At 45.9% G+C, this 42990-nt stretch carries 31 protein-coding genes; 17 read left to right on the top strand and 14 right to left on the bottom strand.

The genetic code is table 11. The features are described from left to right. Positions 1-875: hypothetical protein (locus QUB25_RS07095; RefSeq protein ID WP_333182523.1), on the bottom strand; the 875-nt coding region annotated here is incomplete at its 3' end. Positions 876-1645: 770 nt separating this feature from the next. Here QUB25_RS07095 and QUB25_RS07090 point away from each other — a divergent pair. The 6 genes from QUB25_RS07090 to QUB25_RS07065 all read left to right on the top strand — a co-directional run bounded on the left by QUB25_RS07090 (position 1646) and on the right by QUB25_RS07065 (position 6356). Further along, positions 1646-2863 (top strand): DUF4350 domain-containing protein, encoded by a 1218-nt coding sequence (locus tag QUB25_RS07090; protein WP_333182522.1) that lies wholly within the window; start codon positions 1646-1648, stop codon positions 2861-2863. Further along, positions 2860-3810: a MoxR family ATPase gene (locus QUB25_RS07085; protein WP_333182521.1), complete on the top strand. Its 951-nt coding sequence runs from the start codon at positions 2860-2862 to the stop codon at positions 3808-3810. Before QUB25_RS07090 ends, QUB25_RS07085 begins: the two co-directional genes overlap by 4 nt. A gap of 14 nt (positions 3811-3824) precedes the next feature. After that, positions 3825-4268 carry a GNAT family N-acetyltransferase gene (locus tag QUB25_RS07080; RefSeq protein WP_333182520.1) on the top strand — a complete coding sequence of 148 codons (444 nt, stop codon included), beginning with the start codon at positions 3825-3827 and terminating at the stop codon, positions 4266-4268. 61 nt (positions 4269-4329) lie between these two features. Beyond that, positions 4330-4629: a helix-hairpin-helix domain-containing protein gene (locus QUB25_RS07075; RefSeq protein ID WP_333182519.1), complete on the top strand. Its 300-nt coding sequence runs from the start codon at positions 4330-4332 to the stop codon at positions 4627-4629. 44 nt (positions 4630-4673) lie between these two features. Then, on the top strand, positions 4674-5015 hold the full coding sequence (locus QUB25_RS07070) for a hypothetical protein (protein WP_333182518.1): 342 nt from the start codon (positions 4674-4676) through the stop codon (positions 5013-5015). 12 nt (positions 5016-5027) lie between these two features. Next, positions 5028-6356, top strand: a complete 1329-nt coding sequence (locus tag QUB25_RS07065) for a DUF58 domain-containing protein (RefSeq protein ID WP_333182517.1) — start codon at positions 5028-5030, stop codon at positions 6354-6356. Here the strand turns inward: QUB25_RS07065 and QUB25_RS07060 are convergent. Then, the gene (locus QUB25_RS07060; protein ID WP_333182516.1) at positions 6334-7284 is read right to left on the bottom strand and encodes a hypothetical protein; all 951 of its coding nucleotides are present in this window, start codon (positions 7282-7284) and stop codon (positions 6334-6336) included. The two genes, QUB25_RS07065 and QUB25_RS07060, sit on opposite strands and share 23 nt — an antisense overlap. A 96-nt stretch (positions 7285-7380) precedes the next feature. Then, positions 7381-8349, bottom strand: coding sequence for a stage II sporulation protein M (locus QUB25_RS07055; protein WP_333182515.1), 969 nt, complete (start codon positions 8347-8349; stop codon positions 7381-7383). A 122-nt stretch (positions 8350-8471) separates the two neighbouring features. Between QUB25_RS07055 and QUB25_RS07050 the strand changes: the two genes are divergently transcribed. Next, positions 8472-9257, top strand: a complete 786-nt coding sequence (locus QUB25_RS07050; RefSeq protein WP_333182514.1) for a DUF975 domain-containing protein — start codon at positions 8472-8474, stop codon at positions 9255-9257. 37 nt (positions 9258-9294) lie between these two features. Beyond that, positions 9295-10083, top strand: coding sequence for an RDD family protein (locus QUB25_RS07045; RefSeq protein ID WP_333037257.1), 789 nt, complete (start codon positions 9295-9297; stop codon positions 10081-10083). A gap of 72 nt (positions 10084-10155) precedes the next feature. On the opposite strand, the gene QUB25_RS07040 is transcribed toward QUB25_RS07045, so the two are convergent. Beyond that, a complete protein-coding gene (locus tag QUB25_RS07040) occupies positions 10156-12264 on the bottom strand; it encodes a GAF domain-containing protein (RefSeq protein WP_333182513.1) in 2109 nt (702 codons plus the stop codon). Between the two features lie 314 nt (positions 12265-12578). Between QUB25_RS07040 and QUB25_RS07035 the strand changes: the two genes are divergently transcribed. After that, positions 12579-13499, top strand: a complete 921-nt coding sequence (locus QUB25_RS07035; RefSeq protein ID WP_333182512.1) for a pantothenate kinase — start codon at positions 12579-12581, stop codon at positions 13497-13499. 25 nt (positions 13500-13524) lie between these two features. Here QUB25_RS07035 and QUB25_RS07030 read toward each other — a convergent pair whose 3' ends face one another. The 3 genes from QUB25_RS07030 to bcp form a co-directional block, all read right to left on the bottom strand. Next, the gene (locus tag QUB25_RS07030; RefSeq protein ID WP_333182511.1) at positions 13525-14331 is read right to left on the bottom strand and encodes an alpha/beta hydrolase; all 807 of its coding nucleotides are present in this window, start codon (positions 14329-14331) and stop codon (positions 13525-13527) included. A gap of 158 nt (positions 14332-14489) precedes the next feature. Then, the gene (locus tag QUB25_RS07025) at positions 14490-14945 is read right to left on the bottom strand and encodes an NUDIX hydrolase (RefSeq protein WP_333058885.1); all 456 of its coding nucleotides are present in this window, start codon (positions 14943-14945) and stop codon (positions 14490-14492) included. Between the two features lie 77 nt (positions 14946-15022). Continuing rightward, a complete protein-coding gene (bcp, locus tag QUB25_RS07020; RefSeq protein WP_333182510.1) occupies positions 15023-15496 on the bottom strand; it encodes a thioredoxin-dependent thiol peroxidase in 474 nt (157 codons plus the stop codon). Between the two features lie 466 nt (positions 15497-15962). Here bcp and QUB25_RS07015 point away from each other — a divergent pair, with 466 nt between their 5' ends. Continuing rightward, complete coding sequence (locus QUB25_RS07015) at positions 15963-16151, top strand: hypothetical protein (protein WP_006632360.1); 189 nt, start codon at positions 15963-15965, stop codon at positions 16149-16151. A gap of 99 nt (positions 16152-16250) precedes the next feature. Here QUB25_RS07015 and argH read toward each other — a convergent pair whose 3' ends face one another. The 6 genes from argH to QUB25_RS06985 all read right to left on the bottom strand — a co-directional run bounded on the left by argH (position 16251) and on the right by QUB25_RS06985 (position 23757). Continuing rightward, entirely contained in the window at positions 16251-17636 is a 1386-nt protein-coding gene (gene argH / locus QUB25_RS07010; RefSeq protein ID WP_333182509.1) for an argininosuccinate lyase, read from the bottom strand. 295 nt (positions 17637-17931) lie between these two features. Then, positions 17932-18171, bottom strand: coding sequence for a hypothetical protein (locus tag QUB25_RS07005; RefSeq protein WP_333037249.1), 240 nt, complete (start codon positions 18169-18171; stop codon positions 17932-17934). Next, a complete protein-coding gene (locus QUB25_RS07000; protein ID WP_333182508.1) occupies positions 18161-19648 on the bottom strand; it encodes a PP2C family protein-serine/threonine phosphatase in 1488 nt (495 codons plus the stop codon). Before QUB25_RS07000 ends, QUB25_RS07005 begins: the two co-directional genes overlap by 11 nt. 575 nt (positions 19649-20223) lie before the next feature. Beyond that, positions 20224-21972 (bottom strand): signal recognition particle-docking protein FtsY, encoded by a 1749-nt coding sequence (gene ftsY, locus QUB25_RS06995; RefSeq protein ID WP_333182507.1) that lies wholly within the window; start codon positions 21970-21972, stop codon positions 20224-20226. Positions 21973-22126: 154 nt separating this feature from the next. Continuing rightward, entirely contained in the window at positions 22127-22759 is a 633-nt protein-coding gene (gene nusB / locus QUB25_RS06990) for a transcription antitermination factor NusB (protein WP_333058881.1), read from the bottom strand. Positions 22760-23031: 272 nt separating this feature from the next. Then, the gene (locus QUB25_RS06985; RefSeq protein ID WP_333037245.1) at positions 23032-23757 is read right to left on the bottom strand and encodes a DUF502 domain-containing protein; all 726 of its coding nucleotides are present in this window, start codon (positions 23755-23757) and stop codon (positions 23032-23034) included. Between the two features lie 1133 nt (positions 23758-24890). On the opposite strand from QUB25_RS06985, the gene QUB25_RS06980 reads away from it, so the two are divergent. Further along, positions 24891-27725, top strand: coding sequence for a PAS domain S-box protein (locus tag QUB25_RS06980; protein ID WP_333182506.1), 2835 nt, complete (start codon positions 24891-24893; stop codon positions 27723-27725). A gap of 756 nt (positions 27726-28481) precedes the next feature. On the opposite strand, the gene QUB25_RS06975 is transcribed toward QUB25_RS06980, so the two are convergent. Further along, on the bottom strand, positions 28482-28679 hold the full coding sequence (locus QUB25_RS06975; protein WP_015176637.1) for a hypothetical protein: 198 nt from the start codon (positions 28677-28679) through the stop codon (positions 28482-28484). Between the two features lie 383 nt (positions 28680-29062). On the opposite strand from QUB25_RS06975, the gene QUB25_RS06970 reads away from it, so the two are divergent. The 6 genes from QUB25_RS06970 to QUB25_RS06945 all read left to right on the top strand — a co-directional run bounded on the left by QUB25_RS06970 (position 29063) and on the right by QUB25_RS06945 (position 42671). Further along, positions 29063-29413 (top strand): STAS domain-containing protein, encoded by a 351-nt coding sequence (locus QUB25_RS06970; protein ID WP_333037243.1) that lies wholly within the window; start codon positions 29063-29065, stop codon positions 29411-29413. A gap of 159 nt (positions 29414-29572) precedes the next feature. Next, complete coding sequence (locus QUB25_RS06965; protein WP_333182505.1) at positions 29573-32398, top strand: TIGR03960 family B12-binding radical SAM protein; 2826 nt, start codon at positions 29573-29575, stop codon at positions 32396-32398. Between the two features lie 946 nt (positions 32399-33344). After that, positions 33345-33473, top strand: a complete 129-nt coding sequence (locus QUB25_RS06960) for a hypothetical protein (RefSeq protein WP_333058876.1) — start codon at positions 33345-33347, stop codon at positions 33471-33473. 400 nt (positions 33474-33873) lie between these two features. Next, positions 33874-36252, top strand: a complete 2379-nt coding sequence (locus QUB25_RS06955) for an Rne/Rng family ribonuclease (RefSeq protein ID WP_333182504.1) — start codon at positions 33874-33876, stop codon at positions 36250-36252. 1 nt (position 36253) lies between these two features. After that, complete coding sequence (locus QUB25_RS06950) at positions 36254-36937, top strand: ribonuclease HII (RefSeq protein ID WP_333182560.1); 684 nt, start codon at positions 36254-36256, stop codon at positions 36935-36937. Positions 36938-37193: 256 nt separating this feature from the next. Beyond that, the gene (locus QUB25_RS06945; RefSeq protein ID WP_333182503.1) at positions 37194-42671 is read left to right on the top strand and encodes an AAA family ATPase; all 5478 of its coding nucleotides are present in this window, start codon (positions 37194-37196) and stop codon (positions 42669-42671) included. Positions 42672-42990 lie beyond the last annotated feature (319 nt).

Here is a 42990-nt window from a genome sequence, read left to right as displayed (position 1 = left end):
ATCGTAGCCACGCCACCTTCAGCCACCGTGTAATTTGGTTGGGCGAACTGGAAGATACTTGGAGTTGTCGCCGTCGGCGTCGGCGTCGGAGTTGGCGTCGGCGTTGGCGTTGGCGTCGGCGTTGGCGTCACATCAAGGCCTTGATATTGAATACTCCGCACTAGGTAGTCGGAACTATCGCTTTTGGGGGAGGTGCTAGTGGCGTAGGCAGCGGTGGGGCTATCGTAGGCTTTGGCGGAGAACCGTAATTCGTCAAAAGCAACGCTAGTGGAATTTGCTTGTATCTGGAATGTGAAATTGCCATCGGGACTATCGCCAATGAAAGTCAGTCCATCTGAAGACACACCGATCGGTTTTTGACCGCTCGTCGGAGGGTTGACGCGAATGATCGTAAAATTGCTGGCCGATACCTCCGCCCCATTATTAAAGAGTTTCAGCAAACCAACTTCATTGCCTTGATCGTTTACTGCAGAACTTGATTTGGGAAGTAATGCACTGAGGCCGATCGTGGCGCTAGTGATGTCTTTGTTATCTGCCCATTTCACCTTCAGCGCCTGAGATAGATTGGTGTTGGGGTCATAGTTGATTTCCGCCCGACTTTTAGTGGGGTCGGTAAACCAACCACTATAAGAGCCGTAGACACCAATACCAGGGACAGCGCCGTAGCTCAACCCGCTTTTAGGGTTTTCGTTCGTTGCTAACGTGAGGTTGCTGATGGGAATAGGGTTAGTGTAGTTCGTTTCAAAGCCATCAAAAGCTATCCCAGACAGTTGGATGCCTTGATCCTGGGCGGCAGTAGGCCATTGTGTAATTAGGTCACTGATGCTGCTGTAATTAGTGTCTTGACCCAAAGAACCAGTAATTGAAGTAGCCATAGCTTATGTGTTAATGATGAGTAATTAAGGATTAGAAGTGGCTGAAAACAAGAGGTTGGGCTTTCTTGTAGCGATCGGTCACTGCAAGAAAAATTTCCTCATACCTGCAGGTAAATCAAGTAAAAAGGCTTGCCCAATCAGTATCTGAAGGTATTATTGCCCCTGACAAAATTTGGAGTGTAAATAATTACACCTACTTAGACCTATTTACGTAGGGATGTTTAACTTTCATCGTCAATGAGTTTTATCCGGAAAAATTGCGATCTTTTTTTCAGCCCTATAACAAGCGGGTTTTCCACCTCTGTAGAGGAGAGCTTAAATCCCAGATTTCGCCCCCCAAGAGGCAGCGTTCACTGCTTCTGCGGGCAAAAGTGAATCAGGAAAGACAATTATGAGTAAAAATACTCAGGATTTTATATGTTTAAGCATAACCCTGTTGGGAATTTCTGAAAATTGAGGTTCGGGCGTAAGTTACAGCGTATTCGTTTATGAAATACACCCCAGAAACCGGGTTTCTTTACAGTTCCCGCATCATTACTGATTCTGTTGCTCGAAACCCGGTTTTTCGCAATCTACATCTACATGGAATATGCTGTAAATCTGCTTCCCTTAAAAATGCGATAGTAAAAAACCAACTTTATTGGTGAGCCGTAATGTGATTGACGATAACTAAAATTTCTCAAATGGGTTCTATATGAGGAGTGAGTTGATTCATCCAAAAACCCCCTCATGTTATATTTATTTGTACTTACTTACTTACTTAACGAGCGATGAACTTGTCAAAGCGTAGGTTATGGTTGTTGGGAGCGATCGCCATTACTGTAATAATTATCATTACCCTGCTATTTGCTCCTGCTAACAACAAAGTCAACAGCGGTTCTACTTATAATAGAGCGCCGGACGGCTACGGAGCATGGTATGCTTTTATGTCAAAACGGGGAACCGAGGTTCAGCGCTGGCAAAAACCTTTTGAAGACTTTGCTAAAAACCAAGATACAAAACCGCCCAGTACACTTTTACGTATCTATAGTAAATTGATACCAGAAGGTGTTTCTGAGACAGATAAAAAGTGGGTGGAACAGGGCAATACTTTGGTAAATTTGGGAGTTCGCGCCCCGGTGACATCAGCACCTTTTAGTAGCTTGCACCCAGCTTCAGCCGGGGAAATCAAGATTGACACCGGGCGGAGATACCCCAGCGACAAAAAACAAGTTTTAGACGATCAATTTGGGGCAATTGTTTGGAAAAAACCAGTGGGAAAGGGTACAGTTTATTTTGCCAGTACCTCCCATTTAGCTGCTAATGCTTATCAGGATTTTCCAGGTAATTATGAATTTTTAGCAGGGCTGGTTACTCAATTAGAAGGTGGAGAACAAGAAATAGAAGGGACCCAGCAGGCTCTAGCAGTGAAATTAATCCAAAATTCAATCGACCCGCAAAGCCAGGGAACAAGTAAAATCCTCAATAAAGTCTGGGTAGACGAATACATTCACGGCTACAAAGATCCAGAAGTTCTTGAAAGCGAATACGAGGGAAATTTATTCACTTATTTAGCCAAAACTCCTCTATTTCCCGTTTTGATACAGGGTACAATTATTTTACTCGTTGCTATTTTTGCCGGGTGGAACAGGTTTGGACAGCCTGTAACTATATCAGCGCCACAGGTTGACAACAGCGAAGCTTACATTCAAGCATTAGCGGGTGTTTTGCAAAAAGCAAACTGCACTGATTTTGCGGTAGAAATTATCGGAAAAGAAGAACAGTTACAACTGCAAAAAGCATTATTATTGGGACAGGGATCGCTGGAAAGTGAAACTCTAACAAATGCTTGGGTTGAGCAAACAGGGGGAAAAGCGGCAGAATTGTCAGAACTTCTGCCCTCGCCATCTCATAAACGCCGAATCAGCGATTCAGATTTGCTAACCTGGTTGGGTAAATGGCAGCAGATCCGTCAACATCTCCCCTCTGACAGGAAAAATCTAAAATGAGCGAAACAAACTCGATTTTTAAACGCCTCAGCCAAGCCCTAGACAAAATAGTTGTGGGTCAATCTTCCACAGTACAGCACTTGCTAGTGGCACTTTTGAGCGGCGGCCACGTGATTATTGAGGGAGTCCCTGGAACCGGGAAAACTCTACTTGTAAAAGCGATCGCCCAATTGATTCAAGCAGATTTTCGTCGCATTCAACTAACGCCGGATATTTTGCCGTCGGATATCTTGGGAACGAACATTTTTGATTTTGAAAGCCACAGTTTTACCCTGAAAAAAGGGCCAGTGTTTACTGAAGTTTTGCTGGCGGATGAAATTAATCGCACGCCTCCGAAAACCCAGTCAGCATTGCTAGAAGCAATGGAAGAACAGCAGGTAACGTTAGACGGTGAGACTTTAGCTCTGCCAGAATTATTTTGGACGATCGCCACTCAAAATTCCTTAGAATTTGAAGGCACTTATCCGCTACCAGAAGCTCAGTTAGACCGATTTTTATTTAAACTGGTGGTTGACTATCCCGATGCAGCCGCCGAAAAGCAAATGTTGCTGAATGCAGAGGCAGGATTTCGCGCTAAACGCCTCGATTTAGCTAGGATAAAATCTTTAGCAACGGTACAGCAAATAATTAGCGCCCGTCAAGCAGTACAAACAGTCAAAGTAGAAGAGAAAGTGCTCGATTACGTGCTAGCTTTGGTACACAATACGCGAAAACATCCGGATTTGGCATTGGGTGCTTCTCCGCGATCGGCAGTAGCTTGGTTGCAAAGTAGTAAAGCTCACGCTTGGCTGGCCGGCAGGGATTATACTACTCCTGATGATGTCAAGGCGATCGCACTGCCGCTTTTGCGTCACCGTCTGATTCTCAAACCAGAATCGCTGCTAGATGGCTTGCAAATTGATTCGGTAATTGCTTCGGTATTAAAACAAGTCGCTGTACCGAGGTAAACTGAAATATAACTATGACAATCGCAATCAAAATTCTGGATCAGAATGATGTAAATATTCTCAAGAATGTCGATCCAGATGTCTTTGACAACTCGATCGATATCCCACGTACTGAAGAATTTTTGACAGACTCGCGGCACCATCTGGCTGTTGCAATCGATGACGATAAAGTTGTCGGCTTTGTCTCAGCAGTTCATTATGTTCATCCCGACAAGGCACGTCCCGAACTGTGGATTAACGAGGTGAGTGTAGCAGAAACTTATCGTCGCCAAGGTTTGGGGAAGCGTTTGATGAATGCAGTATTTGAGGTCGCTCGTGAGTTGGGTTGTACAGAAGCTTGGGTGCTTACAGATCGCGAAAATACAGCAGCAATGAATCTGTATTCGGCTGTTGGTAATCCAGAAACACCAAGTGATCATGTTATGTTTACGTTTCGTTTGGAGGAATCGAATTCCTGACAAAAAATCTTTATTACGCAAGTATTGTAGGAATTGAGATAAAAAATACCACACCAGAAGTATGAAGAAGTCTCTAAACGAAGTGAAGAAGCTTGAAGACCTTCCAAACATTGGGAAATCAATTAGTGCGGATTTGCGAAGCATTGGTATTGAGCAACCAGATCAACTTAAAACGCGATCGCCATTAGAAGTCTTTCACGAACTTGCTAATGTCATGGGACATCGCCACGATCCATGTGTACTTGACGCTCTCATTTCTGTCAAAAGATTCCTCAATGGCGAACCAGCTAAGCCTTGGTGGAGTTATACTGATGAACGACGTAACCTACTTGCAAATCATGTAAAGGCAGAAAGCAAATGAAATTCAAATATACAATTATTTACGTTGCTGACGTACTAAGTTGATTGACTTTTTTTGAAATGGCTTTTGGGTTAAAAAAGAAGTTCATTGATGAATCAGGAGATTATGGTAAGCTTGACACTGGGGAAACAACTTTATCTTTTGCTACACATTCTCTAGGCGCGTCAAATTTCCCAAATGGTTATATTTCGGCTGATTCATCGGATAAACCTTTAGGTGTTGAAATAGCACTTACCACTGATTCAGTAGAAATGGCACATCAACAAGCGATCGCAGCATGTCCATTAGAGTTAAAAGCACCTCTCAAAAAACCTTGGGGTCAGATTGTTTCCTATGTTAGATGTCCAGACGGAACTCTCGTTGAATGGTGTACACCAGTATCTTAATCAGAAATTTTAATGATTCCTGCTATTCGCCTTTATTTCCTGTTAGCGATCGCAATTCCGATCGCCCTTTTGCTCGCTATGCTGGTAAATCAGCAGACAAGTATTATCGGCACTTTGCTATTTGACTGTTTAATTGTAGGTCTAGCCATTACCGACGCACTGCGCGTAAAATCTCATCGGGTGCAAGTGACACGCCATCCGTTGCACAGACTTTCGATTGGGCGAGACAATCCGGTTTTACTGTCAGTGCGATCCTCTCCGAGGGCTGGGCTAACGGCAAATCAAACTGCTAAAATTCGCCTGCGCGACGCCTATCCGCTAGAGTTTGATGTCTCTCAACCGATGCTGGAAGCAGACCTCAACCCTAACAGCGATCTGGAATTAACTTATACAATCCGCCCGTCAAATCGCGGAGAATATAAGTGGGGAGATATTCAGGTGCGGCAGTTGGGAAATTGGGGTTTAGCATGGCACGACTGGAAAATACCTGCTAGTGAAAAAGTGGCAGTTTATCCCGATTTAGTGATGTTGAAAGAACTCTCTATTCGGCTAACATTGGAAAATAGCGGCACAATGCGTGGGTTACGAAAACTCGGCATGGGAACTGAATTTGCCGAACTGCGGGAATATGGTATTGGTGACGATCCTCGCTTGATTGATTGGAAAGCTACTGCGAGGCGATCGCGCCCTTTAGTCAGAGTTTTAGAACCCGAAAAAGAGCAAACTTTGATTATTTTACTCGACAGGGGACGGCTGATGACGGCGCGAGTGCAGGGTTTGAAGCGTTTTGACTGGGGAGTGAATGCAGCGCTGTCTTTAGCCTTGGCTGGACTAAATCGGGGCGATCGCGTGGGAGTCGGTGTGTTCGATCGGGAAATCACGACTTGGATACCCCCGGAACGCGGTCAACATCAACACTCTAAATTAATTGAACGCCTGGCGCCAATTCAGCCAGTTTTGTTAGAACCCGACTATGTTGGTGCTGTAACTAAATTAGTAAGTCAACAAACTCGCCGTGCATTAGTAGTGCTAATTACTGATTTAGTAGATGTCACAGCTTCTACAGAAATGCTTTCCGCCTTAGCGCGTTTAACACCTCGTTATTTGCCTTTTTGCGTAACTTTGCGCGACCCTCAAGTTGACAAAATCGCTCACACTTCCACCGTGGAAATTACACCTGCTTATAATCGTGCTGTCGCTTTAGATTTACTAGCACAGCGTCAGGTAGCTTTTGCACAGTTGAAACAAAAAGGAGTTTTGGTTTTGGATGCACCAGCAAATCAAATTAGCGAGCAATTAGTTAACAGATATCTGCAACTTAAGTCTCGGAATCAGCTTTAATCTTCTCAGCTTCTGCAGCATTAGCAAAGTAAGGTAAAGGCCCTTTGAGAACAGACCAGTTTTTGTAGATAAAACCGATTACCCAAGGGGCTGACAAAGCAAAAAACAAGACACCTAAGTGTATTTGCGATCGAAATACATCGAGAATGTTTGCTGTTTGATTGTCAAAAAATGTTGTATACGACAAATTCCAAATTTTAAAAATAATATTTTCCAAGGCACTAAAAACTATTAGTATAACTAAGCTGCGGGTTTTTAAATACAAAATTAAGTACATTAATATCCCAATAAGTACAGATATAAAATATTTATAACCAAAAATTATAAAGAATAGACAATGAGCTAAGATGGCTGGAATATTACCCCATTTTGCAGCCCATCTGTGTAGCATAATAGCTGTGAAAATAAAGGGATTAAATATGGGAGATATTACACAACTATTAATCGCACTAATTAAATAGTAAAGTGCCGGATTAAATGTTTTTGAAGCTGTCATTAAAATACTAAAATTTCTACGTTCTGTCAGAATTTTTTCGACAAAAGAAGGTACGAAAAAAGACAATGGATAATAAAATACTCGGAAGACACTTATTGAAAAAAACACGCTAGCGATCGCCAGACCTACTAATGGCAACCATTGGTAGCGATCGGGAACTTTACCAACCAAATATTTAATTTCAATTCCCGCTAGCTTGCATTGTCGCCACACCAAAGCCAGTAAAAGAATCGATAAATAAATTCCAAATATTTCTTCAACGAATGGATCTAATGTTAGTTTACTATCAAATTTTATCCCTCGTGTATAGCCAATCATTACTATTTGAAAATAAATACCCATAGCCAATAAAAACCACCCTCCAAATATCTGCCGAAGCTTGATTCGATGAAAAGGGTTGTCTTCGGGAGAGGTGATCTTAGTAATAGTCATGATTTTAATTAATTACTGGACTCGATATGGCTAGGTAAAATGCGTCTTATTCCGCTAGGAGTGGACTTCGTTTGTGTAACGATTTCAAGCTCAGAATTATCTAGGAACTTCAGCCGATCGCCTTTTACTGCAATACATCACCAACAGCGCAAACAACCCGATCCCAGCCAAATACTTCAACGGATCGGGAATTGCCGGATTTGGCGAGAAAAAACCCTCGATGGTACCAGCAATTACCAGCATCGGCACAATTCCAAATACCAATTGTGCAGCTTGAGTACCGTAAAACTTCATGGCATCAGCACGACGATATTTGCCAGGAAAAAAAATAGCGCGGGCGATGATTAAACCAGCACCGCCAGCTAAAAAAATCGCCGGCAATTCCAGGGAACCGTGAGGAAATACAAACGCCCAAAAAGGGTAAGCTAAATTGTGCTGAGCTACTAAACTGGCGATCGCGCCGATGCTCACTCCATTAAATGCCATAATATAAACAGTGTAAAGACCGAAAACAATCCCTCCCCCAACAGCCGCAAAACATACGGATAGATTGTTAGTCATAATACCGCTAGAAGCTAAAGGTTCGATTCCCACAATTGAACCCATCCACAATTTCCCGTCATCGCGTACCGTTTTAATCAAATGTCCAGGAACTACTAGGGACAAAAACGCCGGATCTTGCCAAGCAAACCACCAAGCAATCAACGCCATTACTAAAAAAATACCCGTCGCAGTCGCCGTATAACCAAACGTCTCCTGTACCGTAGCCGGAAAACCCCAGCGGCAAAACTCCACTATAGCTTCCCAATCTTGGCGGCGCGAACCTTGGTAAATTTGGGTGTAGCCGCGAGAAGTTAACCTTTGTAAATCTTGTAACAAAATATTACCGACTTCATTGGTCTTCGCCCTAGCCAAATCCGCCGAAACAGAACGGTACAAACTCGCTAATTCCCTGATTTCAGACGCAGGTAGGGACTTTAGCCCCTTTTTTTCTACTTGGTGTAAAAGAGTGTCCAACCGTTTCCAGTTGGGTTCTCGCCGCGCGATCCAACGTTTAATATTCATAAAGTTTTCACTAAGTTCTATTAGATATAGCTTAAGATAGTTGTAAATTTTCCGCCTCACACAACTACACCCATCCAGTCATGCATAAAAAAAATCTTAGTTCTTCTGGACCAACAGGCCCCTTGAGCGTCGGTAATGTTGTTAGTGCTAGTTTGCGTATTTACCGCGACCATTTTAAGTCATATTTTAGTTTGGCATTGGTAGCTTATCTGTGGTTGTTAGTTCCGATTTACGGTTGGGCTAAATATTCTGCGATCGCAGGGCTCATTTCTCGTCTGGCTTTCGGTGAAGTTAGGGAAAAGCCAGAGACTGTCAGTGATGCTCGCCGTGAGGTGAATCCTCGGATGTGGAGTTTTTTATGGGCGGGTATATTGACATTTCTGATTTTCCTTGGGGTATCCTTGGTAGGCGGGATCGCGATGTTCTTTGTGGGAATGGGTGCTGGTGCGCTCTTTGGGCAAAATTTCACACTTGTTGCAGCTTTCCTGCTAGTTGCAGTTATTGCTTTCTTAATTATATATATCCGACTTTTCTCTCGCTTGCTGATTATTGAAGTGCCGCTAGCGATCGAAAATAATATAGGTGCTAGTTCAGCAATCGGTCGCAGTTGGAAATTAACTAAGGGGTCGGTGGGACGCATTCAGTGGATAGTTTTTGTGGGCATTTTGGTCTCACTCCCGATCACGATTGTTGTGCAGATACTTACTGTGATCGTTCAAGTTGTTTTAAGTAAAGTATTGGGCGCAGAGTCGGGTCTATTTTACTTAGTTTATTATATTATGATTGTGGGAGTGAGCATTGGCAGCGGTGCGCTTGTGACTCCTTTTTGGCAGGCTATGAAAGCCATTATCTACTACGACGTCCGCAGCCGCAAAGAAGGTTTGGGTTTGCAAATGCGCGATCGCTAATTCAGCCTCAGTCAAAACATAAAATTTGCTCAAATTTATGCGACTTTTTAATCGCTTCACTCTCCACACTCCCGAAAGCGTTGAACTCGAATTTACCTTAGCCGGAATTGGCAACCGAGCATACGCATTGCTGATAGACTATATCATTTTGGGTTTAATCATAGTAGTGTTTCTATTAGGTGCACTGATATTTAATTCAGTGTTGCTTGAGACGATCGCAAAGTTGCTAGGAAGTACCAATCGCTTAGAACTCTGGTTGATAGCACTTCAGGCATTAATTGGTTTTTTCATTTATGTAGGTTACTTTGTATTTTATGAAACCGTGTGGTCGGGTCAAACACCAGGCAAGCGTTATGTCAAAATCCGAGTAATTCGGGATGATGGTCGTCCCGTCAGGCTTCCGCAATCAACACTACGGGCTTTGCTGCGACCTTTTGACGACTTATTTTTTATAGGTGTATTTTTCATAGTTTTAAACCAGCGGGAAAAACGTTTAGGAGATTTGGTAGGAGGCACCATGGTAATTCAAGAAGAAAAACCTCTGACAACTACTGCATTGAAAGTATCAACATCGGCTCAATCCCTAGCAAATAAACTGCTGATAGAAGCCGATATTTCCAGCTTGCTGCCAGAAGATTTTGCTGTAATTCGAGAGTATTTGCACCGGCGCGAAGCTATGATACCAAATGCCCGAAATGAAGTGAGCAAACAACTGGCTAGTCAGGTGAAACAAATCATTGCTTTGGACAAACTGCCGATGAAAGTTGATGCTAATGTTTTTTTAGAGGCTGTATACCAGGCTTATCAGCAGCAAGCTGACAATTAATATCAAGTCCGGTTAATTACTTATAAATCCACGGGCATAGGGAATTGTTCATTAATCTGACTAAAGCAGAAATTATGCACTTACCCTCCTCTGATTTGTTAAGGGCAACTCTACAATAAACTCACTTCCTTCGCCAACCTGACTGACGCAACTCAGCTTGCCGCCGTGAGCTTGAACAATTACCTGATAGCACACTGAAAGTCCTAAACCCGTACCTTTACCCACAGGTTTAGTAGTAAAAAATGGGTCAAAAATCTTGTCTTGAATTTCAGCAGGAATGCCAGTTCCCGTGTCGCGCACAGAGATTGTTACCCAGTCCGGCTCGCTTTGCCAACTACGAATGGTTAATTCCCCCGGTTTGCTCGTTGACTGGAGCGCATCTAAAGCATTGTCAATCAAATTATAAAATACTTGGTTAATTTGACTGGCATGACATTGGACGGGCGGCAAACTGCCGTATTGCTTGTCTATTTTGATATGGGTTTTTAGCTTATTTTGCAGCATCAAGAAACTGCTTTCTAAACCTTCATTCAAATCTACTGGTTTTAATTCAGCGTGGTCTAAACGAGAAAAATTTCGCAGTGTCATCACGATCGAGCGAATCCTCCCGCTGCCTTCCCGCATTGAATTGATCAGTTTACCAAAGTCTTCTCGAATGTAATCGAGTTCTAGTTCTTCATTGATTCTGACAATTGCTTCCGCTGCTTCCGGGCAGGCATTTCCGGCCTGTTCTAGAGCTTCGTTCAAGGCTTTAAAATATTCTTTAGCGTGAAACAAGTTAGCGTGGATGAAATTGTTGGCGTTGTTAATTTCATGAGCAATTCCCGCTACCATTTGCCCCAAACCTGACATTTTTTCGCTTTGAATCAATTGCTGCTGTGCCGATCGCAATTCTTCTAACGCAGCCTGCAATTGCTGGGTTTGAGCTTGAGATTTTACCGCAGCATCTTGGACTTGGCTATAAAGTTCTGCTTGCTGAATGGCGATCGCCATTTGGTTGGCTATCTGGGATAGCAACTCCATTTCTTGCCGCTGCCAATTGCGGGTATCCCGGCACTCATGAGCAATCAGCAAACCCCACAGCCTACCGGGAAATTTAGGATTATAGCTTGCCGCTGTTTCGGGGGAACTTTCTTCAGTTCTCGATGTAACAATCGGCACGATCAGATTAGCTTTAACCTGCAAACGGTCTAAGAAATCAACGTGACAAGGCTCTAAACCAGCATTAAAAATATCATTAATGGCTTTGACTCGCCCTTGCTGGTAAAGCTCCGCGTAATCTCCCCGGAAACACTTATCCGCCCCCATATCTCCTAAAATTGAAGGCCAAGGGATCACCATATCTTCAACAACAACTTTTCCTTGCCAGTTGTCTTGAAACTGATAGATAATTACTCGATCGCACTGCAACATTTGGCGGACTTCCCTCACCGCTGTTTGTAGAATAGTTTCCAGATCGAGGGTACTGCGAATTTGGTTGCCGATCAGCCGCAGCAGCGATTCTCGTTCGGCTTGCCGCCTGGTTTTGCTATAGAGTTTGGCTTGATTGATCGCGATCGCCAATTGCGATCCTACCCCTTCTAAAAGCTGCCTTTCCCAATCAGTCCATTCCCGTTCGCGATCGCACTGATGCAAGCCAATTATGCCATTAACTTGACCTTGATAGCGAGTAGCTACTGCCAGCATTGACTTAATCTCCAAAGCTTCGGCAATTTTTCGGGTTTGTGGATTCAATCCCGGAAAATCGAGAAACTTCGTCACTGCTAGCGACTCTTGCTGAGACACGACGGCAGCCAAATGCGGGTTGTCAGTCATCGGTACTTTCATACCAAGTTGAATCGGATAGTCCCCCGCGTTGTACTCTCCGCGCGTGACTAAAGTTGTTTCTGTATTTGATTCTTTGACTAAAATGCTCACGCGACTGCACTCTAACGCTTGCCCCAGCAATCGGCAGGCCGATGTCAAAATTTCTTCTATGTCAAGCGTACTGCGAATTTCGTTATTAATTTGGTTGAGCAAGTTTGATAACTGAACTTGCTGCTGCATCTGCACGATTAGGGCTTTTTGTTGGTCTACTTCCGGCAGCGAAAGAGTTTCTTCCTGCCTCCAGTTTTCAGATTCAGACAACCGCGAAGTTACTCTCTGCCAGGGGTTTTCGTGTTCTTGTATTTTTAAAGACATATTTACTCAGGAGTTGTACAGTATTTTGATTGAGTCGGTTTTTTAAACCTATGCTTACCCCGCCAACAGCCCCATCGCAGCTACCAGGACTTCTGGAATATCTTAAGACATTATAAAGGATGCAGCCCGAGCAAAGCAATTATTTGCTTTACAAATATTTATACTTAGCAAGTATGCGCTTTGAGGCCCACAATACTAACTGGCGCACGCCATTGAACTTGGTCAGATGTCAAAGAGAGTTAGCTGCCCGCTTAACCGAAGGAAGTTAATATAAAATCTATCTTTAGTTTAATGTTTGCGCGCGCTAGATCAACATGGAAAACTCAATTCCCGACAATTTTCGTTCGCCACCAAGAACCGACAACCTTATATCTGGATTAACTGGATTAATAGGTAAAGACCAGATTAAAATAGCTTTGGCGATCGGCAATTCCCGGCTGCACTGGGGATTATTTGTGGGCAAAACCCTGGAGAAAACATGGGATACAGAGCATCTCAATGCTGATGCTGTTTCCCCGCTCTCCGAGGAGGAAAAGGCAGAATATTTGGTGCAAATAGTAATGAGGTCGATCGAGGAAATATCTTCTCAAAATCTCCTTTGTCTTCCTGCTACTACCGCTTTTTCTAATCCTCACACACTTTCTTTAGTGCCGCTGCCTCTAATATTGGCTTCAGTAGTTACCCAGCAAACAGCAATTTGGCAGAGTTATCCTGATGTCCGAATTATTACTTTAGACCAGTTGCCGATCGGGGGACTCTATCCTACCCTGGGAATTGACAGAGGTTTGGCTGTACTGGGCGCTGGCAACCAATTGGGTTGGCCAGTTTTACTTATAGATGCTGGTACAGCTTTAACATTTACTGGGGCTGATGTCAATAGGTATTTAGTTGGGGGCGCAATCTTACCAGGTTTGGGTTTGCAGTTATCGTCGCTAGGTAAAAAAACTGCTGCATTACCTTTAATCAGTTTACCACAAAATCTGCCGCACCGCTGGGCGAAAGACACTGCTGGGGCCATTCAAAGCGGAGTTGTGTATGCGACGGTGGCAGGAGTTAGGGATTTTATTGAAGATTGGCGGTGTTTGTTTCCTGATAGCAAAATAGCGGTCACGGGGGGCGATCGCACTATGCTTTTAAAATACCTTACCGCAGCCTTCCCCAATACAGCTTCCGCAGTAATTGACGCACCCGAAGCCATTTTTTGGGGAATTAGGCTGTTGAATGTTGACTGTTGACTTTTACCAATTACCAATTACCAATTCACTTAGCAAATTCCCGAATATACTTAGCAACAACATCCGGGACTTCCTGCGGCAAATTGCTTTCCCCCGGACTGACCAATTGCAGTTCGGCATTAGGAGCCAGAGCAGCATAGGATTGACACAAAGACGAAGCTGCGGGAGTATCTTCAGAACCGTGTAACAGCAAAACAGGCGCTTTCAGCAAAGGCAAATTCTCATCAACTAATTCCGCTGTAATTTCAGCCCGCCGCCGCTGAAACAGCAACTCCACGGCAACAGGGGACTGCATCAACTGCTGTCTGAACTTTAGCAGTCCGTCAATCTTTTTTTTGCTACCCAGCAACTTAGCAATTAGATAGATCGATCGCAGCAACCAAAAACCGAGGGGTGGTTGACCGATCAGCCAGCTAGCCGTCTGCCACCGCCCCCGCCGGTTGGCAACCTTGAGGCCTTCTGGGGCCAACAAAACCAAACCCTGAACTCGATCGGGATATTTGATAGCGTAGCTGGTGGCCACCCAACCACCCAGAGAGTGAGCGATTAAATAAACCTCTCGCAGCTTCAAAGTATCGAGGTATTGAGCCAGACATTCTACTTCCAGGTCGATCGAATAATGAAGATTCGGGCGTTCCGAGTCGCCAAACCCCAGCAAATCCGGTGCGAAGCAGTGGTAGTAGGGGCTCAAATGTTCGATCGTCCTCAGCCACTGACTGCTGTCGTGCCAAGAACCGTGCAAAAATACTAAATTAGGGCCTTGACCGACTTCGTGCCAAAAGATTTGCCCTACAGAGAGTCTGACCCGAGAATTGCGTCGCAGTGAGTACATCCGGTTAAATATTTAGTAATAAAAAGATGATTAATTTAATGTTCAGAGATTGTGAATAAAAGTAGGAAAACATTAAAAATTAATTCCACAGTCATCACAGACAATTTTTGACGGCGAGGTAATTTCCGACTTTTCTCAAATTTGGATGCTCCGCCGATTTACGCCAAAGTTGTCAGGCCTTGAAAATAGTCCTGTAAGTGTTGGTCGTTATCGTGGCTGAGCGCGCCCTCCGGCAGCGATGCGGGCAAAAAAGCCTCAACCTCGCTAACTTCAAGCGTATCCTGAACTTGCATATTGCCCTGCACCTCTGCTGCCACCACGATACAAATCGAGTGCAGGCGAGGGTCTCGATCGGCAGCCGAATAAACACCCACCAAGCGGCGGATTTTGACTAAATCGAGTCCTGTTTCCTCTGCTAATTCCCGCCGCACAGTTGTCGGAATATCCTCTCCCCAATCCACCATACCTCCCGGCAGTGCCCAGCGACCGTTGTCGCGGCGGCGAATTAACACAATTCGCCCGTCAGGCAATACGGGAATCACCGCAGTACCAGTGACGGGATGTCGAAAAATCAGCCCCAGTACAGTTTGTAAAATTTGCCACAATCGACGCATAAACTCAAAAGCTTGTTTAGGAGATAGTAATTTCAGGCCTCCTAGCTTGCAGCTCCGGAGTCTTAATTTTTAATTTTTCATTCACGCCAGAGCTCTGGCAAGTCTGCTAGGATCTCCGCCGCGTGAGTTTCTGGTTTGATTTTCCGATAAACCTTTTCAATCCTACCATCTGGGTCGATCGCGAAAGTCGATCGAGTAATTCCCATAAATTCTTTTCCCATAAATTTTTTGAGTCCGTAACAGCCGTAGGCGGTAGCAACTTCGGCGTTTGAGTCGCACAGCAAGGGAAAAGGCAATTGATATTTAGCTGCAAACTTGGCGTGGGCCCCGGCCCCGTCTGTACTGACGCCGAGCACTGAAATATTGCGCGACTGGTAGTCTAAGTAAATGTCGCGAAAGCCGCAAGCTTCTTTGGTACAGCCAGGGGTATTGTCCCGAGGGTAAAAGTAAAGTACAACTCGCCGCCCTCGAAAATCTGCAAGGCTGACGACATTGCCTTGCGCGTCGGGCAGGCTGAAGACAGGAGCTACGTCACCGGGATTGATAGTCATTTGTCGTATTTTTGTCAGTAGTTTATAGAAATATTCGGCAAGAGCGAAAACCTTGCCTCCCATCGGGCCCGCATTCCCAGCGACTTGAATCCCGGTGTTCTTTTTTCTGGGTCTTGTACCGTGTGTGCTATGATCGTCATCGGTCTAAAATTGAGTATAACTAGCCAACGTAAAAACTTAACTGGATTAGTTGAGTGCGTAGTCACACCTAACGGTGTTGCGGTTTAGGAAAGCTAAATTTGAAGAAAACCTAACTACATAAAGAGAACTGATCGAGTACGGTAGGGCATACCGGAATTTACGCTTGGGGAGAAGACACCTATATTTTGGCGGGAGCAATCCTGTCGCCAGTAAGTGACTTCGCTGAACCAAGAATCTCAGTCACCAAGAGTGCACGGAGTGTCAACCTTAAGAATCCCCGGGCGTGAAAGCCCGGGGACTGTCAATGTTTATTAGTGAGGTCAGAATGGCTAAGCGCCGCAATCTCAAGAAAGAGAAGGCACAACGAAATCAAGCATACGCTCGCAAGTTTCGCAAGCGGAGAAATCAAGATATGTTCTCCAACAAGAGAAGACGATTTGACGGCGGCAACGGCGGTGGCATGGGCGCCATGAGCGGCGGCAGAGACAAAGATATGGCTGCTGCTGAAGATTAATTTCTGAGGCTATCTGCCGAACTTAGAACCAGAGTGGAAAACACGATCGTTCTTTCGTAGAGATAGCCAGCCGGAATTTGTCCAATAATTCAACGATGTTTAGGCGAGTCGATCGCGCGCAGCGATAAGTGATTTTCTCACTTGTTCAAACCCGGTACCCCCGTAACTATTGCGAGCCGCCACCACTTGCTGAGGTGCGATCGCGCTGTAAATGTCTGTCTCAAAGGCTGGGTGCAAGTCTTTCCACTCCTCAAGTGTCAAATCTTTGAGGAGTTTGCCCCCCGAAAGGCAAGTTTTGACGACTTTGCCGACAAGGTTGTAAGCTTCCCGGAAGGGAACGCCTTTGGCGGCCAAGTAGTCGGCTACGTCTGTAGCGTTAGAAAAGTCTTCCGTAACAGCAGCAGCAAGGCGATCGCCGTTAAACGCGATTCCTTCCCGCAGCAAAATGGTCATTGCTTCCAAGCAACCCTGTACCGTTCTTACGGTATCAAACAAAGCCTCTTTATCTTCTTGTAAATCTTTGTTGTAGGCCAAAGGAAGTCCCTTCACTACTACCAACAAGGCTTGCAAGTTACCGAACACCCGCCCCGCTTTGCCCCGCACCAACTCCGGCACGTCGGGATTTTTTTTCTGGGGCATGATGCTAGAACCAGTAGCGCAGCTATCTTTGAGCGTAATAAATCCAAATTCGTGAGAAGACCACAAAATCATTTCTTCTGACAAGCGGCTCAGGTGTACCATAATCAAGCTGGCTGCGGCGAGAAATTCGATCGCAAAATCTCGATCGCTCACTCCATCTAAGCTATTAGCATAAACCTTGTCAAACTGCAATAGTTCTGCCGTATAATGTCGGTCGATCGGGAAAGTCGTCCCCGCCAGCGCGCCGCAACCCAAAGGCGAAACATTCACCCGCTTGCAGATATCGCCGAGACGTTCCCAATCGCGATCGGTCATTTCAAAATAAGCTAACAGATAATGAGCCAAACTGATCGGCTGAGCGCGCTGCAAATGAGTGTAACCGGGAATTAAAGTTTCCACGTTACGATCGGCAAGATCGAGCAAAACCCCTTGAAATTCCCGCAATTGCTCGCGAATTTCTGCGATGCGATCGCGCAAATACAAGCGAGTATCAGTGCCGGCTTGATCGTTGCGCGATCGGGCCGTGTGCAACTTTTTCCCCGCCTCCCCCACGATCTCCGTCAGCCGCTTCTCTACTGCGAAGTGAACGTCTTCTGCATCAACTCCCGGAACAAAAAGTCCTTGGCGGTATTCGCGGCGGATCTGTTCCAAACCATTGACTAACTGTTCGCCTTCTGCTGCGGAAATAATCCCGGTTTTGGCCAGCATTTTAGCGTGAGCGACAGAACCAGTCAAGTCATACTCAATCAATTCAATATCGAAGCCAATACTAGCATTGAATCGGGCGATCGCCGGGTGGAGCGCCGATTCAAATCTTTGACTCCAAGTTTTTTGTTGTGTTGTCATTGCTCAAGCTAAAACTAGATTGTATCTCTCTTGCAGAAGTCTATAAAAACCGGTTTTTAGCAAAGACTTTAGTCTTTCCTCCGGTTTTTAGTCAGCACTTTAGTCCTTTCTTTCCAATTCGGCAAGAAAAAACTCCAGTCATGACTACAAACTTTTTATACATCTTTTGAACCGAAAAAACTGAATTCTGGACTACAAAATAGGGAAACTTTTGCTCCATCAGAATGAAGTGAAGCTTGGGCTAACAACTTTTTAAATCTTACATCCCTTCCCGATAGTTTCTTCGACAATAACTCTAACGAAAAATCCCTTTAAAGAACCAGCCCACAAAAATACCTATAAAAAAAGCTCCTATTTGACCAGTCGAAACAAAATTGTTCCAAGCTTTCTGGAAATTTGTAAAAATTTCGTAACTTTGAGCCAAAACCACCGTCGAACTCAAATGAGATTTCAAAACTAACACGTGAGCGACATCGTTCCAATTAATCGAACTGGTTAATCCAGCAGTAATTTCCGGCATTAAATTAACTATCATGGTGATTTTCTCCTGCTAAAGGTGTGACCCTCAGTACAACCAGTGTCATGTCATCTTCGTTACGATTGCCGATGCCGATAAACTGGTGTACGCGATCGAACAAATAATCCAGAATCTCTTCAGACTGCTGGTAATTTTGACAGGCCCACTGAAAAGCCGAGGTCAAGTTATCCTCATCAAACCGATCGCCCCTTTGATTAGCAGCATCGGTAAATCCGTCTGTGTAATAAATAATAGTATCTCCTGGCTGCAATTGCACTTGGGCTTCTTGGTAATGCGAATCAGCATCCAGGCCAATTAACATTCCCTCCAAAGTATCGAGCTGAAGAATCGTATTAGTTGCAGCTTGCCACAGCAAAGGCGGGTGGTGAGCAGCATTGCTGTAAGACAAAACGCGAGTTTTCGGGTCGTACTCCGAATAAAACAGAGTCACAAAACGGTGGGAATTTTCCAAATCCGCGTGCATAACCCGGTTTAAATGTTGCAAAATTCTCGACGGCGAGTGGCGGTTCAAAACCTCCGCCCGCAGCATACCCCGTGTCATAGTCATCAACAGGCCAGCAGGTACTCCTTTGCCCATCACGTCGCCGATCACAATGCTCCAGCGGCCTTTGTCGATTTTGGACTTGAGATTTTTAATTAGGGATGGGGGGTTTTCCCCCTCATTCTCCTTGCCGATCGGGTCATAGTCAGCGGGAATAAAATCATAATAATCTCCGCCGACTCTGCTAGCAGTTTGGCAGCGGGCAGCCACGTCAACACCGGGAATTTTCGGGCAACTGCGGGGCTGCAGCCGCAATTGAATTTCCGCCCCGATTTCTAACTCTCTGTCTAATCGGTCTTTTTCCGCCAACTTAACAGTAAGTTCGTCTTTGCAAATAGCCACGGCGGTTTGATCCGCCACCAACCGAACTAATTTCTGTCTGCTGGGAGTCCAGAGATATTGCGGATCGCTGCTAAAAACATAAAGCCGCCCGCGTTCCAAATTATTAACTAAAATTGGCGCCCCAAACAAATGAACATCTGGGCCCAAATAACGACCGACTTGCAGGTCTAGACTAGAAGTTTGCCCAGAGGTTTCCGAAAACGATCCAGCAGTAGCGCCCGCACCTGCTGTAGCTTGCCTGGTGGCTATTTCCAGCGCTTTTCGCATATCTTGGCACTGCCGTCCTTCCTGACAGTGCAACTGCTGGAACCTGACTTGACCGTTGGGTTTGAACAACACTAAAGCTCCCCCGTCGGCGTCCGTAACGCGAGTCGCCACCAAAGGCACCAACTCCAAAAATTGGTTGAGATTGTTAAAACTTCGCAGGGCAAATCCCAGCGAACCCAACATATCTTGAACGTTGTGCTGATATCGGTGCAAGCGCGCCACCAGTTCTTTGAGGGCAAATACTGGCGTCGCGTCGGTGGAATTGCGACCCGAAGGGCGGTCCGCAGGTTGAGGTGAGGGGCGAGGCAAAGGCACAGCAGTCATTTTAAATTTGTGATTTTCGATCTTAGACGCAGGAGGAATGATTGAGGACTTACGGGCCACTTGAACAGAAACCCGTTTTTTTTTCGAGCAAGTAGTTTGGTTTGAGCGAGTAAGTTGTGCAGTAGGACATTGGTATCAACTTAAGTCTAAAATTCTTAAGAAATTGCGTTTATAGCTGAGTCTAGATACCCCATAAATCCACCCTGCTTGCTCGACTTAGGGGGCCCAAGACCGCAGCGGCTCCCCTTAAGAAGAAGGGGGACTTTGACCATTTCCTGTCCCACCAGACTATCAGGGGGGCGCCAGGGGATAGGGAAGAATGTGCAATCAGACAGCCGACTGATACTACATTTGAGCTTAATTTGACACGCTTGCTTTGGCTCGCGGTTTGAGCCCAACCAAGTAATAACAGAACGAAGGTATTGTTTCTAGATATTTATTTTTCACTCGATCGCTCGTGGCGATCGGCGCAAGTCCTGCGATGCTAGTTTGAGGTTAATAATTTGAGATTTTGAAGATCTGTGTCCGCCTCCCAAAGATGGGGGCGGCTGGCAAATGCCTCATCAATCTAAAATCTAAAATCTAAAATCGAGTAGGGCTTCGACAAATTCGTAACTAGAAAACGGACGCAAGTCTTCGATGCTTTCCCCGACTCCAATAAAGCGGATTGGCAGACCAAGCTGCTGCACTACAGCTAGGGCAACACCACCTTTAGCAGAACCGTCGAGTTTTGTCAATACTACTCCGCTTAATTTGGCCGATTCTGCGAACACTTCTGCCTGTCGCAAACCATTTTGACCCAGTGTGGCATCCAAGACCAGTAGAGATTCTACGGTAGCGCCTGGGGCTTTCTTATCTACAATGCGACGGATTTTACTTAATTCGTCCATCAGATTTTTTTTGTTTTGCAGGCGGCCTGCGGTGTCTACGATCAGCAGTTCTGTGCCTCGGGCGCTGGCGGCGGCGATCGCATCAAACACGACAGCAGCCGGATCGGTATTTTTCCCTGGGTTGGCAATAATTTCAACGCCGCTGCGGGAACCCCAAACTTTCACCTGTTCGACGGCGGCGGCGCGGAAAGTGTCGGCGGCAGCAATCAGGGTTTTGTAGCCGGATTTTTGGGCAATATGGGCAAGTTTGCCGATCGTCGTAGTTTTGCCGGCACCGTTGACTCCTACGATTAACCAGATGTTGAATGTGTCTTTTTCCGGGGCAAATGTCAGGCTGTAGGCGGGATTACCGGCGGCGGTTTCGGCACAGGGAGCGTCCAGAATGTCGCGCAGAATCGTTTTCAGGTAGGCTAGAGCCTGTTCTGGCGGCAGCACTTCTTGTGTGAGTCTTTCTTGGAGGCGACTGATAATGATGTCGGTGGCTGCGACTCCGACATCAGCTTGCAGCAGCAAAGTCTCAATTTCGGCTACTGCGTCTTGATTGAGTGGGCCTTGACCGACGATCGCCTTTAGTCGATTAATTAAGCTGCGGCGCGTTCTTTCTAAGCCTTTCCGCAGTTTTTGCAGCCAAGTGATTTCTTCGACGGATACTTGGTCTGGTCGGCGGCCTTGACTTGCTAAGATTTCTGAAGACCACAGGAAGCCTTCGTCAAAGGCGAAACCGGGAATTTCTTCGATAATTGCCGCTCTCTCGGCGGCGGCTGCAATTACTTCTGGTTCTTCCAGGGCTGTTTCTTTGAGGCGTTCGATGCGCTCCATGCGATCGGCCTGAGCTCTGGCCCAAAACGGCAGGGCTTCGGCTGCTTCCCCGTCGGATGCGAGTGATGCGGTTTCTACAACCTCTGTTGCAGGTTCGGCAATTTCTATATTTTCTCCTGTAACTTCTAATTGTTGAGCAATAGGTGCAATGTCGATCGCCCCGGCTGTGGGTTGCAGAGTTTCTGCAATTTCTGCTGGCTTGGCTGCATCGAGTTCCGAAACCTCGATTGCTTCAACTGTTGCTGGTGCTGCAACTTCTGGAACTTCTGCAACAGTTGGTGCTGTGGGTGCTGGTTCAAGTTCGATCGGCTCGGTTGCTTCAATAGTCGCAGGTTCTGCAACTGCTGCGCTTTCTGCTTCGGCTGCTGGAACATCGGGCGCTGCTGTCTCAGAAACTTCTGTTTCAGGTTTTTGCTGTTTTTGAATATTTTTGTAAGCAGCTTTTGCCCAATTGAGATAATCTTCGGCGACAGCAGGAGAGCCTTGCTCTGTTGCATCTGTTTGAGGCTCAACCTGTGCGGATTTTGCCGACTCATCTTGTGGCTGTTCGGGGGTTGCCTCTGTTTCAGAAGATTTGCTTTCGCTGTACTGGCGACGAAACCAATTAAATACCATAGGAAATTGGGAATATAGTTATTAGTCCTTAGTTTAGAGCGGATTGCGAATTGCGGATTGTGGATTGCTAATGACTCTGGGTAAGGTTCGCGCCCCGGCGTGCACCCTCCGGGTAAGGTACTCACCAAGCACCCGGAGGACTGAGGACTAAGGACTAGGGACTAACAACTTCTGCATTGATTTTATCGACTACTCGGCGGAGGACTCCGTTGATGAAGCGATGTCCTTCGTCGCCGCTGTAGCGTTTTGCGAGTTGGACGGCTTCGTTGACGCTGACTTGTTCGGGTAAGCCGAGATATAGCATTTCGGCGATCGCGATTCTCATAATATCTCGATCGATCCGGGCCAACCGTTCTATTTGCCAGTCTACAAGGGCTTCCGAGAGCAATTCGTCAATTTGAACACGGTTGGCGCTGACTTTGGTCAGGATTTGCAAAGCATAGGTGCGGACATCTTGCTGGTTGGCTAGCTGGATCAGTTCTGGAAACTCCATTGCTGAACCGAGACGGTTGATTGCGGTTTGGGTGAGTTCGACTGCTTCCCGCACCATTGCTCTAGCACTTTGTATATCGGCGGCGCGGATTTCGCTGGCAAGCAGTTTGTCGCTACTCCGCTGCACTTCGGATGCTGCTGCTTCTAAGGATTCTTGAACTTCTGTTGTCAGGGTACGGATGGCGGCGAGGAGAACATCTTGCAGTTTCTTGGCTTCTAAGAGTTCTGGATTCGCCGGCAGTTGGCTGATGCCGAGGAGTGCGAGTTCGCGTGCTGTTTCGCGGGCTTTTTTCATAGTTTTTAGATAGGAATTGAGAATTTAGGAAGTTTTTCGATCGCGCGCGGACTTGAACTTTAGCAGAAAACTCGACTAAAAGCGGTACAAGACCAGCCGTCTGACTCCCCAGCGGCGGGTAGTTTACAGATACTTCACTGTCAAACCTAAGATTTATGCTCGAAACCGGGTTTCGGAGTATAGGCTTTCTCGGTTTGGGCTGGTTTTGTCGAAATATTATCTGCGATGGGGAAAGTTTACACTGTCTTACGGGCCACTAAAGATGTCTTGGTTCACTCTTCTTCGACTGGGACAGCCTGGTATCTTGATTCGGATACCAAGGGTTCGAGTGTTTTGCCCTTGATTTTTTCGGGGCTTACTGGAACTGAGTTGCTGGGGTTGACGATGCCGCCAGAGATGATCACTTTAAAGGCATCTTCGATCGACATTGACAAATTGACTAAATCTGCTTCGGGGACGATAGCGTACCATCCGGTAGTGGGGTTCGGAGTGGTGGGGATGAAAATGCCGATCGGGGTTTCACCGGAAAGGTGAGGTGGGATGTCGTTACTCTCGATCGTACCGGTCACAAATGCTAAAGTCCAGATTCCCCGCCGGGGATATTCCACTAACACCACGCGGCGAAATTTGTCGTTTGAGTTGAGGAGGGTTCCCAGCAGTTGTTTGAGGGTTTTGTAAACCGAACCCGCTAGGGGAATTGCCTGCAACACCCGTTCGCCAAAGTCTAGCAGCCACTTGCCGAAAATGTTGCGGGCCATTAAACCGATGACTAAGATGCTCAGCAGGGGTACAGCCAGCCCTACTAAAAAATTTAGCAGATTCACCAAAATCGGGTGGAGCCCGTCAAAAGGGTTGATCTGCTTGGGAATTTTGGTGAGAAAATTGATCACCCAACTGGCGACGGTAATTGTCAGCCAGATGGTGGTAGCTAAGGGGATCACTACCAATAGTCCTGCGATCAGGTCGTTTTTTAAGTCTTGTTTGATGCGTTGGAGCACGGCGGGTCAAATCTCCTCGTAACTGGTTGCCAATAACCTGAATAAAGCTGAGACTAAAGCAACTGCACGGGCTTTACTGGAAGTCACCATAGACGATGGTTTTCAATTCTGCTAAACCCTACCCTTTCTGAGGGGGAAGAGTTAGGGATCGCCGGTGCTGTACCTCTATTTTAAAGAATTATTGCAAGTTGGCGCTTGGTTTTAATATATGCGGGCTGTGCAGCAGCTCACCGTATTGTATATTTTAAGACACTTTGGGTTGGTTCAATCAATAAGCCGATCGGTCAGAGGCAGCCAGGGAGTGCAAGTGTAGGGAGTCCAGAGAAAATTTTCTGTGATCTGTATAGGAATTTAATTGGTCGATCGAGCTTTCTCAGATTTTCGGCTGGGTGGCACTTCGTTGTACCGAATTCAGGGGAACCTCTGCAGGTTGAGTGCCATGTCTCTGCCAAAATCTATCTGTGGATAGATGCAGTACAACTATTTCTTCGTGTATATAGGTGATTTTTGATGGGCGACAGGGATAAACAAAGCAACAGTTGCCGACCATGCAACAGTTGCATGGTCGGCAAATCCGGCAAAAAGTAAAGCAGACAGACCAGCAACTTTGACTTTTTTGACAGGATTGATTGATATTCAGGAAATAAGGGCAGAATTCAACCGAATTCGAGCTTGAGAGGAGCGGCAAAGCAATATAGAATTAACTTGGGCATCACTACAAAAAAATAATCTGCCAAACGAGGTAGCAGTAGGTAGTAGGAAGCGAGATAAATTACTACATAGCTAGTTGTTTCTAGGCAGAAGCGCGAAACTATTTGTTTAACAGGGTATAGCTAAACTGCTGCATAGAAGCAAGACTCCAGCGATGCCGATTTCTTGGAAGCCGACGAAAGTTAAGGAAAAACAACCGTACTAGCCGCTCAAGTCAGAGCGGGGATTTACCTCGCTGCAAGCAGCAATAGACTTGATTAGAAGCTAGGATTGAGATATGAATGCTCAACTTATGAAACCAATTGATTTTTACATTTTTTTATGCCATTAAAAACGCAAGACTTTTTTGGGCTTCACTGAACCAGCCACAGCCCGATAAAATTTTGTGTCAGCTAATTAATATTTAAGTAAAAGGAATTTTTGTGAAAACGCTCAGTATCCTCTTAGTAGAAGACAGTCCCCTAGATGCCGAACTGATTGAGGCATATCTAATGGATAGCGGGCTCCAATTTTCTCTGGTGTGTGTGGAAACTAGAGAAGACTTTGCCACGGCGCTGGAAAAACAACGTTTTGACATTATTTTGGCAGATTATATGCTGCCTTGTTTTAACGGGATAGCTGCGCTGGAAATCGCCCACACTACTTGTCCGGGAGTGCCGTTTATTTTTGTTTCGGCTACTTTGGGCGAGGAAGTGGCGATCGAAACTTTGAAAAGCGGCGCTACTGATTATGTTCTCAAACGCCGTTTGATACGGCTGGTGCCGTCGATTGAGCGGGCCCTGCGGGAAGTTCAAGAACGGAACGATCGCAAGCAAGCCGAAGCACAGCAGCAGGAAAGCGAGGCTCGATTTCGGATTATGGCAGATACCGCGCCGGTGATGATTTGGATGTCGGGTACTGACCAACTTGGCGATTACTTTAACAAAGTTTGGCTGGAGTTTACTGGTAGAACTTTGGAACAAGAAATGGGCACGGGTTGGATGGAAAACTTGCACCCAGATGACTTGCCAGAATGTCTGGATATTTATCAAAAAGCCTTCGACGCTGGCAGCGAGTACCGGATAGAATGCCGTTTGAGGCGTTATGACGGGGAATACCGCTGGGTTTTGGGTACAGGCGTACCCCGGTACAGGCCCGATCGCACTTTTGCAGGTTACATCGGTTCTTACATCGATATTAGCGATCGAAAACTGGCCGAACAAGAACGCGCTGCGGCTTTGTCCCGCGAACAAGCAGCGAGGTTGCAAGCAGAAGAAACTGCTAAAGCGCTGCAATTGGCAAACGATAAAATTACGAACATTCTCGAAAGCATTACCGATGCTTTTATCGCTGTTGATTTAAATTGGAACTATACCTATGTTAACCACCAAGCTATTGAGCTGTTAGGCAGACCAAAAGCAGAACTGATTGGTCAAAAAATTTGGGATATATTTCCCGGGGCAGTTGATTTACAGTTTTACAAAATGGCTACCAAAGCATTAGCAGAAAAGGTAACAATCGAGTATGAAGAATTCGTACCGTTATGGAATAAGTGGTTGAAGATGCGTTTTTATCCTTCCGATTCGGGTTTGTCGGGTTACATCCAAGATGTTACCGATCGCAAGCAAACAGAAGCTGCACTGCAAGCTAGCGAAGAAAAGCTGAGAATGTTAGCCGAAGCTAACTTAATAGGAATTATCTTCGGGGATGTCAACGGCGGCATCATCGAGGCCAATGATGAATTTTTGCGGATAGTTGGTTACACGCGGGAACAGTTGCAGCGCGGGGAATTAAATTCGATTGACATCACACCGCCGGAGTACCAGTCTCTCGACAAGAAGGGTATGGCAGAGGCACAAGCAACGGGGGCTTGCACTCCCTACGAAAAGGAATTCTGGAGGAGAGACGGCAGCCGGATTCCGGTGTTGATCGGATATGTTTTGCTGGCACAAAAGCGGCAAGAATCTGTGGCTTTTATTCTCGACTTGACGGTTGGCAAGCAGTTGGAAAGAGAACTGCACGATCGAGCCCAGGAATTGGCGCGGGCGAACCGGATTAAAGACGAGTTTCTAGGAACTTTGTCCCACGAATTGCGGACGCCACTGAATGCGATGCTGGGATGGGCGCAACTGCTGCGAAACCGCAAGTTTGACGAAAAAACGACTGTTCGGGCTCTGGAAACGATCGACCGCAATACACGATCGCTGGCAACTCTGATCGAGGATTTGCTGGACGTGTCGCAGATTATTACTGGCAAACTGTCGCTGAATTTGCGGTGGGTGGATGTGATTTCGACTGTTGAGGCTGCGCTCGATACTCTGGCGCCCGCGATTGCAGCCAAAAATATTGAAATTGTGACGGATTTCGACCCCACTACCGGGCGGATTTTTGCCGATTCCGGTCGTTTGCAGCAGGTAGCGTGGAATTTGCTGTCGAATGCGATTAAGTTTACTCCCGATGGCGGACAGGTGAAGGTGGAGGTGCGAAAGATGGAGAGGACTTTGGCCCGTGAGGAATCCGCTTGCTGTAAAAAATTGTCGCCCGCTAGTGTCGAAATTGAGGTCAGCGACACGGGACAAGGGATTTCAGAAGAGTTTTTGCCGCACGTTTTCGAGCGGTTCAGCCAAGCTGACAGCTCTACAAGGCGATCGTACAACGGATTGGGTTTGGGTTTGGCCCTAGTGCGGCATTTTGTGGAAATGCACGGGGGGACGGTGCAAGCCGAATCAGCCGGGAAGGGAAAAGGCTCGAGGTTTTTAGTGAAATTGCCAATTCAACAGCTTCATTGCGACGCCGGATTGTCTGTTGCTGGACTTGGGGAGTTGGCGATTCCTCAAAGCAAGGCGCGAGCCCCTGTAAAGGACTCTTTTGTCAGCAGCAATCTTTCTGGAGTGCGAGTCTTAGTGGTCGATATCGACGCGGATTCCCTGGATTTTGCCTGTACAGTGCTCGAAGATTGCGGGGCCCAGGTGGAGATTGCTAGCTCTGGAATGGCGGCCCTGGAGGCGATGGAAAGGCTGAATCCGGATGTGTTGGCGATCGATATCGAGATGCAGGCCCCTGATGGAGAGGCTTTGCTGCGGCAAGTGCGATCGCGGATGGTGGACAGGGAAATTCCGGCGTTGGCGTTCACGGCGGTTGGTAGGGTAGAGGAACGCATACGGGCACTGCAGCAAGGTTTTCAAATTTACGTGCCCAAGCCGATCGAGCCTGCTGAGTTGGTGGCTGTCGTGGCAAGTTTAGCGGCGCGCTCAAAGATTTTAGAGGTTAGATTTTAGATTGACTGCGTTTGCAAACTTTGAGGACGGATCTCCTAACTACAAACCAATTTTCTTGCATTCGAGCGATCGGATAATTCTTAGGACTAAGAGCAACTGGCAGATTAAACAAAAATATGTAGTTGCGCTTGTGTGCTACTAGCCTAGGAAATAGCGTACAAGCGCAACTACATACTTAAAATTTAAGCTTTACTTTGTGACAGTTGCCCTTACTCCTAATCCTGGCGAAAAACTTTTTTTACTATAAATTAGACTTAGAGCTAATTTGTCAAGTCCCAAAAGTTATAAATTTAATTTAGGTCACAGTGTGTAGTTTTTGATACTGATAGCAGTTTCTAAAAGGAATGCAACTGTAGACAAGTTCCAAACCCTGATAATCATCAGTAGTCCAACTTCTAAAATCTAAAATCTAAAATCTAAAATTGTATGAGGTTCAGGGACGATCGCCCTTAACAGTCTCTCCTGAAATATCAAGTTCAGCAATTAGCTGCTTCATTAAGCATGACTTTTAGTTACAATTAACCTAATTTGTCATACCCCAAAAGTTATAAATTTAATCTAAGTCAAAGTTTTTAGCTTTTGAGCAGAGGTGCAGTGACGATCGCCCCTAACACTATTTCCTCAAATATCAAGTTCAGCAAGGAGATGCTTCATTAGAAAAATATTGGGCCGACGTAAATGCTTCTAACACTCCTCTATTGCCCGCCGTGCAATGATTTTTTGGTTTTTGGATGTGGACAGGTCGCCCGGTTCCCACTATCGACGGCTAGATACCAATTGCACCCTGCCGGCATCCATTTCATCCATTAATAACTCTAAAGCCTCATAATCAATATCCGAGATGTACCCCAAACGGGTGAGCTCGTAGTTGATTTCGTTTTCAATGTCAGGCGTCAACTGCTTAATGTAGAGGGCTTTTTCTACAAGTTGACGAATAGCATGAGTTGCTTGCATAGTAAGTCGGAGAACTCCGTACAGTTTAATTTTCCTCTGAAGTGTCGAGCTAACAGGTGATCTAGATCAGAACTAATAAGTGATTTAAATTACATGGATCAGTTTTATCTAACAGCTAGGACAAACTCGATCGCAATTTTTAGAGTTACCAAGACTAAACCTTCAGGCCTAAATAAAAAATAGTATAGTAGCTTACGTTTCCTCCCCAAATCTTACGCAAAACTTCATAAAAAAGAGGCAATAAATAAAGATTCAGTAAAACTACTGAGAACAACTGGTCAGTTTGCCTCAGATTAAGTTAGGCTCAGAGTAATCAAGTAGGTTTAGGCTTACATCCGTCCAGCGCAGTAGTTGAAAATACGTAGCAATCATAGGTTTGACATATGCAGACACTTCTTGCCCATAAACCAATTACGGTGATTCGACCCCTAGACTACCTGAATGCAGCCACCTGCGGAGAATTCGGACGGCAACTAATGACAGCAATTGCAGCCCCCGGGGTTGTAGCGGTACTCGTAGATTTGGGCGAAGTAAAATTTATTGACAGTGCCGGTTTGATGGCATTGGTCTCTGGCCTCAAGCAGGCGAAAAAAATGGGGCGCAGGTTTAGTCTTTGCTCGGTATCCCCTGGGATTAAGATGATTCTGGAACTTAGCCAACTCGATCGAGTTTTTGAAATATTTGAAAATGTCGATAGCTTTGATGCCCAAAACTCCTGCGTAAAACAACACTGATGTAAAACAACACTGATAGAGGCTCCTGGGCGACGCGGACAGGCAACAAAACACAGCAAATTCGGTTAAATGCCCGAAAAGACAGACGACTGTCGTTGGCGTGTTGGCAGATTTTAAGGTAGGCTGCTTAAGAGTCGCAAATATTTAGCGAGTCGAGCCGTGGCAGTAAAAGTCGAAGAATTACTTACAGCAGACATTAATCAGCCTGCTCGTTATCTGGGAAACGAATTGGGATCTACGCACAAGCCTTGGGACGAGGCATTGGTGCGCTGGGTTCTCACTTACCCAGAAGTTTATGAAGTTGGTGCTTCCAATCTGGGGCACATCATCCTTTACAACATTTTGAACGCAGGGCCGAGACAGTTGTGCGATCGAGCTTATTTGCCCGCCCCTGACTTGGCAGCAAAACTGCGATCGACCAAAACTCCGCTGTTTGCCGTAGAATCGAGGCGATCGCTCACAGAATTTGATATTCTGGGCTTCAGCCTCAGCTACGAACTCGGAGCAACAAACATTCTGGAAATGCTGGATTTAGCCGGCATTCCCCTAACTTGGCAAGAAAGAGCGACAAATCCCCAAAACGGTCAAATGCCGCTGATTTTTGCTGGCGGGCAAACGGCAACATCCAATCCCGAACCCTACGCAGACTTTTTTGACTTCATCGCTTTGGGAGATGGAGAAGAGTTGCTGCCAGAAATTGGCTTGATTTTGGCAGAAGGCAAAACAAATAATTTGAGCCGAGAAGCATTGCTGCTGGATTTAGCGCAAATTCCAGGCGTCTACGTCCCGCAATTCTACGATATGGCGGCCGACGGTTCTGTTCATCCCAACCGCCCGCAAGTTCCCGAACGAATTCTGCGCCGCGTGGCAACTCCGATACCAGCTTATTCGATCGGCCTGGTTCCCTACGTCCAGACAGTACACGACAGACTGACAGTAGAAATCCGCAGGGGATGCACCCGCGGGTGTCGCTTCTGTCAGCCGGGAATGCTGACTCGCCCCGCGCGCGATGTCGAACCGCAGCAAGTCGTAGAGGCGATCGAACAGGGGATGCAAGCCACCGGGCACAGCGAGTTTTCCCTGCTTTCCCTCAGTTGTTCCGACTATCTGGCACTCCCAGCAGTCGGGATGGAAATCAAAAATCGCCTGAAAGATAAAAATATTTCTCTGTCTCTACCCAGCCAGCGCGTTGACAGATTTGACGATAATATTGCCGACATTCTCGGCGGTACGCGACAAGGCGGTTTGACTTTTGCCCCGGAAGCTGGTACTCAGCGGATGCGCGACATCGTTAACAAAGGTTTGACCAACGAAGAATTGCTTAGGGGTGTCAAAATTGCGGTCGATCGCGGCTGGGATAAAATCAAGCTGTATTTTATGATCGGTTTGCCCGGAGAAACAGATTTTGATGTTCTGGGCATCGCCGAAACAGTCCGCTGGCTGCACCGGGAATGCAGGATAGATGGCAGGCGGGGACTGAATTTTAACTTGACAATTTCTAATTTTACGCCTAAGCCTCACACTCCTTTTCAGTGGCACTCGGTTTCTACTGCTGAGTTTTCCCGCAAGCAAAAACTCCTGAAGGGAGAATTTCGGGGGATGCGGGGCGTTAAGGTGAATTACACTGATGTGCGGATTTCGGCAATGGAGGATTTTGTCGGACGGGGCGATCGACGTTTGGCTGCTGTAGTCCGCCGCGCTTGGGAACTTGGCGCAGGTATGGATGCGTGGTGGGAAAGCTTGGATCAGGCTTACAAAGCTTGGACTCAGGCGATCGATGAGTCGGGCCTTACCTGGAAATACCGCCAAGTCGAAAGCGGCGAGTGGAATCTGTTTGAGAAGGAAGAAGGAAGTTCGGCAACGGATTCTGTAACGGATGTAACGGATGTCAGTCCGATGTCCGTCGGAAGAAGGGAGAAGGAAGATTTTTCCAATTCTCCGGATCTCCCCCTCTCCCCTTCCCCCACTCTCCCCCTCTCGCCGTCGCCCTCTCTCCCCCTCTCTCTCGATCAGGCCCTGCCTTGGGATCATTTAGATACGGGAATCGACAAAAACTGGCTGAAAATTGACTTGCAAAAGGCTTTAAAAGCAGCGACTGTTCCCGACTGTTCCTTTGAAGGGTGTTCGCGCTGCGGGGTTTGCGGCACCGATTTCGGACACAATGTGGTTGTGGATGCGCTGCCAATTCCAGAGTTTGCTGGGGAGTTTGTTCCGAATACGGAGCGGAAAAAGCGTTTGCGGGTTTGGTTCGGGAAGGTGGGCGATATGGCTTTGGTTGGTCATTTGGATTTGATCCGATTGTTCGATCGAGTAGTCCGCAGAGCCGATTTGCCGATTTCGTTTACCGGCGGGTTTCACCCGAACCCTCGGATTTCTCTGGCAAATGCTCTGCCTCTGGGTGTTACCAGCACTGGTGAAATTGCCGACTTTGAGCTCACTGAGTCGATCGATATTGAGAGTTTTCGGGAAAAGTTGGCCGCTAAGCTGCCGGAAAATATTCCGATTTACAAGGTTGAGTCGGTCGATCTCAAGGCTCCTGCTGCTAACCAGTTGTTAGAAGCAGCGGAGTACGTCATTACTGTGGCTGTAGGGGGATCGTTGACAGAAAATGGCGAATTAGACCGGGAAAATTCTGCTCCTGTCTCCGTGGCTCCTGATGCCAACTGGGAAGCTTGGGTCAAGACGATCATCGAAACCGAAGCTTTTTGGCGGGTGCATACTACTAAGTCGGGAAAGACGCAGAATGTCAATTTGCGCGATCGACTGCACAAACTAGAGCTTGTAGAGCAGAAACCAGAAAGCAGCACCTCTGCCTCTGGTGGTACATCCCAAGGTAGAGCCGTCTTGCGCTTTACTGGCAGTTGTCGCAGCGATGGCAACTTGCTCAAGCCAGAACATATTGTGTTCATGCTCGAACAAGTCAGCCAGCAGGAAATTCAGCTTCTACAGGTTGAGCGTAGTCAGCTAATCCTGGGTTATGGTTAAAATAGGGAAGCCGTGGTGGAATATTTCACCTTCGGCTCTCGATCGGGATGTGTCGTTTCACGCTATAATCGCTTGTTATGGAAGCCGCGGTGGCTCGAGCGCTTTAGTCGCTCGCCGCCCTCGTCAACCAGCAACGCGGGCTGGGTGCAATTTGCTTCTGTTCAAGACTTCAAGCCTTTTTGTTGTACATTCACGGGCTAAATCTAGCGCCAAACCCGCAGGAGCGGGGTCTGAACCAAATTTAGCGATTAATTTCGATCGATCGACTGGTTGTCGGTGGTCGGCTTATTCAAAAATCTCACGGTTCAAACCGCAGAGCGGGTATTCAACAATAGATGTTTTTGGCGGGTCAAAAAATGGAGATAAGCCCCCGACTTAAGTCGTGAAGAACCAAAAATTTTAGATTTTAGATTAAAGTTCCAGCTCTCAGATTCATCTGTGGAGTAAATCTAAAATCTAAAACCTAAAATCTAAAATCGACTGACCCGTCAAAAAGCGCAGATAAGCCCCCGACTTAAGTCGTGAAGAACCAAAAATTTTAGATTTTAGACTTTAGTTCAATCTCCCAAATTTATCTGTGGAGTAAATCTAAAATCTAAAATCTAAAATTTAAAATCTAAAATCGACTGACCCGTCAAAAAACGGAAATAAGCCCCCGACTTAATTCGTGGAGAATCAAAAATTTTAGATTTTAGACTCTAGTTCAATCTCCCAGATTCATCTGTGGAGTAAATCTAAAATCTAAAATTTAAAATCTAAAATCGACTGACCCGTCAAAAAACGGAGATAAGCCCCCGACTTAATTCGTGGAGAACCAAAATTTTAGATTTTAGACTAAATTTCAATCTCCCAGATTCATCTGTGGAGTAAATCTAAAATCTAAAATCTAAAATCTAAAATCGACTGACGAGGTTTTAGGGTTGGCAGGGGCGGAGGTTGCAGTCGAATGCTAAGCTGGGGTATGTTGAGTGCGATCGCACAAGAATTCAACAAAAATCTAGGCGCTTTCACTCCTACCTACTTTCGCTCAAAACCAGCCCTCTACCACCACGCAAGCGGAGTTATCAGTTCGTAGTGTTAAGTTGTGTGTTAAGAAATTGGTACGGTGTCAATGAATTTATTCGCTGAGTTCAAAGGAAGAGTTGTAACTGTTGAATTTTGAGTATTGATTTCGCAATTCTCAACTCAAATCTCAATAGTGCTAACTCGATAAAAGCCTCCTTATTTCAATCTCTCAGATTTATCTGCTGAGCATAACTCATAACTCTGTAAGGGCGGGTTTAACTACTTTATCTGTAACAGTTAACAGTGAACAGTCAACAGTTAACAGTGAACGGTCAACAGTTAAATTTTCTTCCACCCTGCACCAACTCACAGCTCATAACTCTTCAAGCTACTACTAATTACAGTCAAAGTCAGAAACACTTTTGTGCGTAAGTGTCTCTAACTTGCTGCCAGTTTTTTGAGGAAATTGAATGACCAAGCAGATAGTTATAGCAGAGCAGCATCGTATTGCTGCCGTCTTTTCAGAAGATCAAATCCAAGAACTTGTGGTAGCCACAGGCAGCCATCAAGTCAGTGACATTTACTTGGGAATTGTTGAAAATGTACTCCCTGGGATAGATGCGGCGTTCGTCAATATTGGCGACCCAGAACGTAACGGGTTTATGCACGTCACAGACCTCGGCCCGCTGCGCCTTAAACGCTCGGCAGGAGCAATTACAGAACTCCTGACCCCCCAGCAGAAAGTGGTGGTACAGGTAATGAAAGAACCGACGGGCAGCAAAGGCCCCCGGCTAACAGGCAACATTACCCTGCCGGGCCGCTATTTGGTACTGATGCCCTACGGCAGGGGAGTCAATCTCTCGCGGCGGATCAAGTCGGAAGCCGAGCGCAACCGCCTCAGAGCCCTGGCTATTTTGGTGAAACCGGCCGGGATGGGGCTGCTGGTACGCACCGAGGCTGAAGGGATGACCGAAGAAGCGATCATGGAAGATTTGGAAGCCCTCCAAAAACAATGGGAAGCCGTTCAACTCGAAGGGGGTACTTCGCGGGCGCCGGCACTGCTCAACCGGGATGACGATTTTATCCAGCGGGTGCTGCGAGATATGTTCAGCGGTGACGTGAATCGGATTGTGGTGGACTCGCAAAATGGAATTAAGCGGGTGAAGCAGCAGTTGATGAGCTGGAACGGCGGTAAACTTCCTGCGGGAGTTTTGATCGACCACCACCGAGAGCGCGCCTCGATTTTAGAATTTTTCCGGGTTAACGCTGCGATTCGAGAAGCCCTCAGACCAAGGGTTGATTTGCCTTCGGGTGGTTATGTGATTATCGAGCCGACTGAGGCGCTGACGGTGATCGATGTCAACTCTGGCTCGTTTACTCGATCGGCGACGGCTCGCGAAACTGTACTCTGGACAAATTGCGAAGCAGCAACGGAAATTGCTAGACAACTGCGGTTACGCAATATTGCCGGGGTGATTATTGTTGACTTTATTGACATGGAATCCCGCCGCGATCAGTTGCAGGTGCTGGAACATTTCAATAAAGCTCTCAAAGCTGACAAAGCTCGGCCGCAAATCGCTCAACTGTCGGAATTGGGGCTGGTAGAACTGACCCGCAAGCGCCAAGGTCAAAATATTTACGAGTTGTTCGGCCACAGTTGTCCTACTTGCAGCGGCTTGGGTCATCTGGTGCACTTGCCCGGGGAAGAAGACTTCGCCGCATCGGTGCGGGAATCGGGCGATCGCACCGTTGCTACGTCGAACCGCGTTTTGTTGAATTTGCCCGAAGGATTGGAACGCCGCAGCTTGACGCCTGTGGTGGCTGCAACTCCTGCACCGGTGCGGGAAGAACGCCCCCCCGAACCTGCTCGGGCTGCTTGGGAACCTCAGAGTCAGAGCGAAAGTTTGGATTTTGAGACTGGCAGCAATGCCTCGCCTTTGGACTTGCTCAACCATCCCAGCTATCAGGATTTGGGGAACGGAACTAGACGCCGCCGCCGCCGCCGGATTGGCGAAGAGCCTTTTGCTCTGCCGGCGGAGGAGGAACCGGTACGCAGCAAGTTGCGGCTGCCGAATACTCCGAGCGCGCCCGTCGCGGATACGCGCTCTGAGTATCTAGCACCCCCCGGCATCCGGGCGGCTTCGGAGGGCTTCGGGCTGGTGAATATGGCGACTGTTGGCAGGCGCGAGGATTTCGATCGCGTGCGTCCGGCTAAGTCTGAGTTGATGAAGCCGATGGTGGAGCCTCCAGAGGTGATTTCGGTGGAAATGACGGCGGAGGAGCAGGATGTTTATGCACTGATGGGGGTTTCTCCTTTGGTGCTTACTGATCGCAGCGTGAAAAATCCTAAGAATGCGATCGTTTCGGTGACTCTCCCCGGAGCGGCCCCGAACAAGCCGCCTTTCGAGCAACTCGAATTTGAATTTGAACCGACGGCGCCTGCACAGAATGCTGAGGAACGGGATTATTATCCAGAAAGGTCGGTAGTTGAGCCTGTTTTTTCTGAGGATGATGAGGCCCAAATTTACGGCGAGAGTTCGATCGACCAAACTGATGGTTTTGATCGAATGGAGGAACCCAGCGATGTGATGGGCGAATCCTATGAGCCGATCGAATCCTATGAGCCGATCGAATCCTATGAGCCGATCGAATCCTATGAGCCGATCGAATCCTATGAGCCGATCGAACTCAATGAGCCGATCAAACTCAATGAGCCGATCGAACTTAATGAGCCGATCGAACTCAATGAGCCGATCGAACCCAGCCAACCCAGCGAACCCAGCGAACCCGAGGAGCCTGCTATCAACCGTCGCCGCCGCCGCCGCTCGTCAGCCGTTGTGGATGAGTGATATGAAGTCAGAGGGAAGAAGGAAGAAGTCAGAGGGAAGAGGGAAGAAGGAAGAAGTAGAAGTTTTTACTCTCTTCCCATCTTTCCATCTTCCCCTTTCTCCCTCTCCCTCGAACGCTCTAGTAATTGCGGGTGTGGATGAAGTCGGACGAGGGGCTTTGTTCGGGCCGGTGGTGGCTGCTGCCTGCATTTTGCCCGACGAAGTTCTCGATGAATTAGCAAGTTGCGGGGTGCGCGACAGCAAGCAGTTGAGTGCCGCAGCCCGGAGTCGCTTAGCTATGAAAATCCGGGCTGTGGCGGTTGACTGTCAAGTTGGTGCGGCTTCGGTGCGGGAGATCGATCGCCTCAATATTTTGCAGGCTTCTTTGTTGGCGATGAAACGGGCGATTTTGAAGTTGAAGGTGACGCCGGATTTGTGTTTGGTTGATGGGAATCAAAGGATTCCCAATTTGGCGATCGAGCAAGAGACGATGATCAAGGGTGATGCGCGATCGATTCAGATTGCTGCTGCTAGTATTGTGGCGAAAGTTTGGCGCGATGAATTAATAGTACGTTTGGCTGTTAAGTATCCTGAATATGACTTGACAAATAACAAGGGATACGGTACTGCTAAACATAAATTGGCTTTGGAACGCTGCGGGCGATCGGCTTTTCACCGAGTGTCATTTAGTCCTTGTCAAAGATAGCTAGTTCTAGTCAATAATACAAGTCCGGTTAAACTGAGATGTTGCACCATTCTCGCTTAACAGGCTTTTCGGCCTGTTCCACAAAGAGTGAATTTTGTTGTGGGGTGGGCTAGAAGCCCACCCATACAAGGCTTATTGAGAATGGTGCAACATCTCAGGTTAAGTAGAAATAATTCCACTCAAAAAAAGCGACTGTTCAAAAAGGTGCAGATTACCATATTTTACATAAAAATTAACATTCTAAAAATTACCCAAAATGTTAAAAATTGAAGGATACGAGATTCTCGATCGAATTTACGAAAGCCCAAATTCGACGGTTTATCGAGCCATTCGCGAACAGGACAATCAACCTGTTATCTTCAAAATGCTCGCTCAAGATTATCCCGATCCTGCTGAACTGACCCGCTACAAGCAGGAATACGAAATTACTTGCAATCTCAACAATATCGAAGGATTTGTCAAAGTTTATAGCCTACAAGAGTATCAAAGAACTCTAGTCATTATCTTTGAAGATTTTGGCGGCACTTCTTTAAAAATTTTGAATGATAACCCTACAGAAACGCAAAATATTTCATCTTTACAGCACTTCCTCCGCATCGCTATTCAAACAGCAGAGATTTTGGCTCGAATTCATGCTGCCCAAATTATCCACAAAGACATTAACCCCGCCAATATCCTGCTCAACCCAGAAACCGGGCAAGTTAAAATTATCGATTTTGGCATTGCTACTGTCTTCACCCGCGAAAATCCTACCCTAAAAAACCCCAATGTTTTAGAAGGTACATTAGCCTATATTTCTCCAGAACAAACTGGAAGGATGAACCGTTCTCTTGATTATCGAACCGACTTTTACTCTTTGGGCGTTACATTCTACGAACTCCTCACCGGACAACTTCCATTTGCCGCTGACGATGCTTTGGAGTTGTTACATTGCCACATCGCCAAACAACCAGTACCGCCGCATCAGGTGAATCCAGAAATTCCCCCAATTATTTCTGATATCACACTCAAACTGATGGCCAAAACAGCAGAAGAACGATATCAAAGTGCCTGCGGAATCAAATCAGATTTAGAAGAATGCTTGAACCAGTTACAGACAAATGGCAAAATTGAATCATTCGCCCTCTGTCGTCAAGATATTTGCGACAAGTTCCAAATCCCCCAAAAACTTTACGGACGCGACGCAGAAGTTGCAGATTTACTAGCAGCCTTCTCTCGGATTAGCAAAACCGAAAATAACCAGCAATCCCGTAAAGAATTAATGCTGGTTGCTGGTTATTCTGGAATAGGCAAGTCAGCACTGGTATCCGAAGTTTATAAACCAATAACTAAGGCGAGAGGCTATTTTATAGCTGGAAAATTCGACCAATTTCAGCGCAACATTCCTTACTCTGCTATTGTCAGCGCTTTTAAGGGATTAGTGCGACAACTGTTAACCGAAAGCGAAGAACAGCTTAATCAATGGCGAGAAAAATTATTAAATGCTTTTGGTGTTAACGGTCAAATTATTATTGATGTAATTCCCGAAGTTGAATTGATTGTAGGCAAACAGCCGGCCTTGTCTGCATTAGGTGCAAATGAATCGCAAAATCGCTTTAATCTTATCTTCGGTAATTTCATTCGCGTATTTTGTTCAGAAAAGCATCCTTTAGTCATTTTTCTGGACGATTTGCAATGGGCAGATTCTGCCACCCTCAAATTAATCCAACTGATGATGGTGGATGCAGATACCCAATATCTATTTTTGATTGGAGCTTATCGAGACAACGAAGTCAATTCTACTCATCCCTTGATGGTGACTTTGGAAGATATCCGCTCTGAGGGAGCCACTGTTAACCAGATTACCTTAGTACCTTTAGCCCAACCACATATCACTGAATTGATTGCAGATACGTTGCAGTGTGAGCGTTATGCTGTCAGAGATTTAGCAGGATTAATTCTCAAAAAAACCAGCGGCAATCCTTTCTTTATTACGGAATTATTGAAAAACTTATATACTGAAAATCTGCTAAATTTCGATTTTAAGGAGCGCACTTGGCAGTGGAATATTGTTCAGATTGAGGCGAGAGCAATTACTGACAATGTGGTAGAATTAATGGTTGGCAAACTCAATAAATTGCCCTCCAAGACTCAACAGGTATTGCGTTTTGCAGCTTGTATAGGTGCAGAGTTTGACTTAAACACTCTATCAATTATTTGCGATCGCTCCCCCGCTGAAATTTTCTATGCGCTGAAAAAAGCTATTCATTCTGAGTTAATTTTTACTATCTCAGAATTAGATAGTCAACTTTTAATTCAACACTATAAGTTTGGGCATGATCGCATCCAACAAGCAACTTATTCTTTGATTGACGAATCTGAAAAACAAGCCATTCATTTACAAATTGGTCGCCTGTTGCTAAAGAACAGTTCGCCCGAAACACGATCAAAAAAAATATTTGAAATTGTCGATCATCTGAATATGGGGGTAGGGTTAAGCAGGGCCGTACAGCCCCTACTAACCCATCAACAAGAGCGAAACGAAATTGCCAAACTTAATTTGATAGCGGGCCAGAAAGCCAAAGCAGCGACGGCTTACAGTGCTGCGGTTGAATATTTGAAGACAGGATTAAGCCTCTTAACCGAAGAAAGTTGGCAAACGCAGTATGAATTAACCCTAAATCTCTATCAAGAAATGGTAGAGGCTAAATATTTAAACACCAACTTTGAGGGTGCAGAAAAATTAGCTGAAGTTATCTTGGAACGAGCAATAAATCACCTAGACAGGGTAAAAGCTTACGAACTAAAAGTGCTAATTTATACCGCTCAAAATCAGCCACTTAAAGCAATAGAAACTGGTTTAGAAGCATTAAAATTACTAGAAATTTCTCTCTTTACAGGAGAAGATAGTAACGTAGAGCTGCCAGCACTTATGGACTTAGAAAGCTTCCCGGAAATGACTGACGCTGCTCAACTCGCAGCCATGCGAATTTTGATGTCTATTTGTCCGTCCGCTTTATTTGCGAAACCCGGAGTTTTAGTGTTAATTATTTTGACAATGGTTAACCTGACAATTCAAAAAGGTTATTCAGCTTTGGCTGCTTATGCTTATGCTGCGTATGCTGTTATCTGTTCGGGAAAAGGCAACATAGAAACTGGATATCACGCCGGAGAATTGGCACTAAAGTTAGTAAATATATATCATGCTATAGAGCTAAAAGCCAAAATCTATAACTTATTCTGTTCTTTAGTTAAACACTGGAAAGCTCCCGCAAAAAGCAGTCTTTCTCTGCTACTAGAGGGAAATAAAAGCGGACTTGAAACAGGAGATAATGAGTACGCAGGTTATTGTATTAAAGCTTATTGTGTCACCCTGTTTTTGACTGGAGAAGGACTAGAATCTGTTGCATCAAAAATGCACCAATCCTGCGAACAATTATGGAAGCTCAAACAGGAATATACTCTTTACCAGATTAATATCTGGCGGCAAGTTACTTTAAATCTTTTGGAAACAACAGCCCCCCCATCTCGCTTGCTGGGCGAAAGCTTTAACGAGGAGGAAATACTTCCCCGTTTGCTAGCCACGAAGAACCGCACGCTGCTTAGTCTTGTTTACGTAGCAAAACTAAATCTCGCTTATTTATTCAAAAACTATGCCGATGCCGTGAAGAATGCGATCGCAGCTGCAGAATACATAGATTCTCTCATGGGATTTATGTATGTTGCTATCCATAACTTCTACTATTCTCTTGCCCTGCTCGCTCAGTATTCTCCCGAGCTCATGGAAAATTTGGAGGGAGTCAAATCAAACCAAAAGCAAATGAAGCAATGGGCCGAGCTTGCCCCGTTCAATTTCCAGCATAAATACGACCTAGTACAAGCAGAAAAAGCGCGAGTATTAGGAGATAATTGGCAAGCAGCAAAACTTTACGAGCGAGCGATTCAAGGAGCAAGAGACAACGGATATATTCAAGATGAAGCTTTAGCCTATGAGTTAGCAGCGGAATTTTATCTAGTAAGCGGTATGGAGGAGATTGCCCAAACCTATCTCAAAGGAGCACACTACGGCTATACTCGCTGGCAAGCTAAGGCAAAAGTTGAGGATTTAGAAGCAAGATATCCACAATTACAGGCAAAATCTGGGGCGATTTTTGGTAAAAATACAGGCCCTATCGTCCCCAATGCTCACACTACCACAGGAGCGAGTACAGCTTTAGATTTAGCGACAGTTATCAAAGCTTCCCAAGCCATTGCTGGTGAAATTGTGCTAGAGCAATTACTCCGAAAATTGATGACAATTATGATGGAGAATGCTGGCGCACAGGTGGGATACTTGTTGTTGGAATCTCAGGGTAAACTACTGATTGAAGCATCCGGTGCAGTTGATTCCGATACCATCAATTTGTTGCAGTCCATCCCATCTGAAAGCAGTCAGTTACTGTCCTTATCAGTGATTAATTATGTAAGTCGCACTCACAAAGATGTTGTTTTAAATGATTCTAGTCGGGAAGGCAGATTTACGAATGACACTTATATAAAAGCTCATAAAACTAAATCTCTTCTCTGCGTTCCTCTGCTCAAACAGAATCAGCTTATTTCAATAATTTACTTAGAAAATAACCTAGTAACAGGTGCATTTACTCCCGACAGAGTATCTCTGTTAAAAGTCTTGTGTTCGCAAGCTGCCATCTCAATCGAAAATGCCCAACTCTATGCCAACCTAGAAGCAAAAGTAGAAGAACGCACTCAAGAATTATCACAAGCTTTAAGCAATCTCGAAGCCACCCAAGAAGGATTGATTCAATCAGAAAAAATGGCAGCTTTAGGACAACTTGTGGCCGGAGTTGCTCACGAAGTTAACACTCCCCTGGGCGCGATTCGCTCGTCGGCAGGAAATGTTTCTAAGTTCTTAAATCAAACTTTAGAACAATTGCCCACACTTTTTCAATCTCTCTCCCCAGAAGAAGCACAGAATTTGTTGAGTTTACTGCAGCGTTCCCTGCAACAAGAAGCCAGCTTATCAACCAAAGAAGAACGCAAGTTGAAGAGAGCTTTGAGAAGCCAACTGGAAGAATTAGGGATTGAAAGTGCCGATACCATAGCCGATCGCCTAGTGATCATGGGCGTTTATAATGAAATTGATACCTTTGTGTCTTTGTTGCAAAGATCAGATAGTTTACATCTCCTAGAAATCGCCTACAAACTTTCCGAATTAAAAAGAGGCATTGCTACTATCAACACAGCCACAGATAGAGCATCAAAAGTAGTTTTTGCATTAAAAACTTATGCCCGCTACGAACAGTCGGGCGAAAAAACAGCAGCCAGTCTTAAAGAAGGTATTGAAACAATCTTAACCCTGTATCAAAATCTACTCAAACAGGGAGTTGAGGTCATCAAAAACTATGCCGATATCCCGCCGATACTGTGCTATCCCGATGAACTAAATCAAGTTTGGACTAATTTAATTCACAATGCTTTGCAAGCAATGGATTATCGAGGCACGTTAACAATTGAGTTAACGGCTCAAGATGACCAGGCTAAGATTAGCATTAGCGACAGCGGCAAAGGGATACCTGAAGAGATAAAAGGGAAAATATTTGACCCGTTTTTTACTACTAAGCCCGCAGGAGAAGGTAGCGGATTGGGACTAGATATTGTGAAGAAGATTGTTGACAAGCATCAGGGAAAAATAGAAGTGGAATCAATTCCGGGCAAAACTACATTTAATGTTTTCCTGCCAATGATCACTGTATAAGCAACTCAAGGATCTCGCAAACGATATAAGGTAGTAAATAGGTCTGATTTTGCTTGGTTCCGCCTAAGCTGCCATCTACCCCGTTGGGAGTATTTCAAAAGTTAAAGCGTTTTGAGGCCCCTAACTCCGATTCAACAGGAAACGGATGTAAAACAGCAGTACGATGCGTTATGCTCAGCTAAGGTGCTACGCATATAAGTTTCTTGGTTTCGGCGACTGGGGAGGGGGGAGAGGATTTGGCGAGCCGTTGGCTTGTGACATCTTAAGATAAGATGGAGTCTACTAATACACTTTACTACTTTTACTACTTTGACTACTT

The sequence above is a fragment of the Microcoleus sp. B3-D7 genome (assembly GCF_036705305.1).
GTDB lineage: Bacteria > Cyanobacteriota > Cyanobacteriia > Cyanobacteriales > Microcoleaceae > Microcoleus.
The sequence above is the reverse complement of the archived record's forward strand: the minus strand, read 5'-3'. Positions and strand labels throughout refer to the sequence as shown.

Coding starts and splice junctions, on each gene's coding strand:
- QUB25_RS07025 (WP_333058885.1), bottom strand. CDS start 14,945: ATGCGTCGATTGTGGCAAATTTTACAAACTGTACTGGGGCTGATTTTT.
- QUB25_RS06970 (WP_333037243.1), top strand. CDS start 29,063: ATGCAGACACTTCTTGCCCATAAACCAATTACGGTGATTCGACCCCTA.
- QUB25_RS07075 (WP_333182519.1), top strand. CDS start 4,330: ATGAAGAAGTCTCTAAACGAAGTGAAGAAGCTTGAAGACCTTCCAAAC.
- QUB25_RS07090 (WP_333182522.1), top strand. CDS start 1,646: ATGAACTTGTCAAAGCGTAGGTTATGGTTGTTGGGAGCGATCGCCATT.
- QUB25_RS06955 (WP_333182504.1), top strand. CDS start 33,874: ATGACCAAGCAGATAGTTATAGCAGAGCAGCATCGTATTGCTGCCGTC.
- ftsY (WP_333182507.1), bottom strand. CDS start 21,972: ATGGTATTTAATTGGTTTCGTCGCCAGTACAGCGAAAGCAAATCTTCT.
- QUB25_RS07065 (WP_333182517.1), top strand. CDS start 5,028: ATGATTCCTGCTATTCGCCTTTATTTCCTGTTAGCGATCGCAATTCCG.
- QUB25_RS07080 (WP_333182520.1), top strand. CDS start 3,825: ATGACAATCGCAATCAAAATTCTGGATCAGAATGATGTAAATATTCTC.
- bcp (WP_333182510.1), bottom strand. CDS start 15,496: ATGACTATCAATCCCGGTGACGTAGCTCCTGTCTTCAGCCTGCCCGAC.
- QUB25_RS07015 (WP_006632360.1), top strand. CDS start 15,963: ATGGCTAAGCGCCGCAATCTCAAGAAAGAGAAGGCACAACGAAATCAA.
- QUB25_RS07035 (WP_333182512.1), top strand. CDS start 12,579: ATGGAAAACTCAATTCCCGACAATTTTCGTTCGCCACCAAGAACCGAC.
- QUB25_RS07060 (WP_333182516.1), bottom strand. CDS start 7,284: ATGACTATTACTAAGATCACCTCTCCCGAAGACAACCCTTTTCATCGA.
- QUB25_RS07005 (WP_333037249.1), bottom strand. CDS start 18,171: ATGATAGTTAATTTAATGCCGGAAATTACTGCTGGATTAACCAGTTCG.
- QUB25_RS07000 (WP_333182508.1), bottom strand. CDS start 19,648: ATGACTGCTGTGCCTTTGCCTCGCCCCTCACCTCAACCTGCGGACCGC.
- QUB25_RS07055 (WP_333182515.1), bottom strand. CDS start 8,349: ATGAATATTAAACGTTGGATCGCGCGGCGAGAACCCAACTGGAAACGG.
- QUB25_RS06975 (WP_015176637.1), bottom strand. CDS start 28,679: ATGCAAGCAACTCATGCTATTCGTCAACTTGTAGAAAAAGCCCTCTAC.
- QUB25_RS07085 (WP_333182521.1), top strand. CDS start 2,860: ATGAGCGAAACAAACTCGATTTTTAAACGCCTCAGCCAAGCCCTAGAC.
- QUB25_RS06960 (WP_333058876.1), top strand. CDS start 33,345: ATGCTAAGCTGGGGTATGTTGAGTGCGATCGCACAAGAATTCAACAAA.
- argH (WP_333182509.1), bottom strand. CDS start 17,636: ATGACAACACAACAAAAAACTTGGAGTCAAAGATTTGAATCGGCGCTC.
- nusB (WP_333058881.1), bottom strand. CDS start 22,759: ATGAAAAAAGCCCGCGAAACAGCACGCGAACTCGCACTCCTCGGCATC.
- QUB25_RS07045 (WP_333037257.1), top strand. CDS start 9,295: ATGCGACTTTTTAATCGCTTCACTCTCCACACTCCCGAAAGCGTTGAA.
- QUB25_RS07030 (WP_333182511.1), bottom strand. CDS start 14,331: ATGTACTCACTGCGACGCAATTCTCGGGTCAGACTCTCTGTAGGGCAA.
- QUB25_RS06950 (WP_333182560.1), top strand. CDS start 36,254: ATGAAGTCAGAGGGAAGAAGGAAGAAGTCAGAGGGAAGAGGGAAGAAG.
- QUB25_RS07040 (WP_333182513.1), bottom strand. CDS start 12,264: ATGTCTTTAAAAATACAAGAACACGAAAACCCCTGGCAGAGAGTAACT.
- QUB25_RS06945 (WP_333182503.1), top strand. CDS start 37,194: ATGTTAAAAATTGAAGGATACGAGATTCTCGATCGAATTTACGAAAGC.